Annotated in this window: 53 protein-coding genes and 1 riboswitch (1 of these 54 running past the window's edge); of the genes, 42 read left to right on the top strand and 11 right to left on the bottom strand. The window is 71.0% G+C overall.

Annotated elements, in window-relative coordinates:
• The 9 genes from IEY55_RS12650 to IEY55_RS12610 form a co-directional block, all read left to right on the top strand.
• Nucleotides 1-229 carry the 3' end of a M24 family metallopeptidase gene (locus IEY55_RS12650; RefSeq protein ID WP_189057320.1) on the top strand. The gene continues 602 nt to the left of window position 1, outside the view, so the window shows 229 of its 831 coding nt (coding positions 603-831); the start codon falls outside the window, past its left edge; its stop codon occupies nt 227-229.
• Nucleotides 230-491: 262 nt separating this feature from the next.
• Nucleotides 492-2261, top strand: coding sequence for an SDR family oxidoreductase (locus IEY55_RS12645; RefSeq protein ID WP_189057318.1), 1770 nt, complete (start codon nt 492-494; stop codon nt 2259-2261).
• A gap of 20 nt (nt 2262-2281) precedes the next feature.
• A complete protein-coding gene (locus IEY55_RS12640) occupies nt 2282-3172 on the top strand; it encodes a metal-dependent hydrolase (protein WP_189057316.1) in 891 nt (296 codons plus the stop codon).
• The gene (locus IEY55_RS12635; RefSeq protein ID WP_373290003.1) at nt 3169-4245 is read left to right on the top strand and encodes a PDR/VanB family oxidoreductase; all 1077 of its coding nucleotides are present in this window, start codon (nt 3169-3171) and stop codon (nt 4243-4245) included. The genes IEY55_RS12640 and IEY55_RS12635 overlap by 4 nt, the downstream gene beginning before the upstream one ends.
• A 96-nt stretch (nt 4246-4341) precedes the next feature.
• On the top strand, nt 4342-5031 hold the full coding sequence (locus IEY55_RS12630; RefSeq protein ID WP_308424751.1) for a TetR/AcrR family transcriptional regulator: 690 nt from the start codon (nt 4342-4344) through the stop codon (nt 5029-5031).
• A gap of 161 nt (nt 5032-5192) precedes the next feature.
• Entirely contained in the window at nt 5193-5768 is a 576-nt protein-coding gene (locus tag IEY55_RS12625) for a Uma2 family endonuclease (RefSeq protein ID WP_189057314.1), read from the top strand.
• Between the two features lie 90 nt (nt 5769-5858).
• The gene (locus tag IEY55_RS12620; RefSeq protein ID WP_189057312.1) at nt 5859-8492 is read left to right on the top strand and encodes a valine--tRNA ligase; all 2634 of its coding nucleotides are present in this window, start codon (nt 5859-5861) and stop codon (nt 8490-8492) included.
• Nucleotides 8493-8498: 6 nt separating this feature from the next.
• Nucleotides 8499-9878, top strand: a complete 1380-nt coding sequence (gene folC, locus IEY55_RS12615) for a bifunctional tetrahydrofolate synthase/dihydrofolate synthase (protein WP_189057310.1) — start codon at nt 8499-8501, stop codon at nt 9876-9878.
• Nucleotides 9875-10279, top strand: coding sequence for a DUF4233 domain-containing protein (locus IEY55_RS12610; protein WP_229686310.1), 405 nt, complete (start codon nt 9875-9877; stop codon nt 10277-10279). Before folC ends, IEY55_RS12610 begins: the two co-directional genes overlap by 4 nt.
• Here the strand turns inward: IEY55_RS12610 and IEY55_RS12605 are convergent.
• On the bottom strand, nt 10276-10605 hold the full coding sequence (locus tag IEY55_RS12605) for a hypothetical protein (RefSeq protein WP_189057308.1): 330 nt from the start codon (nt 10603-10605) through the stop codon (nt 10276-10278). The genes IEY55_RS12610 and IEY55_RS12605 overlap by 4 nt on opposite strands.
• A gap of 196 nt (nt 10606-10801) precedes the next feature.
• On the opposite strand from IEY55_RS12605, the gene IEY55_RS12600 reads away from it, so the two are divergent.
• Nucleotides 10802-11659 (top strand): helix-turn-helix domain-containing protein, encoded by an 858-nt coding sequence (locus IEY55_RS12600; protein WP_308424750.1) that lies wholly within the window; start codon nt 10802-10804, stop codon nt 11657-11659.
• Nucleotides 11660-11676: 17 nt separating this feature from the next.
• Nucleotides 11677-11958: a DUF397 domain-containing protein gene (locus IEY55_RS12595; protein WP_189057304.1), complete on the top strand. Its 282-nt coding sequence runs from the start codon at nt 11677-11679 to the stop codon at nt 11956-11958.
• A gap of 37 nt (nt 11959-11995) precedes the next feature.
• On the opposite strand, the gene IEY55_RS12590 is transcribed toward IEY55_RS12595, so the two are convergent.
• Nucleotides 11996-13321, bottom strand: coding sequence for a DUF2254 domain-containing protein (locus tag IEY55_RS12590; protein ID WP_229686309.1), 1326 nt, complete (start codon nt 13319-13321; stop codon nt 11996-11998).
• 86 nt (nt 13322-13407) lie between these two features.
• On the opposite strand from IEY55_RS12590, the gene IEY55_RS12585 reads away from it, so the two are divergent.
• The gene (locus IEY55_RS12585; RefSeq protein WP_229686308.1) at nt 13408-14160 is read left to right on the top strand and encodes a class I SAM-dependent methyltransferase; all 753 of its coding nucleotides are present in this window, start codon (nt 13408-13410) and stop codon (nt 14158-14160) included.
• 49 nt (nt 14161-14209) lie between these two features.
• On the opposite strand, the gene IEY55_RS12580 is transcribed toward IEY55_RS12585, so the two are convergent.
• Nucleotides 14210-15295: an ABC-2 transporter permease gene (locus IEY55_RS12580; protein ID WP_229686307.1), complete on the bottom strand. Its 1086-nt coding sequence runs from the start codon at nt 15293-15295 to the stop codon at nt 14210-14212.
• 294 nt (nt 15296-15589) lie between these two features.
• Between IEY55_RS12580 and IEY55_RS12575 the strand changes: the two genes are divergently transcribed.
• Both IEY55_RS12575 and IEY55_RS12570 read left to right on the top strand, forming a co-directional pair.
• A complete protein-coding gene (locus tag IEY55_RS12575) occupies nt 15590-15772 on the top strand; it encodes a hypothetical protein (RefSeq protein WP_189057539.1) in 183 nt (60 codons plus the stop codon).
• Between the two features lie 131 nt (nt 15773-15903).
• Complete coding sequence (locus tag IEY55_RS12570) at nt 15904-16707, top strand: NBR1-Ig-like domain-containing protein (protein ID WP_229686306.1); 804 nt, start codon at nt 15904-15906, stop codon at nt 16705-16707.
• Nucleotides 16708-16895: 188 nt separating this feature from the next.
• Here the strand turns inward: IEY55_RS12570 and IEY55_RS12565 are convergent, their stop codons facing one another.
• Entirely contained in the window at nt 16896-17324 is a 429-nt protein-coding gene (locus tag IEY55_RS12565) for a protein-tyrosine phosphatase family protein (RefSeq protein ID WP_189057300.1), read from the bottom strand.
• Nucleotides 17325-17641: 317 nt separating this feature from the next.
• Here IEY55_RS12565 and IEY55_RS12560 point away from each other — a divergent pair, with 317 nt between their 5' ends.
• Nucleotides 17642-19207 carry an alkaline phosphatase D family protein gene (locus IEY55_RS12560; RefSeq protein WP_189057298.1) on the top strand — a complete coding sequence of 522 codons (1566 nt, stop codon included), beginning with the start codon at nt 17642-17644 and terminating at the stop codon, nt 19205-19207.
• A gap of 455 nt (nt 19208-19662) precedes the next feature.
• Here IEY55_RS12560 and IEY55_RS12555 read toward each other — a convergent pair whose 3' ends face one another.
• The gene (locus tag IEY55_RS12555) at nt 19663-19818 is read right to left on the bottom strand and encodes a hypothetical protein (protein ID WP_189057296.1); all 156 of its coding nucleotides are present in this window, start codon (nt 19816-19818) and stop codon (nt 19663-19665) included.
• A 411-nt stretch (nt 19819-20229) separates the two neighbouring features.
• Between IEY55_RS12555 and ndk the strand changes: the two genes are divergently transcribed.
• From ndk to IEY55_RS12525, 6 genes are all read left to right on the top strand, one after another.
• Nucleotides 20230-20640: a nucleoside-diphosphate kinase gene (gene ndk / locus IEY55_RS12550; RefSeq protein ID WP_189057294.1), complete on the top strand. Its 411-nt coding sequence runs from the start codon at nt 20230-20232 to the stop codon at nt 20638-20640.
• Nucleotides 20641-20659: 19 nt separating this feature from the next.
• Entirely contained in the window at nt 20660-21202 is a 543-nt protein-coding gene (locus IEY55_RS12545; RefSeq protein WP_189057292.1) for a GNAT family N-acetyltransferase, read from the top strand.
• 76 nt (nt 21203-21278) lie between these two features.
• Nucleotides 21279-22211, top strand: coding sequence for an ABC transporter ATP-binding protein (locus IEY55_RS12540; protein WP_189057290.1), 933 nt, complete (start codon nt 21279-21281; stop codon nt 22209-22211).
• Nucleotides 22212-22311: 100 nt separating this feature from the next.
• A complete protein-coding gene (locus IEY55_RS12535) occupies nt 22312-23151 on the top strand; it encodes an ABC transporter permease (protein ID WP_189057289.1) in 840 nt (279 codons plus the stop codon).
• Between the two features lie 11 nt (nt 23152-23162).
• Nucleotides 23163-24014 carry an ABC transporter permease gene (locus IEY55_RS12530; protein WP_189057287.1) on the top strand — a complete coding sequence of 284 codons (852 nt, stop codon included), beginning with the start codon at nt 23163-23165 and terminating at the stop codon, nt 24012-24014.
• A 62-nt stretch (nt 24015-24076) separates the two neighbouring features.
• A complete protein-coding gene (locus tag IEY55_RS12525) occupies nt 24077-26041 on the top strand; it encodes a TIGR03960 family B12-binding radical SAM protein (protein ID WP_189057285.1) in 1965 nt (654 codons plus the stop codon).
• Nucleotides 26042-26194: 153 nt separating this feature from the next.
• Here the strand turns inward: IEY55_RS12525 and IEY55_RS12520 are convergent, their stop codons facing one another.
• On the bottom strand, nt 26195-27667 hold the full coding sequence (locus tag IEY55_RS12520; protein ID WP_189057283.1) for a S8 family peptidase: 1473 nt from the start codon (nt 27665-27667) through the stop codon (nt 26195-26197).
• A 152-nt stretch (nt 27668-27819) separates the two neighbouring features.
• On the opposite strand from IEY55_RS12520, the gene IEY55_RS12515 reads away from it, so the two are divergent.
• The 6 genes from IEY55_RS12515 to proB all read left to right on the top strand — a co-directional run bounded on the left by IEY55_RS12515 (nt 27820) and on the right by proB (nt 35519).
• Nucleotides 27820-28830 (top strand): TIGR03936 family radical SAM-associated protein, encoded by a 1011-nt coding sequence (locus IEY55_RS12515; protein WP_189057281.1) that lies wholly within the window; start codon nt 27820-27822, stop codon nt 28828-28830.
• A gap of 136 nt (nt 28831-28966) precedes the next feature.
• Nucleotides 28967-31918, top strand: coding sequence for a translation initiation factor IF-2 N-terminal domain-containing protein (locus IEY55_RS12510; RefSeq protein WP_189057279.1), 2952 nt, complete (start codon nt 28967-28969; stop codon nt 31916-31918).
• 286 nt (nt 31919-32204) lie between these two features.
• Nucleotides 32205-32513 carry a 50S ribosomal protein L21 gene (rplU, locus tag IEY55_RS12505; protein WP_189057277.1) on the top strand — a complete coding sequence of 103 codons (309 nt, stop codon included), beginning with the start codon at nt 32205-32207 and terminating at the stop codon, nt 32511-32513.
• Between the two features lie 14 nt (nt 32514-32527).
• Nucleotides 32528-32785, top strand: coding sequence for a 50S ribosomal protein L27 (rpmA, locus tag IEY55_RS12500; RefSeq protein ID WP_189057275.1), 258 nt, complete (start codon nt 32528-32530; stop codon nt 32783-32785).
• Between the two features lie 122 nt (nt 32786-32907).
• Nucleotides 32908-34389 carry a GTPase ObgE gene (gene obgE, locus IEY55_RS12495; protein ID WP_189057273.1) on the top strand — a complete coding sequence of 494 codons (1482 nt, stop codon included), beginning with the start codon at nt 32908-32910 and terminating at the stop codon, nt 34387-34389.
• Between the two features lie 2 nt (nt 34390-34391).
• Nucleotides 34392-35519 carry a glutamate 5-kinase gene (gene proB, locus IEY55_RS12490; RefSeq protein WP_373290001.1) on the top strand — a complete coding sequence of 376 codons (1128 nt, stop codon included), beginning with the start codon at nt 34392-34394 and terminating at the stop codon, nt 35517-35519.
• A gap of 187 nt (nt 35520-35706) precedes the next feature.
• On the opposite strand, the gene IEY55_RS12485 is transcribed toward proB, so the two are convergent.
• Nucleotides 35707-36732, bottom strand: coding sequence for an esterase/lipase family protein (locus IEY55_RS12485; protein ID WP_189057271.1), 1026 nt, complete (start codon nt 36730-36732; stop codon nt 35707-35709).
• A 242-nt stretch (nt 36733-36974) separates the two neighbouring features.
• On the opposite strand from IEY55_RS12485, the gene IEY55_RS12480 reads away from it, so the two are divergent.
• Nucleotides 36975-37592 carry a TetR/AcrR family transcriptional regulator gene (locus IEY55_RS12480; RefSeq protein WP_189057269.1) on the top strand — a complete coding sequence of 206 codons (618 nt, stop codon included), beginning with the start codon at nt 36975-36977 and terminating at the stop codon, nt 37590-37592.
• Between the two features lie 124 nt (nt 37593-37716).
• Here IEY55_RS12480 and IEY55_RS12475 read toward each other — a convergent pair whose 3' ends face one another.
• Complete coding sequence (locus IEY55_RS12475) at nt 37717-39288, bottom strand: SLC13 family permease (protein WP_229686305.1); 1572 nt, start codon at nt 39286-39288, stop codon at nt 37717-37719.
• Between the two features lie 278 nt (nt 39289-39566).
• On the bottom strand, nt 39567-41684 hold the full coding sequence (locus IEY55_RS12470) for a RecQ family ATP-dependent DNA helicase (protein ID WP_189057267.1): 2118 nt from the start codon (nt 41682-41684) through the stop codon (nt 39567-39569).
• Between the two features lie 232 nt (nt 41685-41916).
• Between IEY55_RS12470 and IEY55_RS12465 the strand changes: the two genes are divergently transcribed.
• The 4 genes from IEY55_RS12465 to IEY55_RS12450 all read left to right on the top strand — a co-directional run bounded on the left by IEY55_RS12465 (nt 41917) and on the right by IEY55_RS12450 (nt 45335).
• Nucleotides 41917-43221, top strand: coding sequence for a glutamate-5-semialdehyde dehydrogenase (locus IEY55_RS12465; protein WP_189057265.1), 1305 nt, complete (start codon nt 41917-41919; stop codon nt 43219-43221).
• A gap of 10 nt (nt 43222-43231) precedes the next feature.
• On the top strand, nt 43232-43816 hold the full coding sequence (locus tag IEY55_RS12460) for a TetR/AcrR family transcriptional regulator (RefSeq protein ID WP_189057263.1): 585 nt from the start codon (nt 43232-43234) through the stop codon (nt 43814-43816).
• A gap of 68 nt (nt 43817-43884) precedes the next feature.
• Nucleotides 43885-45090 (top strand): cytochrome P450, encoded by a 1206-nt coding sequence (locus IEY55_RS12455; protein WP_189057261.1) that lies wholly within the window; start codon nt 43885-43887, stop codon nt 45088-45090.
• Nucleotides 45091-45101: 11 nt separating this feature from the next.
• Nucleotides 45102-45335: a ferredoxin gene (locus IEY55_RS12450; RefSeq protein WP_189057259.1), complete on the top strand. Its 234-nt coding sequence runs from the start codon at nt 45102-45104 to the stop codon at nt 45333-45335.
• Between the two features lie 7 nt (nt 45336-45342).
• Here the strand turns inward: IEY55_RS12450 and IEY55_RS12445 are convergent, their stop codons facing one another.
• Nucleotides 45343-46032, bottom strand: coding sequence for a nitroreductase family protein (locus IEY55_RS12445; protein WP_189057257.1), 690 nt, complete (start codon nt 46030-46032; stop codon nt 45343-45345).
• A 209-nt stretch (nt 46033-46241) separates the two neighbouring features.
• Here IEY55_RS12445 and nadD point away from each other — a divergent pair, with 209 nt between their 5' ends.
• The 9 genes from nadD to IEY55_RS12400 all read left to right on the top strand — a co-directional run bounded on the left by nadD (nt 46242) and on the right by IEY55_RS12400 (nt 54568).
• Nucleotides 46242-46874, top strand: a complete 633-nt coding sequence (gene nadD, locus IEY55_RS12440) for a nicotinate-nucleotide adenylyltransferase (RefSeq protein ID WP_189057255.1) — start codon at nt 46242-46244, stop codon at nt 46872-46874.
• A gap of 205 nt (nt 46875-47079) precedes the next feature.
• Complete coding sequence (locus tag IEY55_RS12435) at nt 47080-47535, top strand: GVDTG sorting domain-containing protein (protein WP_189057253.1); 456 nt, start codon at nt 47080-47082, stop codon at nt 47533-47535.
• Between the two features lie 33 nt (nt 47536-47568).
• On the top strand, nt 47569-48144 hold the full coding sequence (locus IEY55_RS12430; protein WP_229686304.1) for a class F sortase: 576 nt from the start codon (nt 47569-47571) through the stop codon (nt 48142-48144).
• A gap of 97 nt (nt 48145-48241) precedes the next feature.
• Nucleotides 48242-48664 (top strand): ribosome silencing factor, encoded by a 423-nt coding sequence (rsfS, locus tag IEY55_RS12425; RefSeq protein ID WP_189057251.1) that lies wholly within the window; start codon nt 48242-48244, stop codon nt 48662-48664.
• On the top strand, nt 48661-49272 hold the full coding sequence (locus IEY55_RS12420; RefSeq protein WP_189057249.1) for a histidine phosphatase family protein: 612 nt from the start codon (nt 48661-48663) through the stop codon (nt 49270-49272). The genes rsfS and IEY55_RS12420 overlap by 4 nt, the downstream gene beginning before the upstream one ends.
• A 26-nt stretch (nt 49273-49298) precedes the next feature.
• Nucleotides 49299-49997, top strand: coding sequence for a diglucosylglycerate octanoyltransferase (gene octT / locus IEY55_RS12415; protein ID WP_189057498.1), 699 nt, complete (start codon nt 49299-49301; stop codon nt 49995-49997).
• 36 nt (nt 49998-50033) lie between these two features.
• Nucleotides 50034-50882 (top strand): DegV family protein, encoded by an 849-nt coding sequence (locus IEY55_RS12410; RefSeq protein ID WP_189057247.1) that lies wholly within the window; start codon nt 50034-50036, stop codon nt 50880-50882.
• Between the two features lie 429 nt (nt 50883-51311).
• Nucleotides 51312-52124, top strand: coding sequence for a ComEA family DNA-binding protein (locus IEY55_RS12405; RefSeq protein ID WP_229686303.1), 813 nt, complete (start codon nt 51312-51314; stop codon nt 52122-52124).
• 41 nt (nt 52125-52165) lie between these two features.
• Entirely contained in the window at nt 52166-54568 is a 2403-nt protein-coding gene (locus IEY55_RS12400; RefSeq protein WP_189057494.1) for a ComEC/Rec2 family competence protein, read from the top strand.
• A gap of 239 nt (nt 54569-54807) precedes the next feature.
• Here the strand turns inward: IEY55_RS12400 and thrC are convergent, their stop codons facing one another.
• Nucleotides 54808-56067 (bottom strand): threonine synthase, encoded by a 1260-nt coding sequence (gene thrC / locus IEY55_RS12395; RefSeq protein ID WP_189057245.1) that lies wholly within the window; start codon nt 56065-56067, stop codon nt 54808-54810.
• An 11-nt stretch (nt 56068-56078) separates the two neighbouring features.
• A riboswitch (SAM riboswitch) is annotated at nt 56079-56214 on the bottom strand.
• 102 nt (nt 56215-56316) lie between these two features.
• Between thrC and holA the strand changes: the two genes are divergently transcribed.
• Nucleotides 56317-57297: a DNA polymerase III subunit delta gene (gene holA, locus IEY55_RS12390; protein WP_189057243.1), complete on the top strand. Its 981-nt coding sequence runs from the start codon at nt 56317-56319 to the stop codon at nt 57295-57297.
• The last annotated feature ends 374 nt before the right edge of the window (nt 57298-57671 follow it).

Below are 57671 nucleotides of genomic sequence, written 5' to 3'. Positions count from 1 at the left end.
CGGGGACCTGGTCGTCGAGCGGATGCACCACCGATCTCCGCTGTGGGCCAACGGGAAGATCTCGAACCACCCGGCCACGCCGGGACTGTGGGCGGTGGAGCCGCACATCGGCTTCCGCGACGTGGGCGTCAAGTTCGAGGAGATCCTTGTGGTGACGGAGAACGACGCCTACTGGCTCGACGACGATCTGCCGCACGTGCGGCGGTGGAACGGTTCGGAGGCCGCATGAGCGATGCCTGTCGGTGTCCGGTTCGCGGCGGCCGGTTGTTCATGCCCTGCAGGAAAAGTCTGGCTCCCCGGGGCCCTGGTGCCCCCTCGCCACCACCTGTGACCGAATCCTGGCAAGGGCACCGGATCAACGGGTGGGAGGTGCGTGCCCTCGGCCGCTCGCGCCCCCTCCGACCAGTTGACAGCGCCCACGAGATCCCCATGTGGCGCACCAACCTCCCCACAGGCCAACGCCTGTCCCGCGGAACCCAGGAGGACGCCGCATGACACAGCAGGTCCTTTCCCCCGCAGCCCGGGTGGTTACTCCCGACAACGTGAAGCTCGCCGTGCGCGAGTGGGGCGACCCGGCGGCACCGGCGGTCGTGTGCGTCCACGGCTACCCGGACAACGGCTCGGTCTGGGACGGCGTCGTCGCCCAGCTCAGCAACCGCTACCGCGTCGTCGTCTACGACGTTCGCGGCGCGGGCGAGTCCGACCACCCCCGGCACAAGGACGCGTACCGCCTCGACCGCCTCGCCAACGACCTGGCGGCCGTGATCGACGCGGTGAGCCCGGACCGCCCGGTGCACCTCGTCGGCCACGACTGGGGCGCCATCCAGTGCTGGCACGCGGTGACCGGCGACCGCCTCCGTGGCCGCGTTGCCTCCTACACCTCGATCTCCGGCCCCTGCCTGGACCACGCCGCCCACTGGTTCCGCTCCCGACTCCGCCCCAGCCCGCGCGACCTGCGCGAGCTGCTCACCCAGGCCGCCTTCTCCTGGTACATCGGCTATTTCCACCTGCCGCTGCTGCCGGAGCTGGGGTGGCGGACCGGTGTCGCGCGCCGCGTCATGTCCTGGATGCGTCGCCTCGACAAGGGGGCCAGGGCCAGCGTTCCGGAGAACCGCACCGTCCTGGCCGACGCCCTGCACGGGCTGCGCCTCTACCGGACCAACATGCTGCCGCGCCTGCGCCGCCCCGAGGAACGCAGGACCGACATCCCGGTCCAGGTCCTGGCACCCAGCCGAGACGCCTTCGTCAGCGTCCCCCTCCAGACCGACATCGCCCGGTGGGTGCCCGACCTGCGGGTCCGTCACGTCGCCGGGGGCCACTGGCTGCCCTCGAGCCGCCCTGACCTGGTCGCGCGCTGCGTCAGCGAGCTGGTCGACCACGTGCAGGGCGGCCAGGAGACCCGGCCGCTACGCCGGGCCCGGGTGTCCGCCGCGCCCCGCAGCCGGTTCGCCGACCAGCTCGTGGTGATCACCGGCGCGGGCAGCGGCATCGGCCGCGCCACCGCACTGGCCTTCGCCGACGCCGGCGCCGAGGTCGTGGCCACCGACATCGACGAGGCGGCTGCGGCGCGCACCGCGGAACTGGCACACCTCCTCGGTGCCCGGGCACACGCGCACGCCGTCGACGTCTCCCACGGCAACGCCGTGTACCAGCTCGCCGAGCAGGTGCGGGCCGACCTCGGCGTGCCGGACATCGTGGTCAACAACGCCGGGATCGCCGTGTCCGGGTCGTTGCTGGTGACCAGCGAGGAGGACTGGCGGCGCATCATCGACGTCAACCTCTGGGGCGTCATCCACGGCTGCCGCGCCTTCGCCGAGCAGATGGTCGAGCGCGGCGAGGGCGGCCATCTGGTCAACGTCGCCTCGGCCGCGGCCTACCTCTTCACCCGGATGCTCCCGGCCTACTCCACCACCAAGTCCGCGGTCCTCACGCTGACCCAGTGCGCACGGGCCGAGCTGGCCGCCGAAGGCATTGGCGTCACCGCGATCTGCCCCGGCTTCGTGAACACCAACATCACCCGCAACGCCCGGTTCGTCGGCGTGACCGCCGAGGAACAGGAGCGTCACCGCCGGGTCGCAAGCCGGCTGTACGGACGGCGCAACTACACCCCGGATCGCACCGCCCGCCACATCCTGCGGGCCGTGGAGCGCGACGTGCCGATCGCGCCCATCACGCCCGAGGCCAAGGTCGGCCTCGCCCTGTCCCGGCTCACCCCCGGGCTGCTGCGCGCCGGCGCCCGGTTCGATCTCACACCGCACTGAAATCCCTCCGGGAGGTCCCCATGGCGCATCCCGAACACCGGGCCGACGAGGTCGACGAGGTCGTCCTCCACCCCCGCGACGTCGCCTTCGACTGGTCGAAGCTGCCGCTGCACTGGGTGCCCGGCGACCCGTTCGCCACGCACGTGATCAACGTCCTGCACCTGCTGCTGCCCGCGGGCGAGCGGTGGTTCGTCTCGGTCCTCAAGCAGGCGCTGCCGTTGATCAGGGACGAGAAGATCCGTTCGGACGTGCTCGGCTTCATCGGGCAGGAGGCCGTGCACGCCGAGGCCCACCACAGCGTGCTGGAGCACCTGCCCTCGCAGGGCCTGGACCCCACGCCCTACACCCGGCAGATCGAATGGTTCTTCGAGCGGATCCTGGGCGACCGCGAGCTGACCGGGAAGGCCGCGGAGGAGTGGCTGGTCGAACGGCTGGCCATCATCGCCGCCATCGAGCACGTCACCGCGTTCCTCGGCCAGTGGGTGCTCGACGCCCGGGCCCTGGACGAGATCGGCGCCGACCCGACCATGCTCGACCTGCTGCGCTGGCACGGCGCCGAGGAGGTCGAGCACCGCTCGGTGGCCTTCGACCTCTACATGCACGTGGACGGCCGCTACCTGCGCCGGGTCCGGGCGATGCTCGTGGTGGCCGTGGTCATGTCCTGGCTGTGGGCCCGCGGCGTGCGGTTCCTGATGCGCACCGACCCGCACCTGCGCGGCCTGATCAAGCCCCGGTGGCGGGACCTGCGGCGTACCAGGCGGCTCGGCCGCACCCCCGGCTACCTGGACGTACTGCGCTCGCTGGCGCGCTACTTCCGGCGCTCCTACCATCCGTCGCAGGAGGGCTCGACCGAGCAGGCCGTGGCCTACCTGGCGGTGTCGCCGGCGGCAAGGGCGGCGGAGCACCGGTGACCACGACCCGCCCGCGCGACTACATCGTTCCGCCCGACCTGCAGGGCCGGGCGGACCGGGACCGGCTGTGGGGAGTGATCCGCTACGCCGCCGCCATCTACTCGGGGGTGGCGCGGCTCGGCCAGCACCCGCCGGTACAGCCGGTGGACCGTGACCTGCACGTCGTGATCGAGCGCAAGGAACGGGTGGCGGACGGCGCCGTCAGCCTGCGTCTCGTCGCGGCCGACGGCGGGCCGCTGCCACGCTGGCGGCCCGGCTGCCATCTCGACGTACTGCTGCCCTCCGGCCGGCTGCGGCAGTACTCGCTGTGCGGAGACCCGACCGACCGCTCCGCCTACCGGATCGCGGTACGGCGCATCGAGGACGGCGGCGGGGGATCGCTCGAGGTGCACGACACGCTGCGGAAGGGCGACGAGCTGAGGGTGCGCGGCCCCCGCAACGCCTTCCCCTTCCTGCGCTCGTCCCGATACCTGTTCATCGCCGGCGGCATCGGGATCACCCCGATCCTGCCGATGGTGCGGACCGCGCAGCTCCGCGGCGCCGACTGGCGTTTGGTCTACACCGGGCGCACCCGCGACTCACTGCCGTTCCTGGACGAGCTCCACGCGCTGTGCCGGGGCCGGGTGCGGGTCCGTGCGGACGACGAGCACGGGGGCCTACCCGATCCCGCCGACCTGCTGGCCGGGACCCCGCCCGACGCCACCGTCTACTGCTGCGGACCGCCACCGCTGATCGAGGGTGTCCACCGGTTGCTGCCCGTCGACCGTCCCTTCCACTACGAGCGGTTCAGCCCGCCGCCGATCGTCGACGGCACGCCGTTCGAGGTCGAGCTGCGCGGCAGCGGGCGGGTCCTGCCCGTGCCGGCCGACCGTACGGCGCTGGAGGTCGTCCGCGAGGTCCTCCCCGACGTGGCCTACTCCTGCCAGCAGGGGTTCTGCGGCACCTGCCGGGTACGGGTGCTGGCCGGGGTCGTCGATCATCGTGACCACGTGCTCACCGACGACGAGCGCGCCGAGGAGATGACGATCTGCGTCTCCCGGTCCCGGGGCGGCCGGATCGTGCTCGACCTCTAGGACAATCGGCCGCGCGGGGCCGTGGCATGGGGTCGCGGGGCCGGAGGTGAAGCAGGTGCGGATCCGGCAGTCGAACCGACGATGTGGGGAAGGGGAATGACCGACGTAGAGGAGACGGACGCAGGGCCAGGGACCGTCGTCCCGCTCGGGCGGGCACGTCGCCGCCGGATGGCACCCGCGGAGCGGCGGCGCGACCTGATCGCCGCCGCGCTGGAGCTGTTCAGCCAGCGTGACCCCGAGCTGGTCACGGTGGAGGACATCGCCGCCCACGCCGACGTCTCCCGCGCGCTCTTCTACCGCTACTTCTCCAACATCCGCGAGATCCGCGCCGCCGCGCTGCGCAGGGCCGTGGACGGGCTCATCGCGCGGCTGATCGTCCCGCGGACCGGGCCGCTGCTGGCGCAGCTCCGCGCCGCTCTCAACGAGTTCCTCGACTTCGCCGAGTCCTACGAGGCGAGTTACGTCACGCTGCTGCGCAGCGGGTCGACCGTTGCGACGGCGGAAACCTCCGCGCTCGTCGACGAGGTCCGGGTGCGGGCGGTGGCGGAGATCCTCGACCGGCTCGGCGTCGAGGAGCTCACCCCGTTCGTCTCGCTGACCCTGCGCTGCTGGGTCGCCGTGGTCGAGGGCACGGTGCTGACCTGGCTGCAGGAACGCACGCTGCCCCGCGACGAGCTGGTGTCCTGGCTAATCGACCAGCTGCTGGCCATGGGCGCGGCCACCGTGGCCCACGATCCGGCCGCCCAGGCCCTCCTGGACCGCGTCAGTACCGAACTCTCCGGCTGAGCCGGCATCACCGCTCTGGAGGCCCGCCCGCATCGCGCGGTCCGAGGGCCACACACGCAACCTTCAGGTGCTGTTGCACTCCGGCTTGCAGCCCGGTGAAACAATCCACCTAGGATGAGTTCGGTACCCTTCGCAGTCATTCGGTCACAGGCGGTGACATCATGAGCGCGGCAATAGAGCATCCGATCGGTCCGCACACCGTCGAGGACTGGCTCGCCGCGGATCAACCCGGCGATGGTGGGCGGCTGGAGCTGATCTGGGGGTACTGGGTCGTGTCGCCGGCGCCAGCAGGGAGGCATCAGTTCATCGGTGACACGCTGCGGTCCCTGCTTCACGATGCGCACCGGTCCGCCAACCGGCGCGACCTGTATGCCGTGACGGGCGTGGGTGTCCAGATCAACAACGCGCTGCGGACCGCGTTGATCCCTGACGTGGTGGTGCTGTCCGGGCCGCCGGAGGAGATCAGCTTTCCGCCGGAGCGTGTCCGGCTTGTCGCCGAGATCTGGTCGCCGGGCAACTCGCTCTCGGAGCGGGAGACCAAGATCTCGGCTTACGCCGCCGCAGGCATCAAGTATCTGTGGACCATCGACCAGAAGTCCTTGGTTCTGTCCACCTACTACCTCCACGAGGGGCGGTACCGGCCCGCCGCCGAAGCTCGCCCCGGACAGGTGACGCGCATCGAGGCCGCGCCGGTTCCAGTTGAGATCGACACCGCCGAACTTGCTCCCTGGGCCTGATCGGGCCCCCGTCCGGGGCCGGTCGTGGCCGCCGGCACCGGTGCCGGAAGGCGGGTGCGGGCGACAATCGGCGGTTCGTAGACTTTCGGCGTGACCGAGACCCTTCCGCACCAGGCCCGTGCCGACCTCCCGCCGCAGTGGACCCCGGCGGAGGTAGAGGGCGACCTGTACGAGCGGTGGGTCGAGCGGGGCTACTTCACCGCCGACGCGGACAGCGACAGGCCGCCGTACACGATCGTCATCCCGCCCCCGAACGTCACCGGCACCCTGCACATGGGGCACGCGCTCGACCACACCCTGATCGACGTGCTGACCCGCCGCCGGCGCATGCAGGGCTACGAGGTGCTGTGGCTGCCCGGTATGGACCACGCCGGTATCGCCACCCAGAACGTGGTCGAGCGGGAACTGGCCAAGGAGGGCAAGTCCCGCCACGACCTGGGCCGGGAGGCGTTCGTCGAGCGGGTCTGGCAGTGGAAGGCCGAGTACGGCGGCAAGATCCTCGGCCAGATGCGTCGCCTCGGCGACGGCGTGGACTGGAGCCGCGAGCGCTTCACCATGGACGAGGGCCTCTCCCGCGCCGTCCAGACGATCTTCAAGAAGCTCTTCGACGACGGCCTGATCTACCGGGCCGAGCGCATCATCAACTGGTGCCCGCGCTGCCGCACCGCGCTGTCGGACATCGAGGTCGACCACAGCGACGACGACGGCGAGCTGATCTCCATCCGCTACGGCGAGGGCGACCGCTCCATCGTGGTCGCCACCACGCGCGCCGAGACGATGCTCGGCGACACCGCCGTGGCCGTGCACCCCGACGACGAGCGCTACCAGCACCTGATCGGCACCGAGGTCGAGCTGCCGCTCACCGGCCGCCACATCCCGATCGTGGCCGACCCGCACGTCGACCCGGAGTTCGGCACCGGCGCGGTCAAGGTCACCCCCGCCCACGACCCCAACGACTTCGAGATCGGCCAGCGACACGACCTGCCGGCACTGACGATCATGGACGAGCGCGGCGTCATCACCGCGCACGGCCCCTTCGAGGGCCTCGACCGGTTCGAGGCCCGGCCGGCGGTCGTGGCCGCCCTGCGCCAGCAGGGCCGCATCGTCGCCGAGAAGCGGCCCTACACCCACGCGGTCGGCCACTGCTCGCGCTGCGACACCGTCGTCGAGCCGCGGCTGTCCATGCAGTGGTGGGTCAAGGTCGAGTCGCTGGCCCGCGCCGCGAGCGAGGCGGTGCGCGACGGCCGCACCAGCATCCACCCGCCGGAGCTGGCCAGGCGCTACTTCGACTGGGTCGACGACATGCACGACTGGTGCATCTCGCGCCAGCTGTGGTGGGGCCACCGCATCCCGGTCTGGTACGGGCCGAACGGGGAAGTGGTGTGCGTCGGCCCGGACGAGGAGCCACCTGGCGGCGAGGGCTGGCAGCAGGACCCGGACGTCCTCGACACCTGGTTCTCCTCCGGCCTGTGGCCGTTCTCCACCCTCGGCTGGCCGGACCGCACCAGGGACCTGGAACGCTTCTACCCGACCAGCGTCCTGGTCACCGGCTACGACATCCTGTTCTTCTGGGTCGTGCGGATGATGCTGTTCGGGCTCTACGCCATGGACGGCGAGCAGCCCTTCCACGACGTCTTCCTGCACGGGCTCATCCGCGACGCCGCCGGCAAGAAGATGTCGAAGTCCAAGGGCAACGTCATCGACCCCCTGGACTGGCTGGACCGCTACGGCGCCGACGCGCTGCGCTTCACCCTCGCCCGCGGCGCCAACCCGGGCGCGGACATGGCCCTGGCCGAGGAGTGGGCGGCCGGCTCCCGCAACTTCTGCACGAAGCTGTGGAACGCCAGCCGGTTCGCCCTGATGAACGGCGCGACCGTCGCCCGCCCGGTCCCGGCGCGCGACCGGCTCACCGACGCCGACCGCTGGATCCTGGACCGCCTCGACGAGACAGTGTCCGAAGTGGATGGTCTGTTCGAGGCATACCAGTTCGGCAGGGCGTGCGACGCGCTCTACCACTTCACCTGGGACGAGTTCTGCGACTGGTACCTGGAACTGGCCAAGGTCCAGATCGCCGGGGGCGGCGAGCGCGCCGAGGCGACCCGCGCGGTCCTCGGCCACCTCCTCGACGCGCTGCTCCGCCTGCTGCACCCGGTCGTCCCGTTCGTCACCGAGGTGCTCTGGACGACGCTCACCAGCGGCGAGTCGCTCGTCATCGCCGAGTGGCCCGCCCGGCGCGGCGCCGAGCGGGACGGCACCGCGGCCCGCCGGATCGCCGGCGTGCAGAAGCTGGTCACCGAGATCCGCCGGTTCCGCTCCGACCAGGGCCTTAAGCCCGGCCAGCGGGTCGCCGCCCGGCTGTCCGGCCTGGGCGAGGCCGACCTCGCCGGCCACGAGGGCGCCGTCCGCACCCTGGTGCGCCTGGACGCGCCGGCCGACGGCTTCACCGGCTCGGCCTCGCTGGAGATCGGCCTGCCGGGCGGCACCGTCACCGTGGAGCTGGACCTGTCCGGCGCCATCGACGTGGCCGCCGAGCGCAGGCGGCTGACCAAGGACCTCGCCGCCGCCGAGAAGGAACTGGCGGGCTGCGAGGCCAAGCTGGCCAACCCCAGGTTCACCGACAAGGCGCCGGCCGACGTGGTAGCCAAGATCCGGGGCCGGCGCGAGACCGCGCTGGCCGACATCGAACGCATCAAGGCGCGGCTGGCCGCGCTACCGGGGGCCTGACACCTGATGCCCAAGATCGAGCCCGCGGCCCTGGCCGCGTTGCGTGCCGTCGAGGCCGAGCTGGACCAGCGATGGCCGGAGACCAAGATCGCGCCCTCGCTGGACCGGATCCGGATGCTGACCGAGATCCTCGGCGACCCGCAGCGCGCCTACCCGGTGCTGCACGTGGCCGGCACCAACGGAAAAACGTCCGTGGCGCGCATGCTGGACGCGCTGCTCACCCGGATCGGCCTGCGCACCGGCCGCTACACCAGCCCGCACCTGCAGCTGGTCACCGAGCGGATCAACGTCGACAACGCGCCGATCAGCCCGGAACGCTACGTCGAGGTCTACCGGGACATCGAGCCCTACGTGCGCATGGTCGACCAGCGCTCGGAAGGCACCGGCGGTCCCAAGATGACCAAGTTCGAGGTGCTGACCGGGATGGCATTCGCCGCGTTCGCCGAAGCACCGGTGGACGCGGCGATCCTGGAGGTCGGCCTCGGCGGCTCCTGGGACGCCACGAACGTCGCGGACGCCAAGATCGCCGCGATCTGCCCCATCGGCATCGACCACGTCGAGTACCTCGGACCGGACCTGCCCAGCATCGCGCGGGAGAAGGCCGGCGTCATCAAGGAAGGCGCCATCGCGGTGCTCGCCGCCCAGGAACCCGAGGCTGCGAACGTGTTGTTGCAGCACAGCATCGAGGTCGACGCCACCGTCGCCCGGGAGAGCATGGAGTTCGGCATGCTGGAGCGCAAGGTCGCCGTGGGTGGCCAGATGCTCAGGCTGCAGGGCCTCGGTGGGGTCTACGACGAGGTTTTCCTGCCGCTGCATGGCGAACACCAGGGTCGTAACGCGGCTCTGGCGCTGGCGGCGGCCGAGGCGTTCTTCGGTGCGGGCGCGGGCCGCCAGCTCGATGTCGAGGCCGTGCGCGAGGCGTTCGCATCGGTCGTCACCCCCGGTCGGCTGGAACGGGTGCGCACGGCGCCGTCGGTGTTCGTCGACGCCGCGCACAACCCGCACGGTGCCGCCGCGCTGGCCAGGGCGTTGTCCGACGAGTTCAACTTCCGTCGCCTCGTTGCCGTGGTTGGCGTGATGGGGGACAAGGACGCGCGCGGGATCCTGAACGCGCTGGAGCCGGTGGTCAGTGAGGTTGTGCTGACCCGGAACTCCTCGCCGCGCGCACTGGACCCGGACGATCTTGCCGTGGTGGCCCGGGAAATCTTCAGTGACGACAGGATCGTCGTCGAGACCCGGCTCGACGACGCCCTGGAGACCGCCGTGCAGCTCGCGGAGGAGACCGAGGACCCGGACGAGCCGATTTCCGGCTCCGCGGTCGTGGTCACCGGGTCGGTCGTCACCGCCGGTGAGGCGCGGGCCCTGTTCGGCAAGGAGCCGGCGTGAACGACGAGGCACGGCAGGGAACCGGGGCACAGCCTCCCCAGGGACAGCCACCGGCCCGCGACCCGTGGAAGGGCCTGCGCGGCGTCATGGCCGGAACCCTGGTCATGGAGGCGATTGTCGTTGCGCTGGCACTGCCGGTCGTGGCGAAGCTCGGCGAGGGGCTGTCGTCGGTCAACGGGATCCTGGTGATCGCCCTGGCACTGGCGATGCTCCTCGCGAGTGGTGTCATGGGGCGTCCGTGGGGGCTGTACGTCGCGCTGACGTTGCAGGTCCTGATGGTGTTGACGGTGTTCATCTCGGTCACGCTCGGGGTCCTGGGCGTCATCTTCGCCCTGATCTGGGTGTACATGCTGTACCTGCGGAAGCAGGTCGAGCAGCACATCGCGCGCGGCCAGGGCTAGGCATTCGCCGCTGCCGCCACGGGTTCCGGCTCGGGTGGGACGGCGGGAGCGCCGTTCCAGTGGAACGGCACCTCGCAGAGAACCGAGAGCTTGGACCTGTCGGCCTCGTTGAGGCGCCACACCACGACCAGACAGCGGCCCGCCGGACGGTTGTTGCGCTCCAGCCACTCCGAGGCGAGCGCGACGGCGTAGGCGGGCGCGGGGTTCTTGTTTCCCTTGAGCTGCACGTAGAAGCCGTGGTCATCGATGTTCTTGGCGTACACGAGCACGCGCCGGCCACGGACGATCTCGAAGATCTCGATGCGGTGCCACAGGTACCAGGGCATGGGGGACTCCAGGGAGGTGGGCCTAGGCGGCCGGGGAAGCCGATCACTGTGTGTGATGACCATGGACTATCACGCACGGCATCACAAGTTTTTGATGACGTACATGTACGAAGTCCCCTCGATCGAGGGAAAGATCGGTGCGCGGAGCAGTGCGTAAGCTTCCGATCACGATCGGTTCTCAGCAGGGAGACGAGGCGTGACGGAACAGTTCAGGCCCAGCGTTCGAGCTCGCCGTGTGGCACGGACCCTGCAGCGGTGGCGGGAGCGCATTGGCATGAAGGGGATCGAGGCCGCAAAACTTCTTGGCTGCTCACACGCGAAGATCAGTCGAATCGAGCACTGTGTGCAACCAGCGAGTCCGATCGACGTGCTGGGCTTCGCCATCGCCTACAAGGTCGATGACAAGGAGCGCGATGCGCTCTTCGAACTGGCCCATCGCGCCAAGGACCGAGGTTGGTGGGAGGAGTTCGGCAAGGAAGAGCTGTTCGAGGCAGCCCTCGACTATGTCGAACTTGAGTCCGAAGCGTGCTTGGTACGGAGTTTCACCATCGATCTTGTTCCTGGCTTGTTCCAAACTCCGGAGTACACCGAAGCACTTGTGCGGGCCAGCCGACCACATGTGTCGGAAGAGGTCGTTGAGCGACGCATCGAGGCTCGTCGCGAGCGGCAGTCCCTCCTAGAACGCGACAAGCCCCTTCGTGTGGAGGCGGTGTTCAACGAGGTGGTTCTGCGGCAGGTTGTTGGCGGTCCGGGTGTCATGCGGCGCCAGCTCGAACACCTCGTGGAGCTCGCCGAGCGGCCAAACGTCATGATCCAAGTGATTCCGTTCAGCGCCGGTGCCCACCCCGCGATGGGTTCAGTGTTCAACATCCTGTCGTTCGAGCAGGAGCACTATGACGATGTCCTCTACATCGAGAGCCTTGCTTACGGCTTCTCCCCGGAGGATCAGGAGGCCGTAGACGCCTATACCCTCAACTTCGTCGGCTTGCAGGAGACCGCGCTCGACGCAGACGCGTCGGCCAAGATGATCGCGGAGGCCGCCGACAGCTTGTAGCAGCGAGGGAGAGCGGCATGTCCAGCCTTGACTTATGCCGGGTCGGATGGCGTAAGAGCGCTCGTAGTAACGGCGGTGGCAACGCCTGTGTCGAGGTGGCGTTCCACGGAGATGCCACCTGGCGTAAGAGCAGTCGTAGCAACGGATCTGGCGGCGAGTGCGTCGAGGTGGCGCACATGCCGGGCATGACCGCGGTTCGCGACTCGAAGAACCCCACCGGCCCCGCGCTGGCCTTCGGCCCCGCCGAGTGGGCCGCGTTCCGCGACACCGTCAAGTCGGGCCGGCTCGACCTGAGCTGACCCGTTCAACATTGCCGCTGTCAGGGCATCGGGTTTCTCAGCCGATGCCCTGGCGGTCGGGGGTGAGGCCGAAGGTGCGCATCATCTCGTCGGGGATCGCCGCCTCGACTGCCTCGCGCACGTGTCCGAGGTGCCGCTCCAGCGTGGCGCGCCGATCCTCCGGCGCGTGCTCGACCAGATCGATCAGCGCCGCCACCATCCGTCGTGTCACCTGTGGCGAGGTCACCCCGTACAACAGGATCTCCGTGAACGCTAGGTCGATGAGCGAGTCCCAGCCCGGCAGTGGCTCCACGAGCCGCACCACACCGTCGCGATCCCGGTGGTACTGCTCACCGAGGGGCTTGTCCAACAGGTCCGACAACAACGCGTGGATCCGGTCCAGGGCCTGGACCGCTGTCGTGGGGTCGTTGACACCGGGGGACAGGGCCCGGATCGCGATGTCCACCAACTGCCGGAAGCCGAACGCAATGTCCTGGTACATCGTGCGTTCGGGACCCACGCCGAGCGCCTTCCGGAGCGTCCGTGAACGGATTTCCTTGCGCCCGTGCACATGGAGCAGCGGCGTGCCGGGCGCGACGAAGTCCCCGATCTTCGGCACGAGGCGCAGCGCCGCGTCGTTCTTGCGTGCCAGTCGAACGAGACGCCACACATTCACCGTTCGCACCGCGCCCGGCTTACCCTCGTAGTACACCGACTGTAGGGGCTTTCCCGAAACTTCCCTGCCTTCCCCTTCCTCCGTCCATGCCACAGCGTTGATCGTGCGTCGCGTCTCCGCGGTCACCATGTCGATCACCTCGGTGAGCCGCATGAGGCGGATCATCGAATGTACGTAGCCCACGAACATCCCCACGCTGCCAAGAGTGAGTAGCAGGGCGATGAGCCCGGACACGAGCGGTATGAAGGGCTGGTCCTGCAGCGAACCCTCCTCGGAGACCGTGACGAAGCTGTACTGCACCGTGATCGTGTAGACGAAGGTCCCGATGAACACGGCGAGCGTGGCCTTGACCATCCTGCTCCGCACGAACAGTCGCACCACGCGCGGCGAGAGCTGGCTGGCGGCCATCTGCAACGCAACCAGGGTGATGCTGAAGACCACGCCGAGGAACGTGAGCATCGCCGGGCCGACAGCGTCGATCACCTTGCGGCTCGGCTCGATGATCGGTCGGAACTCGGTCGCGAACTCGGGTATCTGGGACAACTCGTTGTCGAGCTCGCTGGTGGCCACCGCCAGCGCGATACCGCCGACGATGCCCAGCAGCGGTGTCACCACGAACGACTGCCGGACGTAGTCGTGCAGCGGCCCCAACAGCGGCTGGCCCGACCGACGCCCGAACACGGCGTCAGTACACGATGGTTGGATCATTCCTGCAATTCGAGGGGTGGTGATGCGGTGACGAGTCGTGATGTCAGACTCTGACCAACCGGAGCAACACGTGGGCGGAGACTGACGTGACACAGGCGGAACCCACCTCACCGAGGAGGCAGGGCTCGTACGGCGTCGACGCACCCCGACCCCTGTTGGGCCTCGTGATGAGCGGTGCGGCCACCCTCCTGGCCAGCATCACCAACGTCGGTGTCGGCAATACGGCGTGGGCCGCAGTGACCTTCGCCGCCTCCGCACTCATGTGGATCTCGGTCGGGCTGTACCTGCACACCACCCGGCGTGGGAAGTTCCAGGTGTGGTCGCGGGTACTCGATGACCTCGACCTACGCGGCGACGAGCAGATACTCGATCTCGGCTGCGGGCGGGGCGCGGTGCTGCTGATGGCCGCGCAGCGCCTGACCACGGGGCGGGCGGTCGGCGTGGATCTGTGGCGCAAGGTCGACCAGTCCGGCAACTCCGTGGAGGTCACCGAGCGCAACGCGGTTGCCGAGGGCGTGGCCGACCGCGTCGAGCTGTACACCGGGGACATGCGAGAACTGCCGTTCTCCGATGCCGAGTTCGACGTCGTCGTCTCCAGCCTGGCGATTCACAACATTCCCCCCGACGCGGGCCGGCTGAAGGCGATCGACGAGGCCATGCGGGTCCTTCGCCCCGGCGGCCGGCTCGCGATCGCCGATATCGCGGGCATCAGGCACTACCGGCGCCGGCTGGCCGAGTTCGGCGCGACCGACGTTCGCGTGCGGTCCCTGGGCTGGCGGATGTGGTGGGCACCGTGGGCGCATACCCGTCTAATCACCGCGGCCGAGCCGGCCAGGTGAAACCTCTCGACAGGAAGGGCGGCGCTCCGGTCGTTCGTTGCGGCAGTGCTCAGGATTCCGGCGCTTCCGAACGCTCCCCGGCCGATTCCGAGCCCGGTTCACTACGCCGGCCGCGGTCCCTGCGCAGCAGCCTCGCGACGACCAGCGTGACGAGGACACCGGCTATCGCGTAGATGGCGAGGATCCACAGTGCCTGCCCGGCCCCGGCGTTGTCGAAGTAGGCGACGCTGCGGGTCGCGGTGGTGCCCGCGCCCGGCGGCAGGTACGGGCCGATCTCCCGCCAGAACGTGGGCAGCAACGGCTGCGGGTAGGGGCCGCCCGCGCTCGGGTTACCCAGCACCACGAACGCCAGGATCGCCACACCGATCCCGACCACCCCGGCGATCGTCTGCGCCGCCATCGTGGCCGCCGCGGTCGCGAAGACCACCAGCGCACCCACCGCCCACAGGGACACGAAACCGCCGGGCAGCGCGTCGAGCACCGGGCCGACGATGACCGCGCCGCCCCACCCGGAGGCGATCGCGTAGACCGCCAGCGTGGTGAGCCGAATGATCGTGCGCCCGAAGGTGGCGGGCCGGGCGCCCCCGGCCAGGCCGAGGATCGCGGCCACCAGGTAACCGCCCACCATCCAGCCGATCACCACGTAGAACGAGGACAGCCCGCGGCCGTCCCCGCTGGAGACCGGCTTGATGTCGGTGACCGTCAACTCCCGGCCCTGCACGGAGTAAGCCCTGCTCAGCACGTTCACGGTGACGCTGGCGAGGGCCGGGCCGGCCGCTCCGGCCAGCAGCAGGTGGTCGGTGGCGGCCGTGGGGTTGACCACGAGCCCGGCGTCCACCTCGCGCTGGTTGATCTCGTCGCGGACCGCTGTCTCGTCGGCGACCCGCCGGGCGTCGATCGGGGTGCCGGGAAGCTCGTTGAGCTGGTCCACGACCTGGTCGGCGATCTGCTGCTGCGGGGCCGCGACCGCGAGGGGAATCTTGTGTGGTTCGGGGTGATGCAGCGCACCGACGTAGGAGAGGATGAACGCGAGCTGGAGTAGGAACACGCCGAGCACCAGCAGGGCGGCCCGCACGGTCACCGCTTCCCGTAGCCGTTGCCCCAGCCCGCGTTCCGGCCTCTCGTTCGCGGCCACCGCACACCTCCCCGTGGACCCGGCTCGATCCTCCGGCCGATATCAGCACGGACAACCCGACACGCATGGTCGGCCTGCGGCTTCATCCGATGGAGCGTTGGGTGGTGCGCTTTCCGCACACGGGGCTGCGGCCGTCCGGCCGCAGGGGGTGAGGAGCACCACCCGCCAAGGGGAGTCTGCGGCCGGTCGAGGTGGCGCTGCGCAATATCCTGGGGTCCGAATCTGTCTCGAACGCGTCGCGCGGTCGACGTCCGACATGCGCGTCGCGGGGCTGCCGAGCGAGGAGGGGAGTGCATGGCGGTCGCCGACCTCGGCACGGCACCTCGGCGCGCGCGATGGTGCCGTGCCCATGGTGTCGCCCGTGGTGTCGAGGTGGTGCCCACGGGGCCGGCGGTGTTCGGTCGCGTGGTGACGCGCTCGGGCCGGCCGGCCGCGCCGGCCGGCGACCGTCGGGCGAGGGAAGGGCGGCGGCCCTGAGCGACCAGCGGGGAACCGGTAGACGCGGGCGGGTCTCCGCCCGCCCCGACGCGTCCGCGGGCCCGGCCGCGGACTTCGCCGGTCAGCTGTGGGAGCTGAAGCGGGCCGCCGGTGACCCCTCCTACGACCGGATGCGATCCGACCACGGCGCGTTGGCCTCGAAGTCCGCGCTGTCCGCGGCAGCGCGGGGCCGGCAGCTGCCCTCGTGGGAGATCACCTGGGAGTTCGTCCGCACGCTCGAGGTCGGTGTGCTCGGGCGGGACATCGAGGAAGCGCGCCGGACGTGGCGGGCCCGCTGGGAGCAGGCACGCGACCGGCTGGCGGGCTTCGAGGAGAACGCCGCGCCCGTCCCCACGCCGGACGCCACGCCGGTGGAGCCGCGGACGCGCGACGAGCGGCCCGGTCTCGTGGTGGACGCCGCGGTGCTGGACGAGCCCCGGGAGTCCCGGCCGCGGGGATGGTGGCTCGTCGCTGCCGCGGCCACGGTGGCCGTGCTGGGGGTGACCGGGGTCCTGGGCGTCCACTACCTGCGGACCGGCGCGTCCGACGAATCCCAGGCACCAGCGCCGAAGCCCGTCATCGAGGGGGATGGTTCGGAGTTCGTCCGCGACGTCACGATTCCCGACGGCACCGAGATTCCCACCGGTGCGCACTTCGTGAAGACCTGGGAGATACGCAACTCCGGCAATGTGCCGTGGATCGACCGCTACCTGATCCGGGAGGGCGACTTCGGCCGCCCAGGTCCGTGCGAGTCCGTTGACCGGGTGCGGATCCCGGACACCAGGCCGGGGGAGACCGTGCAGGTCTCGGTCGAGGTCCGCGCTCCCGACGAGCCGGGCCATTGCCAGGTCTACTGGAAGATGGCGGACGCACACGGGCGGCTGCTCCTGCCCGGGCATCGCGGCATCTTCTATCTCGTCAAGATCGTTCGCTGACCCATCGGCAAAAGGCCACGCCCGGCGGTGAACAAACCGTTGGAGCGCGGAAACATCGGCCTGCAAAGCCTCACAGATCGCTTGCGGCACAACGTCTTCCGGGACACTCCCCGGTTTCATGGCGCTGGCGTGGAAGGTTCATCGCGTCGGTGGGATGGCGTGGGGTTGCGGTTTCATGGGGTGGGCCGTTACCGGAAGCGGGAGACAAAACGGCGTTGCCAGGGCATCTCGACGGCGCGTGCGGCGTAATGCTTCCGGACGTAGGCGACTGCCTCGCGGTTGGGTATCCCATCCAGAACGGCGAGGCACGCCAGTGCTGTGCCGGTACGGCCGTATCCACCGGCACACGCGACCTCGACGCGCTCGGTTCTGGCACGCATCCATGCCTCGCGCAACGCGTCAGCGGTTCCCGCGTGGTCAGACGGCAACCAGAAGTCGGGCCAGCGAACCCACCGACTTTCCCAGGCGACAGGCGGTGGTTCGTGGCCCAGCAGGTACAGCGCGAAGGTGGGGAGCGGATCCGGGGGAACGGGGTGGCGCAGTCCGCGGCCGCGAACGAGCCGGCCCGAGGGCAGTCGTAGCACGCCGGCCGTCGTGGGATCCCACGCAGTGACCACGACGCGAGCGTAACCGTGGTTGATCGGCGGCCCCCAGCAGATTCCTCGCCGGTTGTCGGTGCGCGGGCCCAGCGCACGGCTCGCAGAAGCACGAGCTGGACCGGTAGCGGTGTGGGCTGCGCCCGCAAGGTCATCCGGCCCCCGTACCAACTGGGTCGGGGCACCCCCGCAAGTTGTGGGTGGCACCAGGATCACTCCTCGCAGGGCGCGCGACCAGTACCCGATCCACCGGGCGGTGGAGGTGTGTCCCCCGGATTCACCTGAATGTCGGCTCAGGGTTGCCTGCGCGCACAACCACCCCGCTACAACCAGCCATTATGGAGAACCCGCGTTCCCTCGACCGTCGCGCCCTCCTCCGGGCCGGGGCACTCGGGTCCGGTGCCGCGCTCGCCGGCCTGGCCCTCCCCACCACCACGCTCGCCGCACCCCGCCGCACCGGTCCCGCGCTGGTGCGCGGCGACCGTCCCCGGCTGACCCACGGTGTACAGACCGGCGACGTCACCCCGCACGGCGCCCTCGTCTGGACCCGGGCGGACCGGCCGTCACGCATGCTCGTCGACGTCTCCTTCGACCCGTCCTTCCGCGTCGCGCGCACCGTACGCGGCCCCGTGCTCACCCCCGACACCGACGGCACCGGCAAGGTTCGGCTCCACCACCTGCCGCCGGGACGGCGGGTGCACTACCGGGTTCGGGTGGCGGACCTCGACGGCCGAGCCACCGCCGAACCGGTCACCGGCAGCTTCCGCACCGCACCACTCGGTCGCCGGCCGGTGCGTTTCGTGTGGTCCGGCGACATCGTCGGCCAGGGCTGGGGCATCAACCCTGACCTGGGCGGCATGACCATCTTCTCGGCGATGGCCGCCCGCGAGCCCGACTTCTTCCTCTGCAGCGGCGACACCGTCTACTCCGACGGCCCCCTGCGGGAGAACGTGACCCTGCCCGACGGCCGCCGGTGGCGCAACATCGTCACGCCGGAGAAGACCAAGGTCGCCGAGACCCTCACCGAGTTCCGCGGCCAGTTCGCCTACAACCTGCTCGACGAGCACTTCCGGCGCCTGGCCGCGACCGCGCCCACCATCGGCCAGTGGGACGACCACGAAGTCCTCAACAACTGGTACCCCGGCGAGATCCTCACCGACGACCGGTACACCGAGAAGCGGGTCGACGTGCTGGCCGAGCGCGCGTTCCAGGCGTTCCACGAGTGGGTTCCGATCGACCCACGGAAGGCGGTCGACGGGCGGGTGTACCGCAACCTCGCGTTCGGCGGGCATGTCGAGCTGTTCGTGGTCGACATGCGCACCTACCGGGACGCCAACTCCCCGGGTACCGCACCCTACGAACGCATCCTCGGCGACAAGCAGGCCCGCTGGCTGGTCGACGCCATGAGCCGTAGCCGTGCCACCTGGAAGATCGTGGCCGCCGATATGCCCCTGGGCCTGGTCGTTCCCGACGGCGACAACATCGAGGCCGTCGCCAACGGGCGGCCCGGCGCGCCGGCCGGGCGTGAGGCCGAGCTGGCTCGGGTGCTGCGGGAACTGGCCCGCCGCCGCGTGCGGAACATGGTCTGGCTCACCGCCGACGTGCACTACACCGCGGCCCATCACTACTCGCCGGAGCGGGCCGCCGTCGCCGACTTCGACCCGTTCTGGGAGTTCGTCTCCGGGCCGCTACACGCGGGCGCGTTCGGGCCGAACGAGCTCGACCCCACCTTCGGGCCCGAGGCGGTGTTCGTGCACGCCCCGCCCGCTCCCAACACCTCGCCGCTGGACGGCTTCCAACACTTCGGTGAGGTTGAGGTGGACACCTGGGGCCGACTCACGGTCCATCTCCGGGACGCCACGGGCCGGGCGTTGTGGTCCACGACGCTCCGGCCAGAACGCTGATTTCCGGTCCCGCCAAGCAGCCGTTACATTGGTGGCACAGCGGGGTCGGGCTATTCGGAATTCGCACCCATTTTGTCGGGCTGTTCGGCGGGTTGCGTGGTCGATGCCGGTATCTGGCGTTTGTTGTCGCCGGGACCATGGAAACGTGGGCGAAACAAATCTGGTCGGGGAGTGGTGGCAGGGGAGTGCGGAGAGGCGTGCGGGGATCAACGGCTGTGCGTTGTGTCGCCGCACGTCTCCCCCTCGCCCGCTGCCCGGCCTCGAGGTCTCCGTGGTACCGGTCGGGCGTGACGCCGCGGACTCTGTTTCAAATGCTTTTCCTCCCGGCTACGACTGACTCGTTTCTGCGGCCCTCGTGTTACCCCGAATGGCAATTCCGTTGCCGGTGACTCACGGCTGTTCCGGGGTGGTGTGCGTTATCACTCGTGTGGGCTATTGCGGGGAAGGTTCGCCGGTCACAGGATTGCGCTCACCCCGAGGGGGTTCTGGTTACTCAATGCCGGTCTCGCGCTGTCGAGATCGGTGTCAGGAAGAAAGAAAGGTGGTGCATTCAGATGACGTTGAATGACGTGCTGCACGCTGTTGACGGCGTTGTTCTCGGGCTCCTCCACGTCCTCGGTATTGGGTGATGAAGGGGTTCGTCGGTCTCGTCACGCACACCGTCCGCGGCTGATCGTGGGGCCTGTCCACTCCCCGGGGCACCCAGCTCCGGCTCCGCCGGGTGGCCCACGGGACGTGATCGACCCGGACGGACGTGATCGCAAGACCTCACCCGTGGTGGCCCTCCTCCATGTCCCCGGAGGTTCGGTACCGCGGGTGAGGTCTGTTCGGGGTCCAAACTTCGTCGAGGTGCATTGCCGGTGCGCGGCGGGAATCGGGCACACTCGTCTCGGGACGACGGCAACGTCGCCCGCGGTTGGAGCGCCGTTGTGCCGGTCCGGTGACTTATCCCACTCCCGGGTTGGCTACGCTGCGCGCACCGACACCCTCTTGGACGTACCGCACGAAGGAGTAAGACCCCCGTGACCGAGCGCACCCTGGTCCTGGTGAAGCCGGACGGCGTCAGCCGCGGTTTGGTCGGCGAGGTGATCTCCCGGATCGAGCGCAAGGGCCTCAAGCTGGTCGCGCTCGAGCTCCGCACCGTCGACCGCGAACTGGCCGTGCAGCACTACGCGGAGCACGACGGAAAGAGCTTTTTCGGGGACCTGCTGGAGTTCATCACCTCCGGGCCGCTGGTGGCCGCCGTCGTCGAGGGCCCGCGCGCGATCGCCGCGTTCCGGCAGCTGGCGGGGGGCACCGACCCGGTGGAGAAGGCCGCCCCGGGCAGCATCCGCGGTGACTTCGCGCTGGAGACCCAGTTCAACCTGGTGCACGGGTCGGACTCGGCCGAGTCGGCGGCCCGCGAGATCAAGCTGTGGTTCCCGGAGCTGTGAGAACGGACCACTGAAGACGGTGAACGGCACCGCCGACCCGGGAACCGTCACCGGGCCGCACCTCGTCGAGACGCTCACCCCCGCGCTGGTGGAGGCGTTGGCACAGCTGTGGCTGCGGGTGTCCCGGGGCGGCGGTGCCGTCGACTTCACCCCCGACGTCGACATCGCCGAGATCCAGGCGGCCGCCGTGCTGGTGGGCGCCGAGGTGACCGAGCGCCGGTCCCGGATGCTGGTGCTACGCCGGGGCCCGGACCTGGTCGGGGTCGCCTTCCTGCAACCCGGCGCGCAGCCGCTGGTCGAGCACCGCGGCATGGTCAAGCGGCTCATGGTCGACCCGGCGTTGCAGGGCCGCGGCTGGGGCGCCGCGTTGCTGGAGAGTTGTGCCGAGCACGCCCGCCGACTCGGCCTCGAACAGCTCTACCTCTCCGCCTGGGGCGGCACCGGCCTGCCGGAGTACTACGCGCGACGCGGCTGGCGCGAGGTCGGCCGGCTGCCCCGTGCGATCCGCCTCGCCCCCGGCGACGAGCGCGACGAGGTCTGGTTCCACCGCCGCCTCGTCTGACTGACTCCCGCCCCGAGGTCGTTTCGCGGCGGGAAACCAACTGCGTCCTGTCGGTCGTCCGGGTTACGGTCACCGGGTGGCTGGGGAGACGGCACTCGTGCGCGCACGCGGGCTGGTGAAACGCTTCGGTGACTTCGAGGCCGTCCGCGGCATCGACGTCGAGGTGCGGCGCGGCGAGGCATTCGGCTTCCTCGGCCCCAACGGCGCCGGCAAGTCCTCCACGATGCGCATGATCGCCTGCGTGTCGCCGCGGTCCGCCGGCGAGCTGCGTGTCCTCGACATGGACCCGGACGTCGACGGTCCCCGCATCCGAGCCCGCCTGGGGGTCGTGCCGCAGCAGGACAACCTCGACACCGAGCTCACCGTGCGGCAGAACCTGCAGGTCTACGGCCGCTACTTCGGCCTCTCCCGCGCGCACGTGCGCGCCAGGGCGGCCGAGCTGATGGACTTCGCCCAGCTCACCGAGCGCGCCGACGACGAGGTGGAGCCGCTGTCCGGCGGCATGAAACGCCGGCTCACCATCGCCCGCTCCCTGGTCAACGACCCCGAGCTGCTGCTGCTCGACGAGCCCACCACCGGCCTCGACCCGCAGGCCCGCCACCTGCTGTGGGACCGCCTGTTCCGGCTCAAGCAGACCGGCGTCACGCTGATCGTCACCACCCACTACATGGACGAGGCCGAGCAGCTGTGCGACCGGCTCGTGGTGATGGACGGCGGCCGCATCGTCGCCGAGGGCTCTCCGGCCGAGCTCATCCGCCGCTACTCCAGCCGGGAGGTCGTCGAGCTGCGCTTCCCACCCGGCGGCCAGGACGGTGCCGTCCACCGGGTCCGCGACCTCGCCGAGCGGGTCGAGGTGCTGCCGGACCGCCTGCTGCTCTACGCCGACGACGGCGAGGGTGCCCTGGCCACCGCCCACCAGCGGGGCGTGCAGCCGGTCGCCACCCTGGTCCGCCGCAGCACACTGGAGGACGTCTTCCTCCGGCTGACCGGCCGCAGCCTGGTGGACTGAGCGGAGGTGGGCATGGACAGCCGAGGCTTCGGCGCGACACGACAGAACCCACGGCCAGCGACGCCTGGCCGGCGTTCCTCCCGACCCGGGGAGCCGTGAGATGGCCGTCGACACCTCCGCGACCACGACGGGCACCCCGGCCGGGCACGTGCCCGGCCACCTGCGCGCCATCTGGCTCTTCGTCGAGTCCATGTGGGTCTGGTACCGCCGCAACTGGCGGTCCTCGGCCTTCTCCAGCATGTTGCTGCCCCTGCTCTACCTGGTCGCCATGGGGCTCGGCCTGGGCACCTTCGTCGACGCGGGCGGCCGCGCGGCCGGCGCCATCGGCGGCGTGGGCTACCTGCAGTACATCGCCCCCGCGGTGATGGTGGCCACCGCGATCCAGAACGCCACCGGCGAGGTCACCTACCCCGTGCTCTCCGGCTTCCGCTGGCAGAAGAACTACTGGGCCGTCGCCTCCACCCCGGTCTCCCCGGCCCAGGTCGCCGACGGCCACCTGCTGTGGGTCACCCTGCGCATCGGGCTCTCCGCCCTGGTCTACCTCGTCATCGCCGCCCTGCTCGGCGCGGTGGCCAGCCCGGGAGCCATCCTCGCGCTGCCCGTCGCCGTGCTCACCGGGATGGCCTTCGGCGCCCCGCTCGCCGCCTACTCGGCCACCCTGGACACCGAGGGCCAGCAGTTCAGCGTGGTCTTCCGCTTCATCGTGATGCCGATGATGTTGTTCGCCGGCACCTTCTTCCCGATCGAGCAGCTGCCGGCCTGGGTGCGCCCGCTGGCCTGGATCACCCCGCTCTGGCACGGCAACGAACTTGCCCGCGGCGTCACCCTCGGCGGCCTCGACCCGCTGCCCGCCCTGGGACACGTCGCGTACCTGCTGGCCCTGCTGGTGGCCGGCGTGCTGCTCACCCGCCGCATGTTCGACCGCCGGCTGGCCTCGTGAGAGGAAGGCGCATGGCGCAGGAGCTGCTCACCCCGTCGACCACCGGGCCCCCACGGGGCCGGCGCGGGCTGCTGCCCCGCATCCTCCCGCCCGCGCTCTACGCCGGCCGCGCCCACGCGCTGCTCGAGCGCTCCGTGCTGGTCAACCGGCGCGGCTGGATGGCCATCGTGTCCGGCTTCTTCGAGCCGCTGTTCTTCCTGCTCGCCCTCGGCCACGGCCTGGGCACCCTCGTCGGCGGGGTCGCCGGTCCCGGCGGCGCCCCCCTCACCTACGCCGAGTTCGTCGCCCCCGGCCTGCTCGCGGCCTCCGCGATGAACGGCGCGGTCTACGACGCCACCTTCAACATCTTCTTCAAGTTCAAGTACGCCAAGCTCTACGACGCGATGCTGGCCACACCGCTCGGCCCCGTCGACATCGCCGTCGGCGAGATCGGGTGGTCCCTGCTCCGCGGCGGCCTCTACGCCAGCGGCTTCCTCACCGTCATGCTCGGCATGGGCCTGATCGGCTCCCCGTGGGCGCTGCTCGCCCTCCCGGCCGCGTTGCTCGTGGCGTTCGCCTTCGCCGCGGTGGGCATGGCCGCCACGACCTTCATGCGCTCATGGCAGGACTTCGACCTGGTCCAACTCGCCATCCTGCCGATGTTCCTGTTCTCCACGACGTTCTTCCCGCTGGGCGTCTACCCGCGCCCGCTCCAGATCCTCGTCGAGGTGTTCCCGCTCTACCACGCGGTCGAGCTGATGCGTGGGCTCACCACCGGCGTGGTGCACTGGGGCCTGCTCGGCCACGTCGCCTACTTCGCCGTCCTCGCCGCGGTGGGCGTCATCGTGGCGTCCCGCCGCCTCGGCCGGCTGCTCCTGCGCTGAGGACGGTGCCGGCGGGCTGTGTCGACAACGTCCCCCCGACCGAGCCGTTACCCTGGACCGTCGTGAGCGTGGAGTCAGTCTTCCCCCAACTCGAGCCGCTGCTGCCGCGCGTCTCCAAGCCGGTCCAGTACGTCGGTGGGGAACTCAACGCCACCACCAAGGACTGGGACGCCGCAGCGGTCCGCTGGTGCCTGATGTACCCGGACGCCTACGAGGTCGGCCTGCCCAACCAGGGCGTGATGATCCTCTACGAGATCCTCAACGAGCTGCCCGACGTGCTGGCCGAGCGCACCTACTCGGTGTGGCCGGACCTCGAGCAGCTGATGCGCCAGCACGGTGTGCCCCAGTTCACCGTCGACTCGCACCGCCCGGTCGGCGCCTTCGACCTGCTCGGCGTGAGCTTCGCCACCGAGCTCGGCTACACCAACCTGCTCACCGCGCTGGACCTCGCCGGCATCCCGCTGCACGCGGCCGACCGCACCGAGGACCACCCGGTCGTCGTCGCCGGCGGCCACGCGGCGTTCAACCCCGAGCCCATCGCCGACTTCCTCGACGCCGCCGTGCTCGGCGACGGTGAGGAGGCGGTGCTGGAGATCACCGACATCGTCCGCCGCTGGAAGGACGACGGTCGCCCGGGTGGCCGCGAGGAACTGCTGCTGCGGCTCGCCGAGACCGGTGGCGTCTACGTGCCCCGGTTCTACGACGTCGAGTACCTGCCCGACGGCCGTATCCAGCGCGTGGCACCCAACCGGGACCGGGTCCCGTTCCGCGTGTTCAAGCGCACCACCATGGACCTGGACGCCTGGCCGTACCCGAAGAAACCGTTGGTGCCGCTGGCCGAGAGCGTGCACGAGCGCGCCAGCGTGGAGATTTTCCGCGGCTGCACCCGCGGTTGCCGCTTCTGCCAGGCCGGCATGATCACCCGGCCCGTGCGCGAGCGCTCCATCGAGGGCATCGGCGAGATGGTGCAGCGCGGCCTGGAGACCACCGGCTTCGAGGAGGTCGGGCTGCTCTCGCTCAGCTCGGCCGACCACTCCGAGATCGCCGAGCTCACCAAGGGACTGGCCGACCGCTACGAGGGCACCAACACCGGCCTGAGCCTGCCCAGCACCCGGGTCGACGCGTTCAACGTCGACCTGGCCAACGAGCTGTCCCGCAACGGCCGCCGCTCCGGCCTGACCTTCGCCCCGGAGGGCGGCAGCGAGCGCATCCGCCGCGTCATCAACAAGATGGTGTCGGAGGACGACCTCATCCGCACCGTCACCACCGCCTACGCCAGCGGCTGGCGGCAGGTGAAGCTGTACTTCATGTGCGGTCTGCCCACCGAGACCGACGAGGACGTGCTGCAGATCGCGCGCATGGCGCAGGAAGTCATCCGCGCCGGTCGCGAAGCGTCCGGACGCAAGGACATCCGCTGCACCATCTCCATCGGTGCTTTCGTGCCCAAACCGCACACGCCGTTCCAGTGGGCCGGCCAGTGCGACCCGGACACGGTCGACAGCCGGCTGCGCAAGCTGCGCGCGGCGGTCAACTCCGACCGCGGCCTCGGCCGCAACATCGGCATGCGGTACCACGACGGCAAACCCAGCCTGATCGAGGGCCTGCTCTCCCGTGGAGACCGGCGGATCGGCCTCGTCATCGAGCGGGTTTGGCGCGAGGGCGGCCGATTCGACGGCTGGCACGAGCACTTCTCGTACCAGCGCTGGGTCGACGCCGGCGCCACCGAGCTGGAACCGCTCGGGGTGAGCCTGGACTGGTTCACCACCCGCGAGCGCGACGAGACCGAGGTGCTGCCCTGGGACCACCTCGACTCCGGGCTGGACAAGGAATGGCTGTGGGCCGACTGGCAGGACGCGCTCGACGAACGTGAGCAGGACGACTGCCGGTGGACCCCGTGCTTCGACTGCGGTGTCTGTCCGGCCATGGGTACCGACATCCAGGTCGGGCCGACCGGCCGGAAGCTGCTGCCCATCAGCCCGGTGGGCAAGGGAACCCCGGTGCGCAACCCGGCCCTGACCCGAAGCTGAGGCTGCCGGCCTCGGCGCGCCCGAACTTCACGGCCTGCCAAGGCATTCGTCCACAGGGTGGCGGAATCGCCGTGAACAACAAGAAAAACGACACCAATGTGACGGTCATCGAGCGTCACGACGGGCCGTGTCACGAGCCCTGCGGTACACCGCTCAGCGAGACGCCGCTGCCGCCGCGTTGACCAGGCCGTGGCCGTAGAAGCCGTTGTAGGTGGTGGATCCCCGGCAGAACCCGTCCTGGGCGCCGTCACCGTTGAGGTCGTAGTCGTCCGGGCACGCCAACGAATCCGCCTGCCGCCCCAGCTCCCGGGACAACGCCGGCGCCGACAGCCACGGCCGGGCCGACGCCAGCAGGGCCGCGACACCGGCCACATGCGGGGCCGCCATCGACGTCCCGCACGAGTAGCCGTAGCCACCGGGCACCGTCGACAGCACACACCCGGTCGACACCTTGTCCCGGACCTCGCCACCCGGCCCCGCCAGCCGCACCACACCCAAGCCGTAGGAACTGAAGTCGGACTTCAACCGGTCCTTGCCCACCGACGACACCGCCACGACCCCACGCACCTCGGCCGGAAGTACGTCACAGTACGCGCCGACCCGCCGCCCGGACTCGTCGGCGACCCCACCCGGCTGCGCCAGGTCTACCCCGGCATTGCCGGTCGCGGCCACCACCAGCACCCCGCGCCGGGAGGCGTACTCCACGGCACGTCGCACCGCCTCGTACACCACGCGCTCCCCGGGGCGACCGCGGCAGGTCAGCATCCACGGGTCCACGAAGTAGCTGTTGTTGGTAATCCGGAAACCGTGCTCGGCGGCCCACATGAAGCCGCACACCGCGTACTCCGGGAAGATGTAGCCGTCGTCGTCGACCACCTTCACCGACGCCAGCCGCACACCCGGCGCCACACCGGTGATGCCCTTGCCGTCGTCGGCCGCCGCCACGATGCCCGCCACGTGCGTGCCGTGCGCCGACGTGGTCGGTGCCCACGCCTGCGGCCGCGGATCCGCACGACCGCTCAAACAGCCCGCCGACAACGACGGGTCCAGTGCCGGTGCCAGGTCCGGGTGGGTCGCGTCGATCCCGGAATCCAGCACGCCAACCACGACGTCGCGGCTTCCGGCCTGCAGGGTCCGCGCCCGGTCCGCCCCGATCATTGCCATGTTCCACTGCTCGCCCTGCCGGGAACCGGTGTCCAGCCCGAGGGCGGGCGGGCCCATCCGCGGCGGCGTCGCCCGGATCTCGCCGTGCCGCCGCGCCAGCGCGGACTCCTTGCGCGACGCCACCTCGCGCTGGGCGCTGAACGCGCGCTCCGGCCCGAACCGGTCGCCGAAGCGCTGGTCCGTCGAGGTCGCCACCGCCACCCCGATCCGCGGGTAGTAGGCGGTGACCTCGCCGCAGTTCGCCGTGACCTCCGCCGTGGCGGCCTCGGCCGAGGTGCCCCGCGCGAACAACACCACGTATCGCAGCGATTCCTCGGAATCGGTGCACGCCGCCGGGTCCGGTGACTGCTGCGCGCTGGTCGACTCACCGGGCTGCGCGGCCGCAACCGGCGCGACCAACCACCCCGCGGCGAGCAACGTCGCGCTCGCCACGGCAGCCCGTGCACGGCGGGCCAGAGGCACGGGGGACCTCCAACAGTCGACGGGCCGGGGCTTCGGGGTGACCCCGGGGACCGATCTGCCGGACGGTAACCCCGCCCGCTCGGGCCGAACAAGCCACCCGGGGGCGCGGCAGCAAGGAGGTACCGTCCTGGTGGACAGAAAGAACCCGCCAGATGGAGGAGGAGGCCGCAGCGATCGCCGTCTGTCGGCCGAGGGCGGCAGCGCTCGTGGTCGCCGACCGGGTGCGGGTGACCCGCACTGACACAGGAGTAGCCCTGAGCCGGCAACACCAGCCCAACCCGTCCGACCCGCCGGTACAGCGGATCCGACTCCGCTACGCCAAACGGGGGCGGGTGCGTTTCACCTCACACCGCGACGTCGCCCGTACCTTCGAGCGCGCGCTGCGCCGCGCCGGCGTGCCCATGGCCTACTCCCAGGGCTTCAGCCCCCACCCCAGGGTCTCCTGGGTGGGCGCCGCCCCCACCGGGGTGGCCAGCGAGGCCGAGTACGTCGAGATCGCCCTCGTGCGGCCGGTGGACCCGGGCCCGCTGCGGCAGGCCCTGGACGCCGCCCTGCCACCCGGTCTGGACGTGCTCGAGACGGTCGTGGCCGGGCCGGGCACGCTGGCCGAGAAGATCGACGCCAGCCGCTGGTGGATCGAGCTGCCCGGGGTGGCGCCCGACACACTGGCCGACGCCGTGACCCGGCTGATGGCTGCCGAGCGTGTCGAGGTGGAACGCCTCACCAAGAACGGCCGCCGCACCATGGACGCCCGGGCCGCGATCGTCACCACCGAGGGGATCGACCCGACTACCGTCGGTGAACAGGCCTGCCCCCCGCCAACCGCCCAGGTGGCCGATTGGCCGGAGCACGCGGCGCCGTGTGGGATACTCGTTGCGGTCGTACGGCAGACCCAACCTGTGGTGCGACCCGACGACGTGCTGAGCGCGCTCCGCGTCGTCGCCGGCCTCGTGCCGCCGGTGCCCGCGATGGCGACCCGGATGGCGCAGGGACGGCTCGACGACCGTGGAGACCTTGCAGACCCGCTCGCCGCTGACCGCGCGGCGTCGCCGGAGCCCGCCCCCGCGGGGGCGGACGCACCGGAGCCCCGGCAGGAACGGGAGGCCACCGGGGCCGGGGAGCAGGGGCCGGGCCCGAACGTCGTCGCCGGACCCGCCGGCTGAGCGCCCGGACGCATGTCGGCCCGGGGACCGGGCGGCGCTTGCAGGATTACCGTCGCGACGAGCGGCGGAGACTGGACGAAGAAGGCCCCCGCGCGGCCGCGTCCTCATCGGACGCGCCCGGGGGCGGAGGAGCTGCATGTCGAACAACGACGTGCCCGCCGAGAAGACCGGCGGGCACTCCAACACATCCACGAACGGCGGCCAGCAGGCCGCACCCGGTATCCCCGAGCTGCCGGCCAAGCTGCGGGTGCACGCGCTGGCCAAGCTGCTCGGCACCAGTAGCCGCGAGGTGCTCTCCGCCCTGGCCGAGCTGGGCGAGCAGGCGCGCAGCGCCCAATCGAGCATCACCCGTGAGGTCGCGCTGCGCGTGGCCGAGGCCCTGCTGCCCGAGCCGGCCGAGGCCGGCCAGGCACCGGCCGAGGTCAGCGTGGGTGACGAGGCCGACTACGAGCCGGCCGCCCGCACCCTGACTCCGGTGTTCGCCCCGCCCCCCACGGTGTTCCTGCCGCCCACCCCGACCAAGGCGCCCCCTGCGGCGCCCCGCACCGAGGAGGCCGAGCCGGTGGCCGAGCAACCGGCCGCGCCCGGGGCCGGCGACATCGACGAGGGTGACGGCGGAGGCCGCCGTCGTCGCCGTCGTGGGCGCCGCGGCCGCGGTCGGGGCCGGGGCGGCCAGGCCGAGGACGAGGCCACCGAGGCCACCGAGGCGGCGCAGGTCACCGAGGGCGCCGCCGGTGAGCAGGCCGCCGAGGCCGAGGAGCAGCCGGCCGAACAGGCCGCCGAATCCGCCGAGGAGGCCGCGACCAACCGGCGCCGTCGTCGGCGTCGCCGCCGCAAGGGCTCCGGTGAGGAGGAGGTCGGCCCGCGTGAGGAGGACGGTGTCCCCACCGTCGTGCACGTCCGCGAGGCCCGGCCGGAGACCCCCAGCGCCGAGGACGAGGTCCGTGCCGTGAAGGGCTCCACCCGCCTGGAGGCCAAGCGGCAGCGCCGCCGGGACGGCCGGGAGGCCGGCCGGCGCCGCGCGCCCGTGCTCAGCGAGGCGGAGTTCCTGGCTCGCCGGGAGGCCGTGGACCGCACGATGGTGGTCCGCGAGCGCGGCGAGATGACCCAGATCGCGGTGCTCGAGGACGGCGTGCTGGTCGAACACTTCGTCACCTCGGCCGGCACCGGCTCCATGGTCGGCAACGTCTACCTCGGCCGGGTGCAGAACGTGCTGCCCAGCATGGAGGCGGCGTTCGTGGACATCGGCCGCGGCCGCAACGCCGTGCTCTACGCCGGCGAGGTCGACTGGGACGCCGCCGGTCTGGAGGGCAAGGCCCGCCGGATCGAGCAGGCGCTCAAGACCGGCGACAGCATCCTGGTGCAGGTCACCAAGGATCCGGTCGGCCACAAGGGCGCCCGGCTGACCACCCAGATCAGCCTGCCCGGCCGGTTCCTGGTCTACGTGCCCGGCGGCGGCGCCACCGGGATCAGCCGCAAGCTGCCCGACAACGAGCGCAAGCGGCTCAAGGACATCCTGAAGCGGGTCGTGCCGGACAACGCCGGCGTCATCATCCGCACCGCCTCCGAGGGCATCAGCGAGGAGGAACTGGGCCGCGACGTGCGCCGGCTGCAGGCGCAGTGGGAGGTCATCAAGGGCAAGGCCGACCAGCCCAACGCGGCCGCCCCGCAGCTGCTCTACGAGGAGCCCGACCTGCTGATCAAGGTCGTGCGGGACCTGTTCACCGAGGACTTCTCCGAGCTGGTCGTGGCCGGCGGCCAGCCGTGGGACACCATCGAGGCCTACGTCAGGCACGTGGCCCCGGACCTGGTGCCCCGGCTGAAGCGGCACGTGGACAACGTCGACGTGTTCACGGTGCACCGCATCGACGAGCAGATCACCAAGGCCCTGGACCGCAAGGTGTGGCTGCCCTCCGGCGGCTACCTGGTGATCGACCGCACCGAGGCGATGACGGTCATCGACGTCAACACCGGCAAGTTCACCGGTTCCGGCGGCAACCTCGAGGAGACCGTCACCCGCAACAACCTGGAGGCGGCCGAGGAGATCGTCCGCCAGCTCCGGCTGCGCGACATCGGCGGCATCATCGTCATCGACTTCATCGACATGGTGCTGGAGTCCAACCGGGACCTGGTGCTGCGTCGGCTGACCGAGTGCCTGGGCCGGGACCGTACCCGGCACCAGGTGGCCGAGGTGACCTCGCTCGGTCTGGTGCAGATGACCCGCAAGCGGGTGGGTACCGGGCTGCTGGAGGCGTTCAGCAGTACCTGCGAGCACTGCCGGGGCCGGGGCGTGGTCGTCTCGACCGAGCCGATCCAGGTCAACGGCGGGGCCAAGGGCGGCGAGGGCAACGGCCGGCGCCGCGGCCGTGGCCGGGGTGGCGCCGAGCCCGCCGCACCGGCCGCCGAGGCCGCGGCCGCCACGCCGGAGCCGCGTGCGGCCGAGCAGCCCGAGGCCGAGGAACCGGCGGCCGCGGAGGCGGCACCCGCCGAGCCCGCGGCCGAGCGTGCGGGCCGGCGCCGGGAGCGGCGCCGCAGCCGGCGCGCGCAGCGGCCGGAGGCCCCCGCCGCGGCGACCGGGGAACCGGCGGCCGAGCAGCCCGAGGCCAGGGAACCGGCGGCCGCGGAGGCGGTTTCGGCCGCCGGTGAGCCGGCCCCGGCCGAGTCCCGGTCCGCCGCGCGGCCGGAAGGGGCCAGCGAACCCGCGGCCAGTGAGGCCGTGGCGGCGTCCGCGAGCCCGGCCCCGGCCGAGGAGGCCGCGGCGGAGGCCACCGCGCCCACCGAGGCTGAGCCGGCCGAGGTCGCCCAGGCCACGGCCACCGAGCGGCCCGCGGCCGAGCCCGTGTCCTCCTCCGCCGGGGCCGGGCGGCCGGAGGCGCAGTCGGCCATGAACGGACACGTCCCGGCGGAGGCCGCCGACGAGCAGCCCTCCCCGGGTGCGGCCCGGACCGAGCCGGCAGGTCAGCCGGTGGCGGCCACGCCCCACCAGCCCGACCAGCCGCCGGCCACCGTGGCGGTGACCACGCGGACCCGGCGGCGGCGTGCGGCTGCCCGCCCGGCCGGCCCGCCGAGCACCGCGCACCAAGGCTGACCTCGCCATTTCTGCTGCCCGGCCCCGGACTCCGCGGGGCCGGGCAGCGGCGTGTGTCCGGCCGCCGTGCCGGCGACTACGCTGGGAGCCGCGGAGGTCGCAGCGACCGGCGCTGGACGATGCCGACCCCGGTTTGACCCCGTTGTGGGCCGCCCCGTAACCTGTTGGTCGGCCCGCTGTTCAGCGGGCCGCGTTGTGCGCCGCGCGAAACCGGGATGTCCGATGCGCGCGCGTCGATCGCAACGATCACCGCAGCAACGCCGAGCAGCAGGAGACTTCCGGACCGATGTACGCCATCGTGAAGACGGGCGGCAAGCAGTACAAGGTTGCTGTCGGAGACGTCGTCCAGGTCGAGAAGCTCGACGGCGAGCCGGGCACGGAGGTCACCTTCCCCGCGCTGCTCGTTGTCGACGGCTCCGAGGTCATCGCGGACGCGGCGGCCCTGGGCAGGGTCTCGGTGACCGGCAAGGTCGTCGAGCACGCCAAGGGCCCGAAGATCCGCATCCACAAGTTCAAGAACAAGACCGGCTACCACAAGCGGCAGGGTCACCGTCAGCCCCTGACCCGCGTCGAGGTCACCGGCATCACCAAGTGAGGATCTGACCAGCCATGGCACACAAGAAGGGCGCGTCCAGCTCCCGCAACGGCCGTGACTCCAACGCCAAGCGGCTTGGCGTCAAGCGCTTCGGCGGTCAGGTCGTCAAGGCCGGCGAGATCCTGGTCCGGCAGCGGGGCACCAAGTTCCACCCGGGTGAGAACGTCGGCCGCGGCGGCGATGACACGCTGTTCGCCCTGTCCGCGGGCACGGTCGCGTTCGGCGTCAGGCGTGGCCGCAAGACCGTGAACATCGTCCCGGTCGGGGCCTGAGCGCCCGCCCGAGACGTCAGAGCGACCCCGGCGAGGGGCGGGTCCGGATAGCTACCGGCCCGCCCCTCGCCGCGCTTTTTCGGGGGCGAGTGTCCCTGCTGGATCATGAAGGGAGGATCGCCGTGTCGCGGTTCGTCGACCGCGTGGTGATCCACGTTGCCGCGGGTGATGGCGGGAACGGCTGCGCCTCCGTGCACCGGGAGAAGTTCAAGCCGCTGGGCGGCCCGGACGGCGGGAACGGGGGTCGCGGCGGCGACGTCGTGCTCGTCGTCGACCCGAGCGTGCACACCCTGCTGGACTTCCACTACCGCCCGCACGCCAGGGCGAGCAACGGCCGCCAGGGCCAGGGCAGCCTGCGGGACGGCGCCACCGGCGAGGACCTGGAGCTACGTGTCCCGGACGGCACCGTCGTGCTGGGCACCGACGGCGAGGTGCTCGCCGACCTGGTCGGCCCCGGTACCCGGTTCGTCGCGGCGCGTGGTGGCCGGGGCGGGCTGGGCAACGCCGCGTTGGCGTCCAAGGCGCGCAAGGCACCGGGCTTCGCGTTGCTCGGCGAGCCGGGCGAGACCCGGGATCTGGTGCTGGAGCTGAAGTCGGTGGCCGACGTCGGGTTGGTCGGCTTCCCGTCGGCCGGCAAGTCGTCGCTGATCGCCGTGCTGTCCGCGGCTCGGCCGAAGATCGCCGACTACCCGTTCACCACGCTGGTGCCCAACCTCGGGGTGGTCACCGCCGGGGAGACGGTGTACACCGTCGCCGACGTGCCGGGACTGATCCCGGGCGCGAGCCAGGGCCGTGGCCTGGGACTGGACTTCCTGCGGCACATCGAGCGCTGCGCAGTGCTGGTGCACGTGGTGGACTGCGCCACCTATGAGCCCGGCCGCGACCCGCTGTCCGATGTGGACGCTTTGGAAGCGGAGCTGGCCAAGTACACCCCGTCACTGGGCGCGGACCTGGCGGAGCGGCCGCGGGTGGTCGTGCTGAACAAGATCGACGTCCCCGAGGCGCGGGAGCTGGCCGAACTGGTGCGGCCGGACTTCGAGGCACGCGGGCTGCCAGTGTTCGAGGTGTCGACCGCGAGCCGGGAGGGTCTGCGGGAGCTGTCCTTCGCGTTGGCCGGCATCGTCTCGGAGTACCGGGCGGCGCGGCCGACCGTCGAGCCCACCCGGGTGGTGTTGCGGCCGAAGGCCGTTGACGACGCCGGTTTCACCGTGGAGCCGGACCCGGAGCGGCCGGGCGGGTTCGTGGTGCGCGGCGAGCGGCCCGAGCGCTGGGTTCGGCAGACCAACTTCGACAACGACGAGGCCGTGGGGTTTTTGGCCGACCGGCTGGCCCGGCTGGGCGTCGAGGACGAGCTGGCCAACCGCGGTGCGGTGCCGGGTTGCCCGGTCACCATCGGTGCGATGACCTTCGACTGGGAACCCTCGACTCCCGCGGGTGTTGCGCGGGTGATGGCCGGCCGGGGCACCGACCCGCGCCTGGAGCGCAGCGATCGGCGCACCGCGGCGGAGCGGAAGGCGGCCAGGCGGGCCCGGCGCGGCGTGCTGGGCGACGAGGACATGGACGACGTCGAGGACGGCGGCGGCCCCGGGACGACCGAGGAGTAGGCGTGACGGCCGTGGGCGCGCGTTCGGCGACGCGACGGGCGGTGGCGGCCGCGGGTCGCGTGGTGGTCAAGGTCGGCTCGTCGTCCCTGACCACCGCGGCGGGGGGGCTGGACTCGGCGCGGCTGGACGCGTTGGTGGACGCGGTGGCCGGCCGGGTGGCGGCCGGTGGCCAGGTGGTGCTGGTGTCCTCGGGCGCGATCGCCGCCGGGTTGGCACCGTTGGGGATTCGTCGCCGGCCCCGGGACCTGGCCAGCCAGCAGGCGGCGGCGTCGGTGGGGCAGCTCCAGCTCGCCCACGCCTACGCCGCGTCCTTCTCCCGCTACCAGCTCACCGTCGGCCAGGTGCTGCTCACCGCGGATGACGTGTGGCGGCGCGCGCACTACCGCAACGCGCAGCGCACGTTCTCGCGGTTGCTGGCGCTGGGCACCGTTCCGGTGGTCAACGAGAACGACACCGTGGCCACCGAGGAGATCCGGTTCGGCGACAACGACCGGTTGGCCGCTCTGGTGGCCCACCTGGTCGGCGCGGACGCCCTCGTTCTCCTGTCCGATGTGGACGCTCTTTACGACGGTGATCCGCGCCGTGCCGGGGCCAAGCGCATCGCCGAGGTCAACGGACCGTCCGATGTCGACGGTGTCCGGGCCGGGGCCGCCGGCGCGTCCGGGGTGGGAACGGGTGGGATGGCGTCCAAGCTCGCCGCCGCCCGCCTCGCCGCGTCGGCGGGCATTCCGGTCCTGCTGGCGTCCGCGGGGCAGGCGGTACAGGCGCTGGGGCCGGCGGAGGTCGGCACCGCGTTCGCCGTCACCGGGCCACGGCTGTCCGCTCGCAGGTTCTGGCTCGGTCACGCCGCCGATGCCAGCGGCCGGCTCTACCTGGACGATGGTGCGGTCGCCGCGGTGGTGGGGCGCCGGCGTTCCCTGCTGGCGGCCGGCATCACCGGCGTGGAAGGGGACTTCGACGCCGGTGATGTCGTCGAGTTGTTGGACCCCGCGGGTCGTGTGGTCGCGCGGGGTGTCGTTGCGTTCGACTCGGCCGAGCTGCCGATGTTGATCGGGCTCTCCAGCCACCAGCTTCCCGCCGAACAGCGGCGCGAGGTCGTGCACGCCGACGACCTCGTTCCCTTGCGCTGAACGCACATCGCTGGCGGAACCACGTGCGGTAGGCGTGGTGGCGGCGTGCCGCCGCCACGAGCCTCAGTGGGCGGACGTCGACCTGGTTTCTCCTTGTGTGGTGTGGAAAACCGGCCCGGTTCCTCGTGGGCGCCGGGCCGGCACGTCATCACGAACTGTGCGGCGGCGCGATGACCCTTGGGTGTCGTCAGTTCTTCGCGTAGTCGCGAACCGGTGGCTCCTCACGGACCCAGCCGGTCAGCATGTTGGCCGCATCCGGGACGGCGTGGAAGATGGCCTCGAGTGCCATGTTGGGCAACGTTTTCAGGGCCTCCACCACATCGAGTGGCATGAGCAGGCGGTTGCAGACCGACCTGGGGACACGTGCCGGATCGGCGGGCCCGTCGTGGGACAGGGCGTCCAGGGTCAGCGCGTAGGCCACGGCATCCACCGCGAGCATGAGATGTTCGGGCAGCGGCCGGGCCGGGCAGATTTCCTGGACCCCAACGTGCCGCGCACCGGGAAGGAAGCTGGATTCCCTGCCCGGGATGGCGAACTGGTCGGTGAGGGTGTAGATCGAGGTGAACGCCGGCCCGTCCGGCACCGGCTTGGCGACCAGGGCCCGGGACCAGTTCGAATGCCACCGGTACTGCCAGAACGACTGCGGGCAGCCCACGAGGGCCGCGCCGGACAGGTTGCACAGGTTGGCCAGCTTGCTGCCCTGGAACGGGGAACCGAGGCTGATCACGTCGGTCACCCTGGACGGCAGGTCGGGCCAGAACCGCTGCACCCAGGCGCCGTGCAGGCCACCCTGGCTGTGCCCGACGGTCGCGATCTTGCGCCCGGCCCGCTCGTGGACCGTGCGAATCGCGTGCACCACGTACTCCGAGGTGACCTGCAGGTCCCGCCAGCCGCGGTGCGGGTAGTTCACCCAGCAGACAGGGTGGCCCTCCTTCTTCAACGCCACCATGAAGTTCCAGGCGAAGTTCTCGTTGCCCTTGACCGAACTTCCCGGGATGAACAGGACCGGGGTCCGGCCGGGACGGTCGATGCTCTCGTCGCAGTGCACCGCCTTGTCGAGCTCGGCCACCGGGGTCTGGAGCGGGGGACCCGGCGGGTCGGCCGCGGCGGGACGGGTGTCCAGCACCGTCACGGCGGCCAGGGCGACCACGACGGCAAGTGCTCCACCTAATCGCTTTCGCCAGTGGGCGACGGTGCCCACCTGTGTGCGCATGGCACTCCTCGTTTCGTTCGGGGACGGGTTGATCGAGACAGGGGATCGGGGACAGGGCAGCGCCGCCCACTAAGATAGGAAGCGCTTGCTCTCTAAGTTGGGCGGGTTGGGGTGTCCGCGTCAACCCCCTTCATCCGAACGCCGACCGGGAGGACCCCGTGCTGGGCCGTGGGGAGGATGTCGACCACGAGGGCCGGCCCGAACGTGCTGGGCCGGCGAGCGGTCGACGACAATGGGGTCCCGTGACGGACACCGATCGCCGACCCCCGCGCCGGAGCCAGCAGGAGCGTCGGGAGACGACCGTGGCGCGGCTGCTGGACGCGACGATCGAGACGATCGTGGAGGTCGGCTACTACCGAACGACCGTGCAGGCGGTCTGCGTGCGGGCCGGGCTGTCCGCGGGCGCGATGTTCCGCCAGTTCGACTCGCGTCTCGCGCTCATCGCCGCTTCCGCCGACGAGGTGAGCCGGCGGCTGCTGGACCTGTTCGGTTCAGCCGTCGACAGGCTGACCCGCGAGGCGGATCCACTGTTGGCCGCGTTGGAGTTCCTCCGTGAGGCGGCGTCCTCCCCGCTGACGGATGTCTGGCGCGAGCTGATGATCGCCGCACGGACCGACGCGGAGCTACTGGACCGGATAAGAGAACCCATCGCCCGCTTCTACGACGGTATCTACGCCAGCGCCGAACAGGCCGGGCTGCTCGACCAGATCCCCCCACCGGCCCGCGAGGTGACGCTGTACTCGATGGTGCACATGTTTTCGGGCGAGGCCATGACCAGGGTCGTGTACCCGCGACCCGACCTCGAGCCGCAGCGGCTGCGGCTGGCGCACCAGGTCGCACTCGACCCACCCGAGGTCTGACCACGTGTCGGAAACCGCCCAAACAGGGCCGCAGCCGACGGGACGTGCCCGCGGCCGCTCCCCGTCGTTGGGCGGTTCGGCTCGAAATCGGTTGCCGCCCCAGCTCGTTCCAGAGCGCACTGTTCTACAGACGGATTCCCAGCGTCCACGTGCCCAGGGCGTAGATCGTGAGTTGGATCAGCACGATCGCCACCAGGTTCAGCCACCAGCCGGCGCGCACCATCTGGGGCATCGTCACGTAACCCGAGCCGAACGCCAGGGCGTTCGGTGCTGTCGCCATCGGCAGCATGAACGCACACGAGGCCGCCAGCGTCGCGGGCACCACCAACAGCAGGACGTCGCTGCCCGTCCCGATGGCGGCTGCGGCCAGGATGGGCAGGAACGTCGTGGCGGTTGCGGTGTTGCTCGTGACCTCCGTCAGCAGCAGGACGGCCGCGATGACCACGAGCACCAGCACCACGGTGGGCGCGTCACCGAGCGCCGTCGCCTGTGCCCCGATCCATTTGTCCAAGCCGCTGGACCTGATGCCGGCGGCGAGGGACAGGCCGCCGCCGAAGAGCAGCAGCATTCCCCACGGCAGCCTGACCGCGGTCGCCCAGTCCATCGCGAAGACACCGCGCCGGGCATCGACGGGGATGAAGAACAACGCCAGCGCTGCCGCGATCGCGATCCCGGTGTCGGAAAGGTTGCCGATGCCGGGGGCATGACTGGTCAACCAGCCCCAGTTTGTGATCGGTTCCCGGAGGACCCACGCCGCCGCGGTGCAGGCGAACACGACCAGCACCGTGCGCTCACCGCGGCTCAGTGGTCCCAGTTCACGCAACTCCCGCTGGAACAGTGCCCTCCCGCCGGGGATGCTGGGCAGCTTGATCCGGAAGATGACCCTGGTCAGCATGAACCAAGCCACCACGAGGAACACGACCGCCAACGGCACACCCATCGCCATCCACTGTCCGAACCCGATGGAGATGCCGTGGTTGTCGTTGAGGAACGCGGCCATGATGGCGTTCGGTGGTGTCCCGATCAGGGTGCCCAGTGAGCCAATGCTTGCGGCGTAGGCGATCGAGAGCACCAGGCAGACGGCGAACGTGCGGCCGTCCCTGTCGTCGACCGGGTTGCTGTCGCCGTACCCGTTCTCGGTGCTCCGAAAGTGTTGGAACACGGTCGTGATCAAGGACAACGCGATCGGCAGCATCATCAGGGTTGTCGCCGTGTTGCTGACCCACATGGACAGGAATCCGGTGGCAGCCATGAAACCGCCGATGACGTAGATGGGGCTGGTTCCGACGGTCAGAATGGTGCGCAGGGCGATCCGTCGGTGCAGGTTCCATCGCTGCATCGCCAAACCGAGAATCATCCCGCCCATCAACAGGAAGATGATGTCGTTGGCGTAGGGCGTGGTCGCCTCGCGGACCGTGCTGACGCCCAGGAGCGGAAAGCAGACGATGGGCAGCAGCGCGGTTGCGGCCAGGGGCAAGGACTCGCAGACCCACCACACCGCCATCAGCACGCCGACCGCAGCCACCGCGCGGCCCTCGGGGGTGAGACCATCGGAGTCGGCCGGTAGCAGGAGATAGGTCGCGACAGCGAGCAACGGCCCCAGCCCGACGCCGACACGAGCACGCATCGATGCTCGGACCGGTTCGGCCAGTGTGCTCGTCGAGTCTCGTTGCTCGGACACCGTGCCGTCGGCCACCGCGCCTCCCCAGTCCCACCGCGTGGTGTGATGCAAGTTACAGGTTGGGGGACGCAAGTTACCGGACGGCTGATGCCAACGGAACCCGGGCCGCGGGTGGCTTTCTCCTGCGCTGAACGGTCCGGCACGACCTCAGCGGCGGGACCGATCGCGACCGGCGGCGAGGTCGTGGCTTCCCGGGCCGCTGCCGCGCCGCGCACAGGATCCGACCCGGTTCGCTGCTCGCCCCGGTTCGGAGGAGGCCGAACCCGAGCTGTGGCGAAAGGACGGCTCTTCGGTCACCCGGTCACGGCGAGGGCGAACGGAAGTACCGCGGGCGCACCCGCCAACCGCAGGAGTCGGGTCGACACCGTCATCGTCCAACCCGAGTCCACCGAGTCGTCCACGAGCAGCACCGGACCTGCGAGCTCGTGCACCGCTCCGGCCACCGGCTCCGGCAGGTGCAGCGCGTGATACAGCCCCGCCAGCCGTTGCGCGCTGTTGGCGTTCGACCGAACCTCGCCCTGGCTGCCGACCGCGCCCAGAAACGGCAACCGCCCGATCGCGGCCAGCCGCTTCGCCAGGCTGGACACCAGTTTCGGTCGCCGCTGCGAGGCCACCGCGACCACACCCGCCGGCCGCTGTGCCCAGTTCCACGCCGTGAGCACCTGGACACACGCGTCGAACACGTCATCCGGCACGGGCTGATCGGCAGCCTGCACGGCGAGAAGCTCGCGCAGTCGGTTTCCCCAGCCGATGTCGGTGAGCCGACCCAACGCCCGGCCCGGTTCTGCCGCTTCCGCCGCGGAAATCCGACCCGACAACGGCACGTCCAACGCCGCCATTCCCGTCGGCCACATCTTGCGCGGCGTCAGCTCGACACCGGGGCGCCGCAGCTGGTCCCGGGCCGCCGCCAGCTCGGCATCGTCGACCTCGGTCGAACGGTGCTGTCCCGTGCAGTTGTCGCACCGTCGACACGGCGCGGCGTGCGGATCATCCAGCTGGCGCAACAGAAACTCCATGCGGCAGCCCTCGGTGGCCAGGTAGTCCACCATCGCCTGCTGCTCGCGGCGACGCGCCTCGCCCACGCGCGCGTATCGCTCGGCGTCGTAGTGCCACGGCTGCCCGGTCGCCTCCCAGCCGCCGCGCACGCGCCGCACGGCGCCGTCGACGTCGAGCACCTTCAACACGACCTCCAGCCGCGTGCGGTTCAGCTCGACCCGCGGTTCCAGAGCCGCGGTGGACACCGGGCCGTCGGCCTCGGCCAAAGCGTTCAGCAGTTGCCGCACGACCGGTTCCGGCGGGAACGCCAGCGATGCGAAGTAGCTCCAGATGTCGCGATCCTCGTGCCCTGGCAGCAACAACACCTCGGCTCGCCGCACGCCGCGCCCGGCACGTCCGATCTGCTGGTAGTAGGCAATGGGAGAGGAGGGCGCTCCCAGGTGCACCACGAAACCCAGGTCGGGCTTGTCGAAACCCATTCCCAGGGCCGAGGTCGCCACCAACGCCTTGACCTGGTTGGCAAGGAGATCGGCCTCGGCGCGTTGCCGGTCAGCCGGATCGCTGCGACCCGAGTAGGCAACCACCTCGTGCCCACGCTCCCGCAGGTAGGCGGCGACATCGTCGGCCGCGGCCACCGTGAGCGTGTAGATGATTCCGGAGCCGGGCAGCTCGTGGAGTTTCTCGGCCAGCCAGGCCAGCCGCCGCTCCGCGGTCAGCGGACGCCGGTCGGGCTGCCGCACCACACCGAGCCGCAGGCTTTCCCGATCCAGCGGCCCCCGCAGCACCAACGCTTCCTGGGTACCGAGACCGAGCTGCTCGGCCACGTCCCGGACGACCCTGTCGTTGGCCGTCGCCGTGGTCGCCAGCACCGGCACCGCCGTCGGCATCCCGGCGATGAGCGTGCGCAGCCGCCGGTAGTCCGGGCGGAAGTCGTGACCCCAGTCCGAGATGCAGTGCGCCTCGTCCACCACGAGGAGGCCGGCCGACGCACTGAGCTCCGGCAGCACGCTGTCGCGGAAGTCCGGGTTGTTCAACCGTTCCGGGCTGACCAGCAACACGTCGACCTCGCCCGCGGCGACGCGTGCCTCCACCTCGGCCCACTCCTCGCGGTTCGCCGAGTTGATCGTGGCCGCGTGCACCCCGGCGCGCGCCGCCGCCTCGACCTGGTTACGCATCAACGCCAGCAGCGGCGACACGATCACCGTCGGCCCCTCGCCCAACTCGCGCAGCAATGCGGTGGCCACGAAGTAGACCGCCGACTTCCCCCACCCGGTGCGTTGCACGACCAGTGCCCGCCGCCGGTCCACCACCAGGGCGTGGATCGCCGTCCACTGGTCCGCGCGCAGCCGGGCGTCCGGCCCGGCCAACGCCCGTAGCCGCTCCTCGGCGAGATCGCGCAGCGCCCGCTCGTCCATGCCCTATCCCTACCTCACCGCGAGGTGACGGGCGAAGCGAGCATCGCGTCGGTAAGGCGCGCAGCGAAGTCCGGAGCCGAGCAGTCCAACACAGTGGTGACGGGCGAAGCGAGCATCGCGTCGGTCGAGCATCGCGTCGGTAAGGCGCGCAGTGGAGCCCGGAGCCGAGCAATCCAACACCGCCCCGACCGCCCCACACGCCACTCGCCGCCCGGCGACTAGGCTGGGGCACGTGACTACGCTCACCCCAGCCGAGTCCGCCGCGGCCGCCGTCGACCTGCGCGAGCAGGTCTACTCCGCGGCGCGCCGGGCGCGTGCCGCGGCCGCCGAGCTGGCCGTGCTCACCCGGCAACGCAAGGACGAAGCGTTGCACGCCATGGCCGGCGCGCTGCGCGAGCGCTGCACCGAGATCCTCTCCGCCAACGCCCAGGACCTCGCCCGGGGGCGGAGCGCCGGTCTCAGCGACGCCCTGCTCGATCGGCTGACCCTCACCGAAGGCCGGGTCGAGGACATCGCCGGGGGACTGCGGCTGGTGGCCGGCCTGCCCGACCCGGTCGGCGAGGTCGTGCGCGGCGGCATGCTGCCCAACGGCCTGGAGCTGCGCCAGGTCCGCGTGCCGCTCGGTGTCGTGGGCATCGTCTACGAGGCGCGCCCCAACGTGACGGTCGACGCGGCCGGGCTGACGCTCAAGGCCGGCAACGCCGTGCTGCTGCGCGGATCTTCCTCCGCCGAGCGGTCCAACGAAGCGCTGGTCGCCGTGCTGCGCGACGCCCTGTCCGCGTCCGGCCTGCCGGCTGACGCCGTGCAGCTGTTGCCCTGCCACGACCGGGCCTCCGTACAGCACCTGATCACCGCGCGTGGCCTGGTGGACTTGGTCATTCCGCGCGGCGGGGCAGGCCTGATCAACGCCGTGGTGCAGGGCGCCACCGTTCCCACCGTCGAGACCGGCGTGGGTAACTGCCACGTCTACGTCGACGCCGCGGCCGACCAGGACATGGCCGAACGCATCGTGGTCAACGCCAAGGCGCGTCGCCCCAGCGTCTGCAACGCCGCGGAGACCCTGCTGGTGCACGCCGATCTCGCCGGTCGGTTCGTGCCACGGATCGCCCGCGCGCTCGCGGACGCCGGCGTCACCATCCACGCCGACGAGCGGTTCGCGGGCCTGGCCGGCATTGACGTGGTGGCCGCGGAAGAAGCCGACTGGGACACCGAGTACCTGTCGCTGGACATCGCCGCCAAGGTCGTGGACTCGCTCGAGAACGCCATCGCGCACATCGCCGAGCACGGCAGCGGCCACACCGAGGCGATCGTGACCGACGACGTGCACGCCGCCCGCCGGTTCACCGCCCGGGTCGACGCCGCCGCGGTCATGGTCAACGCCTCGACCGCGTTCACCGATGGCGGTGAGTTCGGCATGGGCGCCGAAATCGGGATCTCCACCCAGAAACTGCACGCCCGTGGCCCCATGGGGCTGCCGGAACTGACCTCCACCAAGTGGCTGGTCTGGGGCGAGGGGCACGTTCGCCCCACGTCCTGACGGCCCGGCGATGCCGGGGAGGGCGCGCGACGCCGCGCGCACCCGTGCCGCGCTGCTCGCGGCGGCCGCCGAACTGTTCGCCGAGCGCGGCTTCGACCGCACCACCGTGCGACAGGTCGCCGCCCGCGCCGGCGTGAACCAGGCGTTGCTCTTCCGCTACTTCGGATCCAAGGAGGAGCTGTTCGCCGAGGTCCTGGCGGCCCAGGGCGAGGAGTTGCTGGCGGGCCCGGACGAGACCCTGGTGCACCGGGTGCTGGCGAACATGCTGGAGGACAACGACAGCGGGCGAGTGCCGCACGCGCTGCGGGCGTTGCTGCGCTCCGCCGGCCACGAGCGCGCCGTGGAGCTGCTGCGGGAGACACTGGGCCGGGAGTACGGCGGTCGGCTGTCCGCCCTCACCAACGAGCCGGACGCCGCGTTGCGGGCCGACCTCGTCCTGGCCTGGTTGCTGGGCATCGGGCTGCTCCGTACGGTCCTGGACAAGGAACCGCTGGCCAGCGCGGATCCAGGACACGTGCGGGAACTGGTCGTGCGGGCGACCCGCCAGCTGCTGGAACAGGTGGGCCGGTCGGCGGCCACCGAGACGGGCGATTGATCACCGGTCCGTGTCGCCATACGTTGCCTGGAGGTAAGCGACCGCTTACTTCGAGGGGGCTGAAGCTCATGGACACCGGTGTCGCCGCCCAATCCCTGGCATATCCCTTCGGGAACGGCCGCGGGCTCGACCTGGAGGAACAGTACGCCCGGCTGCGCGACACCCCGGGCCTGGCGCGGGTCCGCCTGCCCTACGGCGACGACTGCTGGCTGGCGACCCGCTACGCCGACGTCCGGCTGGTGCTCGGCGATTCCCGCTTCAGCCGGCAGATGGCCGTCGGCCCGGCCGTGCCGCGCACCACGCCGCAACAACCCGGTGCCGGTGGCATTCTCAACCTCGACCCGCCCGACCACACCCGCGTGCGCCGGCCCGCCACCAAAGCGTTCACCACCCGCCGGGTCGAGCTGCTGCGGGAGAGCACCAGACGCATCGCGGAACGCCTGGTCGACGAGATGATCGAGTACGGCTCGCCCGTCGACCTGGTCGAGCACTACGCGTTGCCACTACCGGTGTCGGTGATCTGTGACCTGCTCGGCGTCCCCTACGCGGACCGTGCCGACTTCCGCACCTGGTCCGACGCCTTCCTGTCGACCACGCTGCTCCCGCCGGAGACGGTGGGCGACTATGCCGGGAAGCTGTGGGCCTACATGGGGGAACTGGTGGCGCGTCGCCGGGTTGCACCGGCCGAGGACCTGATCACCGCCATGGTGCAGGTCCGCGACGAGGCCGGAGATCTCCAGGAGCAGGAGCTCGTTCAGCTGCTCGCCGGGCTCCTCGTCGCCGGCCACGAGACCACCGCCAGCCAGCTGCCCAACTTCGTCTACGCCCTGGACCGGCACCGTGACCAGTGGGAGCTGCTCCGCCAGCAACCCGAGCTGGTGCCCCGAGCCGTGGAGGAGCTGATGCGTTGGGTGCCGCTCGGGGTGTCCGCGTCCTTCCCCCGTTACGCCAAGGAGGACCTGATGGTGGGCGACCACCTGGTGCAGGCCGGGGAGCCGGTGCTCGCCTCCATCGGCTCGGCCAACCGGGACGAGCGCGTCTTCGCTCGGCCGAACGAGATCGACATCACCCGTGGGGACAACCCGCACCTCGGCTTCGGCCACGGCGTCCACCACTGCCTGGGCGCGCAGCTGGCGAGAATGGAGCTGCAGGAGGGGCTGGCCGCCCTCGCCCGCCGCCTGCCGACGCTGCACGTCGCGGTCGCCGAGGAGGAGCTGGCCTGGAAGGACGGCATGCTCGTACGGGGCTTCCGCGAGCTGCCGGTGAGCTGGTGAGGAGTGCGGACGTGGACCGGCGACGGTGGCAGGTCGAGGTGGACCGGGATGCCTGCATCGGCAGCGGGATGTGCGTGGGGACCGCCCCGGACGCGTTCGACCTGGTCGAGGGGCGTTCCCAGCCGCTGGCCGAACGGATCGAGCCGGATGAGCAGGTGCTGGCCGCGGCAGAGTCCTGCCCGGTGGAGGCCATCCGCGTCACCGACGTCGATACCGGGCGGCAGCTGGCACCGCCCGCGGACTAGCTCGGCGCTAGACGCGTACGACGACCTGGTCCAGTGACTTGCGCACCAGGTCCGGCACCACCGCGTCCTCGGCCGGGTAGCCCACCGGGACCACCGCGAACGCCTTCTCGTTGCGCGGCCGACCCAACACCTCCGACAGGAAGCGCATCGGGCTCGGCGTGTGCACCAGCGCGGCCAGGCCGGACAGGTGGAGCGTGGTCAGCAACATGCCCACCGCGATGCCCACCGACTCGTCCACGTAGTAGTGCTTGTAGGTCGAGCCGTCCGGCCGCAACGCGAACCGCTGCTGGAAGACCACGATCAGATGCGGTGCGTCGGTGAGGTGCGGCTTGTGCTCATCGGTGCCCAGCGGCCGCAACGCCGCCAGCCACTCCTCGCCCAGCCGCCCCGAGTAGGAGATCCGCTCCTCGTGCTCGGCGGCCTCCCGGATGCGCCGCCGCATCTCGGGATCCTGGACCAGCACGAACGTCCACGGCTGCTGGTGTGCGCCGGACGGGGCCGTGTTGGCCACCGCGATGGCGTCCAGCACCAGCTGCTCGGGCACCGGGTCCGGGGCGAACATGCGCACCGTGCGCCGCTCGTCCATCCGCTTGCGCAGCTCGCTGGAACGGGCCAGGGACTCGGCCAGCGGCAGCCGGTGCGGCCGGTAGGGGACCGCGCGGTAGGGCTGGCCGTGCATCGGGGTCCAGGTCCTCATGGCCGGAGTATGTCCGCTGCCACACCACCCCCATGACACCCGAAAGGGTGAGGTGGGGATCACCATGAGGTCGGCGTGATCGGGGGCCGGTCCGCGCGTCCCCCTGCTGCCGGGTCGATCGGGGGGTGGTCCGGACCGGCCGGTTCGACCCCCAGCAACCGGCCGGCGCGTCCGAACCGTTCCCTCTCCGTCTCGTAGGCTCACAACCCATGTCCGGAGCAACGGCCGAGCGTCCCGCCGGAGAGGCCGCCCGCCGCCGTCTCGGCGTGATGGGCGGCACGTTCGACCCCGTGCACCACGGCCACCTCGTGGCGGCCAGCGAGGTGCAGGCACGGTTCCACCTCGACGAGGTCGTCTTCGTGCCTACCGGGCAGCCGTGGCAGAAGACCGGGCGCGCGGTCAGCGCGGCCGAGGACCGCTACCTCATGACGGTCATCGCCACCGCCTCCAACCCCCGGTTCTCCGTCAGCCGCGTGGACATCGACCGCGGCGGCGTCACCTACACCATCGACACCCTCAGTGACCTGCACGCCCAGTACCCCGACGACGAGTTGTTCTTCATCACCGGCGCGGACGCGCTGGAGCAGATCCTGTCCTGGCACCGGGTCGACGAGCTGTTCGACCTCGCGCACTTCATCGGGGTGACCCGACCCGGCTACGAGCTGGACGACACGCACGTGCCGCGCGGCGCCATCAGCCTCATCCAGGTGCCCGCCATGGCCATCTCCTCCACCGACTGTCGGGCACGGGTCGCCGCCAACCTGCCGGTCTGGTACCTGGTCCCCGACGGGGTCGTGCAGTACATCACCAAGCGAAGCCTCTACCGCAACCCCGACGCCTGACCGGACCGGTGAAACCCACACGGTGGGAAATGTTTCCCTCTCCCGTGTGGTTTCGTCGCGAGTAATCGCATGTTGGGTGTCCCTGCCGTACCCATTTCGATTTTCGTCTTCGCTCGGAAGTCGGTTTCGCAACGTTGATGTAGTCGACGTATTGGTCCGCGGTTACGTTGCCCTTGGCCATTCTTCGTGAGAAAGGGGTGGCGTCATGTGCGTTCGGACGTTGATCGCGGCCGGCGTGCTGGTGAGCTGGACCCCACTGATGGGAGCTGGCAGCGCTTCAGCGCAGGACCTGGACTGCGCCGACTTCCCGTACCAGGAAGACGCACAGGCCAAGCTGCTCGAGGATCCACGAGATCCGCATCGGCTCGATGGGGACAACAACGGCATCGCTTGCGAGCACCTTCCTCGAAGAGCGGACCGGGACGACGATGCCGCGCGGCAGCGTCCCGCCGAGGACGGGCTTCCCACCCAGGAGAGGCGTCCTGCCCAGGACGGCCGTTCCGACCGGGACAACGGGCCACCACCCGTGGGCGGTGTGGAAACGGGCGCCGGTGGAGCGGCCGATCCCGGAACCGAACTCCTGGTGCCGGTCGGCTTGGCCGCAGCAGCCACCGTGACGGCCGCCGCTGTCCTGGTGGTGCGCCGGCGGACCGACCGGTGAGTGCGGCCTCGCACAGGATTCCGTGGCGGGAACGTGAGGGGCAGGTGCTGGGCCGGTGGCGGTCGTGCCCGTGCGGCGGCCGTCACCGGCCTGGCCTGGCTCCTGTTCGCGGTTGGCTGCGGTTCGAGTGACCACGCGAACACCGGGGTGCCGGTCGACCCGCAGGCCGCCAATCCGGTCCGAATCCGAATTCCCGTCATTGATGTCAACGCCCCGATTGAGCCGCTCGACCTCACACCCGAGGGAGAATTGCCTCCGCCGAGCACATTTGCTGGTACCGGTTGGTGGCGGGATGGCCCGGAACCCGGTGAGCGTGGGTCCGCGGTCATCGTTGGTCACGTCGACTCCTACCGCGGGCCGGCGGTGTTCTTCCGGGTTCCCGAGCTTTCGCGCGGTGCCGAGATTCTCGTCGACCGCGCGGACGGCACGACCGCCGTCTTCGTGAACGAGCGTGTCGAACGCCACGACAAGAACGCCTTCCCCACCCGCGCCGTCTACGGCGACACGCCCGGGTCCGAACTGAGGCTGGTCACATGTGGCGGTGACTTCGACCACCCCACCCAGCGCTACCGTGACAACGTTGTCGCCTTCGCTCGTCGGACTCACTGACACCGGGTCCGCCACCGCGGGGTAACCGGTGAGCCGCCGGAGGCGGGTACCCTACATAACTCGTCCGGGCACGACCGCGCGGACGGAGAGGAGCAACGTGGCAGCGACCGACGAGGCGCGTCGACTTGCGCTGGTCGCCGCGCAGGCGGCCGCGGACAAGAAGGCCAACGACATCGTCGTGATCGACGTCTCGGAGCGGCTGGTCATCACCGACTGCTTCGTGATCGCCTCCGCGCCCAACGAGCGTCAGGTCGAGGCGATCGTGGACAACATCGAGGAGAAGCTGCGCGCCCGGGGCACCAAGCCCACCCGGCGCGAGGGCACCCGGGAGGGGCGCTGGGTCCTGCTCGACTTCGTCGACGTCGTCGTGCACGTGCAGCACGCCGAGGAGCGCAGCTTCTATGGCCTGGAACGGCTGTGGAAGGACTGCCCGCGGATCGAGTTCGTCGAGGCCGGCGTGCCCGCTGACCAGCTCGCCGGACAGGTGAACGGCGCCGGCGGACAGGACAGCTCCGCGTGAGCCTGACCCGACTCGTGCTGTGGCGGCACGGGGAGACCGACTACAACGCCACCGGCCGGCTGCAGGGCCAGTACGACTCCCACCTCACCGACACCGGGCTGGCCCAGGCGCGCCAGGCCGTGCCCGTGCTGGCCGGGTTCCTGCCCACCACCGTGGTTAGCTCGGACCTGCACCGGGCCGCCGACACCGCCGCCGTCTACGCCGCGGAGACCGGTGCCGACGTGCGGCTGGACAAGCGGCTCCGGGAGACCCACCTCGGCGACTGGCAGGGCCTCACCTACGCCCAGGTCGAGGAGGGCTGGCCAGGTGCGTTGAACACCTGGCGCAGCGACCCGCGCTGGGCCCCACCCGGTGGCGAGGCGCGCGTGGAGGTGGCCGCGCGCGCCGCGGAGGTGGTCGCCGAGCTGGACACCCAGTTCGACGGCACCGCCCTGCTGTGCGCGCACGGCGGGCTCATCAGCGCCCTGACCGGCCGCATGCTCGGCCTGCCGCTCGCGGCCTGGACCCAGCTCGGCGGGATCACCAACTGCCACTGGACGGTGCTCGGCCGGCGCGAGGGCGACAACCGGTGGCGCCTCCTCGCCTACAACGCGGGGCTCGGCGGTTGAGCCGAACCGGTCCGCGGCTGCTGGTGATGGCCGACTCACTGGCGTTCCACGGCCCGACCGGGCCCTGCCCGGCCGACGATCCACGACTGTGGCCCAACGTCGCCGCCGCCCGGCTCGGTGGCACCGCCGAGCTGTTCGCAGGGCTCGGCTGGACCGCCCGTGACGGCTGGTGGGCGTTGACCCGCGACCCGCGGATCTGGGCGCTGCTGCCCGAGGCTGACGTCGTGGTCCTCGCGGTCGGAAGCATGGACACGCTGCCTTCGCCGCTTCCCACGGCACTGCGTGAGGGCATCCGTTACCTGCGCCCGGACCCGCTTCGCAGTTGGGTGCGGCGCGCCTATCTCGCCGCCCAACCCCACCTGGCCCGCCTGCTCCGTGGGCGGCCGGTGGCGTTGCCGCCCAAGACCAGCGTGCGCTACCTGAACCGTTGCGTGCGGTCCGTCCGTCTGCTTCGGCCGGATCTGCCCGTGGTGGGGATCGTGCCGTCGGTGCATCGCGCGCCCGCTTATGCCGGTGTCCACACCGGCCATGCACCGGCGTGTGCTGCTATCCGGAGCTGGGCGAGCCGGGTTGACATCCCGTTGGTCGACCTGCCGGCGCTTGTCGGGCCCGGGTTGGCGGCCGGTGACACGAACCCGGACGGCATGCACTGGGGTTGGCACCTTCATGCCGAGGTAGGCCAAGCATTCGCCGATCTGATCACCCACAGGTTGCAACACGCTTGACCGGGTGGGGTTCGGCGGCACGTAGGCTGGTGACTCGTGCCCGTAGCCGTCGCCACCGACTCGACCGCCTACCTGCCGCAGGGCTTTGCCGACCACCATCACGTCCACGTGGTCCCGCTGCACGTGAACCTCGACGGCAGCGACCGCCTGGATGGTGTGGATCTTGGTCCCGGTGAGCTGACCGCCGTCATGGCCAGGCGCCGGCCGGTCAGCACCTCGATGGCCACCCCGGCGGAGCTGGCGGCGGCCTACAGGAACGCGCTGGGGAACGGGGCGGATGCGGTGGTTGCGGTGCATATTTCGGGCGAGCTGTCCGGCACCGTCGAGGCCGCGCGTACTGCCGCTGCTGAGGTGGGATCCGACGTGGTGCACGTCGTTGACTCCCGCTCCACCGCCATGGGGCTCGGTTTCGCCGTGTTGGCCGCTGCCCGCGCGGCTGCTTCTGGCGCTGATGCGCGGACTGTTGCCGGGATGGCTGGGGATGTGGCGACACGTACGCGCGCCGTGTTCTGCCTGGAGACCCTGGAGTGGCTGCGCCGCGGTGGCCGCATTGGTGGGGCGCGGGCGTTGCTCGGCTCGGCTCTCGCTATTAAGCCGCTGCTGCACGTCGAGGACGGCCGCATCGTTCCGCTGGAGAAGGTGCGCACGACGAGCCGTGCTGCTGCCAGGTTGGTGGATCGGGCCGTCGAGGCGGCGGGGGATGGTCCGGTGGCGGTGGCTGTGCATCACCTTGCGGCAGGGGAGCGTGCCGAGCAGATCGCCGAGAAGCTGCGGTCGCGGCTTCCTCACCTCCGGGAGTGCCACGTTTCGGAGGTGGGGGCCGTGGTCGGTGCCCATCTCGGACCGGGGGCCCTTGCCGTTGTTGTGCTTCCCGGCGGCCTGTGATCGTTGCTGCGCGGGCGGCTTCGCCCTGAACCCAATGTTCCTTGCGCCCGGCGCCGGCGCGCCGGGCCAAGGCGATTTCCGCGGGGTGCCCCATCCGCGCCCGAGACCAATGCCAATGCCGTGCCACTGGCCCAAGGTGGAATCAAGATCAACTAATTTCGGCCGGTGACGCGCGGAAACACGGACGCTCATAGCCTGCTTGATCGCTCGGTGAGTGTCATGGCCCGAGACTGACACGGCTTCTCGCTGCCTCCCGGGTGCCCGTGGCGTCATCGAGACGATCAGCAACCTCTCAGTCTTGCAGAACTGGCAGCTGGCCTTCCATTCCTTCACCCGAATGGGAAGCGAGTTGTCCACAGGGGACGAATCCATCCACAACGTGATCCTGCTTGGGTGCGTCGGTGTTGCGGTCGTCCTAGCGTCGGCGCCATGTTCAACTCGCTGACCTTCCGCAACGACATCGACCTGACCAGGTCCCGACTTGCCGCACTGACCGGGTGTCCCGCTCCTGGCCGCCACCGAATCCGAACCGAAACCGACGACGGTGGTCCGGATCCGCCGACCCCGCAGGGCAAGGAGGACCAGGGCCCCACGCGCTGGGTGCCGGATGCACTCCGGCAGGCACGTATCGACCCAGGCCACCGCGTCGCCATCGTCCTCTGTGTACTCGCGCTGCTCGTCGTGGTCGGCTTCGCCGCCCACATGGTGTTCGGGCGCCCCACTCCGGAACTCGTCCCGCCATTGCCCGCAGCCCAGACCACGGTGCCCAGCTCCGCGGTGCGCCCGGTCGCGCAACAAGACGAACGCATGGTCGTCAGCGTGGTGGGTCGGGTCCACCGGCCCGGTCTCCTCACCCTCCGCGAGGGCGCACGGGTCGCGGAGGCACTGGACGCCGCCGGGGGACTGCTGCCGGACACCGACACCACCGGCCTGAACCTGGCCCGCAAGCTCGCGGACGGAGAGCAGGTCCACGTCGGGATTCCGGTGCCGGGTGGGATGGCGGCGGACGGTGGTGTCCTCGCCGCCGACGGCCCGACCGGCGAAACCACCGGAAAGATCAACCTGAACACGGCGAGCGTCCAGCAGCTCGACGAACTACCCGGGGTTGGTCCGGTGACGGCACAACGCATCGTCGACCGGCGTACCCGAAACGGTCCCTTCCGCAACGTCGAACAGCTTCGTGAGGTCGAGGGCATCGGCGAAACCCGGCTGGCACGCCTCCGTGAGTTGGTGACGGTATGAAAAGCGTCGACCAAGGGGCGATCGCCGTTGTGCGCCAACGGATGGCACAGCTGCGGGCCGCCAAGCAGGCCACGGAAGAACCGGAACGCGTCCTCGACCTACGGCTGGTCCCGGCCGCACTGGCCGCATGGGCGGTCACGCTGCTCGGGCTGTACCTGGGTTGGTGGGCGAGCGCACTCTGCGCTGCACTCGCACTCCCGCTCACGGTGATGCTGCTCTTCCGCCCGAAGAGCAGGACTGCGGCGGGGATGCTGCTGGTATGTGGGATTGTCGTGGCTGTCGCGGCGATCGTCTCGATCCGAGTTCACCACAGCCACGAGCACCCGCTCCGGGACCTGGCGCAACGTGGAACCTTCGCAGAACTGCGCGTCGCGATCGGCGCTGACCCGCGACCACTGCGGACCCAGGGTTACGGTGGTAACCCCGCCGGTGCCGGCCGCGTCGCGGTACCGGCCGAGCTACTTCACGCTGACGTACCAGGTAGCAATGCGATCCCTGGGGACGGGGAGCGCCTGCTACTGCTGGCCCCAGCTGATCAATGGTCCGTCCTGCTGCCTGGGCAACACGTGACGGCGCGCGGAAAGCTGGTGCCCGCCGAGCAGAATGACCTGACGGTCGCTGTACTGAGCGTGCGCGGGTCGCCGGCACAGGTGTCGGAACCGCCCTGGTGGCAGGGCGCGGCCGAGACCCTGCGCCACGGCCTCCGCGAGGCATCCGGGGTGCTGGCGCCGGAACCGGCCGGCCTGGTACCGGCCCTGGTCGTCGGCGACACCCGGAACCTGGCCGAGCGGGTCATCGCCGAGTTCCGCACCGCCGGGCTCACCCACCTGCTGGCGGTGAGCGGCGCGAACCTCGCGATCGTCTGCGGGGCGGTGCTGCTCGCCTGCCGGCTCCTCCGGCTGGGTCCACGCACCTCGGGCCTGCTGGCCGGGCTCGCGCTGGTCGGCTTCGTCATCCTCGCCCGCCCGGAGCCCAGCGTGCTGCGGGCCGCGGTGATGGGGGCGATCGCCCTACTCGCGCTGGTGGTTGGACGGGAACGCTCGGCACTGCCGGCGCTGACCGTCGCCGTCCTGCTGCTCCTGATCGTCGACTCCGACCTCGCGGTCGCACCCGGATTCGCCCTGTCGGTCCTGGCCACCGCCGCGTTGGTGGTGCTCGCACCGCGCTGGACGAAATCCCTACGCAGCAAGGGAGTTCCCGTCGGCATCGCCGAAGCACTCGCCGTCCCGGCCGCCGCACACCTGGCGACCGCACCGGTCGTGGCCGCGCTGTCCGGCCAGGTGAGCATCGTGGCGGTGCTGGCGAACCTGGTGGTGGCACCGGCGGTAGCCCCGGTCACCATCCTCGGAGTCGCGGCGGCAGCCACCGCTCCGCTGTCCACCACGGTCGCCGAGTGGCTGGTCCGGCTGGCCGGACCGCCCGCCCACTGGCTCGTTGCGGCCGGTCGGTGGGCAGCCAAGGTGCCGGGCGGTGAGCTCAGCTGGCCGGCAGGCACCACCGGTGGCCTACTTCTGGCAGCGCTGACGCTCGGATTCCTCGTGCTGCTCCGATTCCAGCGCCTCCGCTCGCTGCTGGCCGCAGGTATGGTCCTGCTCCTGATCATCCTGGTGCCGACCCGGGTGATCCGACCCGGCTGGCCCGTCACCGGCTGGGCAGCGGTGGCCTGCGACGTGGGCCAGGGCGACGCGATCGTCCTGGCCACGACCGAACCGGGCCGAGCGGTCGTCGTCGACACCGGCCCCGGTCCCGGCCCGGTCGACGCCTGTCTCCGGCGCCTGGGCGTGCAGCGGATTCCCGTGGTCGTGCTCAGCCACCTGCACGCCGACCACATCGGCGGCCTGGAAGCCGTCCTGGACGGAAGGGCCGTCGGCGCCGTGGCGGTCGGAACGCTGCGCCACCCGCGCTGGGCGGCACAGCAGGTGGACCGCCTGACCCGACGCGCCGGCGTGCCGGTGCTGGTCATGGAAGCCGGCCACCGCGTGCAACTCCCCGGCCTCCACCTGGAAACCCTGGGCCCGGTGCGACAACCACCGGAACCAGCGGCCGAATCCGACTCCGGCACGCCCATCAACGACGCCTCACTCGTGCTCCGGGCCACCACACCCGCGGGCCGCATACTCCTCACCGGAGACGTCGAACTCGCGGGCCAGAGCGCACTCCTGTCCGACAACGTCGACCTGACAGCCGACGTGCTCAAGGTGCCGCACCACGGCTCCCGCTCGACACTGCCGACATTCCTGGCCGCCGTCCGGCCACGAGTGGCGCTGGTCAGCGCCGGAGCCGGCAATCGCTACGGACACCCGAGCCCGCTCGTCGTCGACGCCTTGACCAGCGCCGGCACCCGTGTGCTCCGCACCGACCAGGACGGCGACATCGCCGTCGTCGCAACCGAACACGGCCCAGCCGTCGCCCGGCGGGGAGAACCCCGTTCCCCACCGCGCTGACACCAACCACGAACAACACCCAAACCACGCGACCACAAACCACACCACCGGGTGGGGGCGGGCAAGGGCCATCCATCGGGGCGGGGGGTCAGGGTCAGGGGCGAGGGGCGGGAGGGAGGGGTGGGGGAGGGGGAAGCCCCCAGACCCATCACACCAAGGCAAGGGCTTTCAGATCAACGAGTCGCCAGCCCGAGACACCATGGTCACCGTTGGAACGGCAGTACAGCCAGAAGTACGGGTCAGCCGCGGAGGGCCTCGCGGACGGCGGCGGTCTGCGGCGGAACGGTCGCGCGGGGACCGACCCGGTCCGCCACGGCATCCAGGGTCTTCAGGCCGTCACCGGTGATCAGCAGGACCGTCTCCGCGTCCGGGTCGAGCTGGCCGTTCGCGATGAGCTTCTTCGCCGTCGCCACGGTGACGCCACCGGCGGTCTCGGCGAAGATCCCCTCGGTCCGCGCCAGCAGCCGGATGGCCTCCACCACCTCGTCATCGGTGACGTCCTCCACGGCACCGCCGGTGCGCTGGACGGCATCCAGGACGTAGGGGCCATCGGCGGGCGCGCCGATCGCCAGCGACCGGGCGATGGTGTCCGGCCGGACCGGCGTCACCACGTCGTGGCCCGCCTTGAAGGCGGCGGACACCGGCGAGCAGCCGGTGGCCTGGGCACCGAAAACCCGGTAGGGGGCGGGCTCGACCAACCCGAGCTCGCCCAACTCCCGGAACGCCTTGTCGACCTTGGTGAGCTGCGAGCCCGACGCGATCGGCACCACGACCTGGTCCGGCAGCCGCCAGCCGAGCTGCTCGGCCACCTCGAAACCGAGCGTCTTGGACCCCTCCGCGTAGTAGGGCCGGACGTTGACGTTGACGAACGCCCAGTCCTCGTGCTCGGCGGCCAGCTCGGTCGCCAGCCGGTTGACGTCGTCATAGTTCCCGTCAACGGCGATCAGCGCGCCGTCGTAGACCGCGGTGGTGAGCACCTTGGCCTTCTCCAGGCTGGACGGGATGAGCACCACCGACTGCCACCCCGCACGCGCCGCTGCGGCGGCCACCGCGTTGGCCAGGTTGCCGGTGGAGGGGCAGGCCAGCACCGTGAAGCCGAGCGTCCGCGCCGCAGCCAGCGCGACGGCGACGACACGGTCCTTGAACGAGTGCGTCGGGTTCCCGGTGTCGTCCTTGACCCACAGCCGCTTCACGCCCAGCGCCGCCGCGAGCCGATCGGCGCGCACCAGCCGCGTACAGCCGGGCTGCGTGTTGGGGTGGTCGTCCACATCGGACGGAACCGGCAACAGCCGGCGGTACCGCCAGATCGAGCGCGGTCCCGCCTCGATGTCCTCCCGCCGCACCGTACCGAAGTTGTAGGCGACCTCCAGCGGGCCGAAACACTCTGCACAGGCGAACTCGGCGGCGAGGGGGATCTGGTGTCCACACTCCCGGCACGCCAGCGCGCCGGCCGGGCCGAGGTCGAAGGTCGTCGTCGTGGTCCCGACGGTGGTCGTCATCGCGAGGTCTCTCCTCATCTTTCCCGCGCGGCGGGCCGGAATTGGCACCGTGGTCGCCGGCTGCCTCGCGTCAGATGTCCCACGATCGGCCGGCACCGGTTGCCGGGGCTTCGTCGGGCCGAGTCCCTCTGCCCCTCTGGATGAGCTGTCGGTGTTCGGTTGTGCCGCACACGCTACGGCACTGTCCCGATCAGCGACCAGCCGCGTCCACATCCCGGGAGTGTCGGTCGCCGTGGGAGGATGCGCGGCGTGAGTGCTCCCGCCGTCACGCCCGACCCGTTGCACCTGGTGCTCGGGGAGGAGGAGCTCCTCGTCGAGCGGGCCGTGCGGGCCGCGCTGGAGGCCGCGCGGCTGGCCGACCCGGAAGCCGAGCTGCGCCGGGTCCGGGTGACCGAGATCACCCCCGCCGAGCTCGCGGAGATGCTCAGCCCGTCGCTGTTCGCCGAGGGCCGGGTGGTCGTGCTGGACGCCGCCCAGGAGGTGGGCAAGGAGATCGCCGAGGCGGTCACCACCTACGCCAAGCAGCCCGCCGACGGCGTCGTGCTCGTCGTGGTCCACACCGGGGGCGGCCGCAGCAAGGCCGCCAAGGACCTGCCCGGGGCACTGCGCAAGGCCGGTGCCCGGCTCACCGAGTGCGCCAAGATCACCAAACCTTCCGAGCGTGAAGCGTTCGTCCGCGATGAGGTGCGTCGCGCCGGTGGCCGCATCGACCCGGCCGGGGTGGCCGCGCTCGTCGAGGCGGTGGGGCAGGACCTGCGGGAGCTCGCGTCGGCGGCCGGACAGCTGGTGGCCGACGCCGGAGGCAAGATCGGCGAGGCCGAGGTGCGCCGCTACCACCGGGGTCGGGCCGAGGTGACCGGGTTCGTCGTGGCGGAGAAGGCGGTCACCGGCGACCGCGTCGGCGCGCTCGAGGCGTTGCGGTGGGCCCTGCACCTCGGCGTGGCCCATGTCCTCATCGCGGACGCGCTCGCCGACGCGGTGCGCACGATCGCCCGAGTGTCGGCGGTGGGCCGGGCGGACCCGTTCCGGCTGGCCGGCGAGCTGGGCATGCCGCCGTGGAAGGTCAAGAAGGCCCAGGCACAGGCCCGCGGGTGGAACCAGGACGGGCTCGCCGCCGCGATGCAGGTCGTGGCCGACCTCAACGCCGAGGTGAAGGGGGTCGCGGCAGATCCTGGCTACGCGCTGGAGCGCGCCGTCCTGCGCATTCTGGACGCCCACCAGCCCCGCTGAGCACGGGCTCGGTCAGCGACACAGAAGTCCTGGGGTACGAGGGCAAGGAGCCCTGCCCATCGACCCCGGCTGGCCGGACTCGGTGCAGGAGGGCCGGGACACACCAGAGCCCAGCCGGCGCGAGTGCGTCGCGGCCTGGGAGCTGAGGAGCTCAGGCACCGGGCAGGACCCTGCGCCATCCGGGTAGAACCTCGGGCCGAGAGTCCGGCAGCAGAGCGGAAAGCAGCGCGAGCCACGATCCACACCCGACCCGCAACAGAAGGTATGCCAAACCCGCCACGGCACCGCAAAACCACGCCCCGAACCGGCTTGTGCGGGAGAAGGCAAACAAAGCTCGGAAATGGTGGGGGAGTCGCGCCCCGGCGTAACCATGG

The sequence above is a fragment of the Longimycelium tulufanense genome, assembly GCF_014645795.1.
In the GTDB taxonomy this organism is placed as follows: Bacteria; Actinomycetota; Actinomycetes; order Mycobacteriales; family Pseudonocardiaceae; genus Longimycelium; species Longimycelium tulufanense.
Note: the sequence above shows the minus strand (reverse complement) of the source record. Positions and strands in the feature narration are given on the sequence as shown.

Bases quoted from the DNA above. Each gene is read 5' to 3' on its own strand.
- IEY55_RS12625 (WP_189057314.1), top strand. From the start codon at position 5,193: ATGAGCGCGGCAATAGAGCATCCGATCGGTCCGCACACCGTCGAGGAC.
- IEY55_RS12640 (WP_189057316.1), top strand. From the start codon at position 2,282: ATGGCGCATCCCGAACACCGGGCCGACGAGGTCGACGAGGTCGTCCTC.
- IEY55_RS12570 (WP_229686306.1), top strand. From the start codon at position 15,904: ATGCGATCCGACCACGGCGCGTTGGCCTCGAAGTCCGCGCTGTCCGCG.
- IEY55_RS12445 (WP_189057257.1), bottom strand. From the start codon at position 46,032: ATGAGGACCTGGACCCCGATGCACGGCCAGCCCTACCGCGCGGTCCCC.
- nadD (WP_189057255.1), top strand. From the start codon at position 46,242: ATGTCCGGAGCAACGGCCGAGCGTCCCGCCGGAGAGGCCGCCCGCCGC.
- thrC (WP_189057245.1), bottom strand. From the start codon at position 56,067: ATGACGACCACCGTCGGGACCACGACGACGACCTTCGACCTCGGCCCG.
- IEY55_RS12515 (WP_189057281.1), top strand. From the start codon at position 27,820: ATGGAGGAGGAGGCCGCAGCGATCGCCGTCTGTCGGCCGAGGGCGGCA.
- IEY55_RS12400 (WP_189057494.1), top strand. From the start codon at position 52,166: ATGGCACAGCTGCGGGCCGCCAAGCAGGCCACGGAAGAACCGGAACGC.
- IEY55_RS12560 (WP_189057298.1), top strand. From the start codon at position 17,642: ATGGAGAACCCGCGTTCCCTCGACCGTCGCGCCCTCCTCCGGGCCGGG.
- IEY55_RS12630 (WP_308424751.1), top strand. From the start codon at position 4,342: ATGACCGACGTAGAGGAGACGGACGCAGGGCCAGGGACCGTCGTCCCG.
- IEY55_RS12645 (WP_189057318.1), top strand. From the start codon at position 492: ATGACACAGCAGGTCCTTTCCCCCGCAGCCCGGGTGGTTACTCCCGAC.
- octT (WP_189057498.1), top strand. From the start codon at position 49,299: ATGGCCGACTCACTGGCGTTCCACGGCCCGACCGGGCCCTGCCCGGCC.
- IEY55_RS12455 (WP_189057261.1), top strand. From the start codon at position 43,885: ATGGACACCGGTGTCGCCGCCCAATCCCTGGCATATCCCTTCGGGAAC.
- folC (WP_189057310.1), top strand. From the start codon at position 8,499: ATGCCCAAGATCGAGCCCGCGGCCCTGGCCGCGTTGCGTGCCGTCGAG.
- rpmA (WP_189057275.1), top strand. From the start codon at position 32,528: ATGGCACACAAGAAGGGCGCGTCCAGCTCCCGCAACGGCCGTGACTCC.
- IEY55_RS12435 (WP_189057253.1), top strand. From the start codon at position 47,080: ATGTGCGTTCGGACGTTGATCGCGGCCGGCGTGCTGGTGAGCTGGACC.
- IEY55_RS12530 (WP_189057287.1), top strand. From the start codon at position 23,163: ATGGCGCAGGAGCTGCTCACCCCGTCGACCACCGGGCCCCCACGGGGC.
- IEY55_RS12470 (WP_189057267.1), bottom strand. From the start codon at position 41,684: ATGGACGAGCGGGCGCTGCGCGATCTCGCCGAGGAGCGGCTACGGGCG.
- IEY55_RS12590 (WP_229686309.1), bottom strand. From the start codon at position 13,321: ATGATCCAACCATCGTGTACTGACGCCGTGTTCGGGCGTCGGTCGGGC.
- IEY55_RS12605 (WP_189057308.1), bottom strand. From the start codon at position 10,605: ATGCCCTGGTACCTGTGGCACCGCATCGAGATCTTCGAGATCGTCCGT.
- IEY55_RS12485 (WP_189057271.1), bottom strand. From the start codon at position 36,732: ATGCGCACACAGGTGGGCACCGTCGCCCACTGGCGAAAGCGATTAGGT.
- IEY55_RS12405 (WP_229686303.1), top strand. From the start codon at position 51,312: ATGTTCAACTCGCTGACCTTCCGCAACGACATCGACCTGACCAGGTCC.
- IEY55_RS12460 (WP_189057263.1), top strand. From the start codon at position 43,232: ATGCCGGGGAGGGCGCGCGACGCCGCGCGCACCCGTGCCGCGCTGCTC.
- IEY55_RS12575 (WP_189057539.1), top strand. From the start codon at position 15,590: ATGGCGGTCGCCGACCTCGGCACGGCACCTCGGCGCGCGCGATGGTGC.
- IEY55_RS12535 (WP_189057289.1), top strand. From the start codon at position 22,312: ATGGCCGTCGACACCTCCGCGACCACGACGGGCACCCCGGCCGGGCAC.
- rplU (WP_189057277.1), top strand. From the start codon at position 32,205: ATGTACGCCATCGTGAAGACGGGCGGCAAGCAGTACAAGGTTGCTGTC.
- IEY55_RS12595 (WP_189057304.1), top strand. From the start codon at position 11,677: ATGTCCAGCCTTGACTTATGCCGGGTCGGATGGCGTAAGAGCGCTCGT.
- IEY55_RS12510 (WP_189057279.1), top strand. From the start codon at position 28,967: ATGTCGAACAACGACGTGCCCGCCGAGAAGACCGGCGGGCACTCCAAC.